The organism is Luethyella okanaganae, assembly GCF_042660285.1.
GTDB lineage: Bacteria > Actinomycetota > Actinomycetes > Actinomycetales > Microbacteriaceae > Luethyella > Luethyella okanaganae.
The window spans coordinates 1-56,649 of the sequence record NZ_JBHSTP010000001.1 but is presented as its reverse complement, the minus strand read 5'-3'; the positions used below and the strand labels follow the sequence as shown (position 1 = coordinate 56,649).

53 protein-coding genes and 3 tRNA genes are annotated in these 56,649 nt (G+C 66.6%); 26 read left to right on the top strand and 30 right to left on the bottom strand.

Going from position 1 to position 56,649, the window contains the following annotated elements; all coding sequences use genetic code 11:
• Window positions 1-478 precede the first annotated feature (478 nt).
• The 4 genes from ACFQB0_RS00280 (at window position 479) to ACFQB0_RS00265 (ending at window position 5,450) form a co-directional block, all read left to right on the top strand.
• A complete protein-coding gene (locus ACFQB0_RS00280) occupies window positions 479-2,002 on the top strand; it encodes a helix-turn-helix domain-containing protein (protein WP_386726101.1) in 1,524 nt (507 codons plus the stop codon).
• 1,108 nt (window positions 2,003-3,110) lie between these two features.
• Window positions 3,111-4,481 (top strand): NAD-dependent succinate-semialdehyde dehydrogenase, encoded by a 1,371-nt coding sequence (locus ACFQB0_RS00275; protein ID WP_386726098.1) that lies wholly within the window; start codon window positions 3,111-3,113, stop codon window positions 4,479-4,481.
• Between the two features lie 365 nt (window positions 4,482-4,846).
• A complete protein-coding gene (locus ACFQB0_RS00270; protein ID WP_386726095.1) occupies window positions 4,847-5,224 on the top strand; it encodes a VOC family protein in 378 nt (125 codons plus the stop codon).
• Window positions 5,225-5,327: 103 nt separating this feature from the next.
• On the top strand, window positions 5,328-5,450 hold the full coding sequence (locus tag ACFQB0_RS00265) for a hypothetical protein (protein WP_386726092.1): 123 nt from the start codon (window positions 5,328-5,330) through the stop codon (window positions 5,448-5,450).
• 376 nt (window positions 5,451-5,826) lie between these two features.
• Here the strand turns inward: ACFQB0_RS00265 and rplA are convergent, their stop codons facing one another.
• From rplA to ACFQB0_RS00240, 5 genes are all read right to left on the bottom strand, one after another.
• Window positions 5,827-6,516, bottom strand: coding sequence for a 50S ribosomal protein L1 (gene rplA / locus ACFQB0_RS00260; protein ID WP_386726091.1), 690 nt, complete (start codon window positions 6,514-6,516; stop codon window positions 5,827-5,829).
• 77 nt (window positions 6,517-6,593) lie between these two features.
• A complete protein-coding gene (rplK, locus tag ACFQB0_RS00255) occupies window positions 6,594-7,022 on the bottom strand; it encodes a 50S ribosomal protein L11 (RefSeq protein ID WP_386726088.1) in 429 nt (142 codons plus the stop codon).
• Window positions 7,023-7,156: 134 nt separating this feature from the next.
• Window positions 7,157-8,083, bottom strand: a complete 927-nt coding sequence (gene nusG, locus ACFQB0_RS00250) for a transcription termination/antitermination protein NusG (RefSeq protein ID WP_386726085.1) — start codon at window positions 8,081-8,083, stop codon at window positions 7,157-7,159.
• A 103-nt stretch (window positions 8,084-8,186) separates the two neighbouring features.
• On the bottom strand, window positions 8,187-8,462 hold the full coding sequence (gene secE / locus ACFQB0_RS00245) for a preprotein translocase subunit SecE (RefSeq protein WP_386726083.1): 276 nt from the start codon (window positions 8,460-8,462) through the stop codon (window positions 8,187-8,189).
• Between the two features lie 43 nt (window positions 8,463-8,505).
• Window positions 8,506-8,578, bottom strand: a tRNA-Trp gene (locus ACFQB0_RS00240).
• Window positions 8,579-9,061: 483 nt separating this feature from the next.
• On the opposite strand from ACFQB0_RS00240, the gene ACFQB0_RS00235 reads away from it, so the two are divergent.
• Together ACFQB0_RS00235 and ACFQB0_RS00230 are read left to right on the top strand one after the other, a co-directional pair.
• Complete coding sequence (locus ACFQB0_RS00235; RefSeq protein WP_386726082.1) at window positions 9,062-10,633, top strand: sigma-70 family RNA polymerase sigma factor; 1,572 nt, start codon at window positions 9,062-9,064, stop codon at window positions 10,631-10,633.
• Window positions 10,634-11,091: 458 nt separating this feature from the next.
• Window positions 11,092-12,291, top strand: a complete 1,200-nt coding sequence (locus ACFQB0_RS00230) for a pyridoxal phosphate-dependent aminotransferase (protein WP_386726080.1) — start codon at window positions 11,092-11,094, stop codon at window positions 12,289-12,291.
• A gap of 128 nt (window positions 12,292-12,419) precedes the next feature.
• On the opposite strand, the gene ACFQB0_RS00225 is transcribed toward ACFQB0_RS00230, so the two are convergent.
• On the bottom strand, window positions 12,420-13,334 hold the full coding sequence (locus ACFQB0_RS00225) for a LysR family transcriptional regulator ArgP (protein WP_386726078.1): 915 nt from the start codon (window positions 13,332-13,334) through the stop codon (window positions 12,420-12,422).
• A 71-nt stretch (window positions 13,335-13,405) separates the two neighbouring features.
• Here ACFQB0_RS00225 and ACFQB0_RS00220 point away from each other — a divergent pair, with 71 nt between their 5' ends.
• The 5 genes from ACFQB0_RS00220 (at window position 13,406) to ACFQB0_RS00200 (ending at window position 17,818) form a co-directional block, all read left to right on the top strand.
• A complete protein-coding gene (locus ACFQB0_RS00220; RefSeq protein ID WP_386726077.1) occupies window positions 13,406-14,140 on the top strand; it encodes a LysE/ArgO family amino acid transporter in 735 nt (244 codons plus the stop codon).
• A 97-nt stretch (window positions 14,141-14,237) separates the two neighbouring features.
• Window positions 14,238-15,113: an ABC transporter ATP-binding protein gene (locus ACFQB0_RS00215; protein ID WP_386726075.1), complete on the top strand. Its 876-nt coding sequence runs from the start codon at window positions 14,238-14,240 to the stop codon at window positions 15,111-15,113.
• Window positions 15,110-15,922 (top strand): ABC transporter permease, encoded by an 813-nt coding sequence (locus ACFQB0_RS00210; protein ID WP_386726074.1) that lies wholly within the window; start codon window positions 15,110-15,112, stop codon window positions 15,920-15,922. Before ACFQB0_RS00215 ends, ACFQB0_RS00210 begins: the two co-directional genes overlap by 4 nt.
• An 88-nt stretch (window positions 15,923-16,010) precedes the next feature.
• Window positions 16,011-17,186, top strand: a complete 1,176-nt coding sequence (locus ACFQB0_RS00205) for a sensor histidine kinase (protein WP_386726073.1) — start codon at window positions 16,011-16,013, stop codon at window positions 17,184-17,186.
• Window positions 17,183-17,818, top strand: a complete 636-nt coding sequence (locus ACFQB0_RS00200) for a response regulator (RefSeq protein WP_386726071.1) — start codon at window positions 17,183-17,185, stop codon at window positions 17,816-17,818. Before ACFQB0_RS00205 ends, ACFQB0_RS00200 begins: the two co-directional genes overlap by 4 nt.
• Window positions 17,819-17,968: 150 nt before the next feature.
• Here ACFQB0_RS00200 and ACFQB0_RS00195 read toward each other — a convergent pair whose 3' ends face one another.
• The 4 genes from ACFQB0_RS00195 to ACFQB0_RS00180 form a co-directional block, all read right to left on the bottom strand.
• Window positions 17,969-19,174 (bottom strand): UDP-N-acetylmuramate dehydrogenase, encoded by a 1,206-nt coding sequence (locus tag ACFQB0_RS00195; RefSeq protein ID WP_386726069.1) that lies wholly within the window; start codon window positions 19,172-19,174, stop codon window positions 17,969-17,971.
• A gap of 35 nt (window positions 19,175-19,209) precedes the next feature.
• Window positions 19,210-19,632, bottom strand: a complete 423-nt coding sequence (locus ACFQB0_RS00190) for a MaoC/PaaZ C-terminal domain-containing protein (RefSeq protein ID WP_386729562.1) — start codon at window positions 19,630-19,632, stop codon at window positions 19,210-19,212.
• Window positions 19,633-19,772: 140 nt separating this feature from the next.
• Window positions 19,773-20,219, bottom strand: a complete 447-nt coding sequence (locus ACFQB0_RS00185) for an FAS1-like dehydratase domain-containing protein (RefSeq protein WP_386726068.1) — start codon at window positions 20,217-20,219, stop codon at window positions 19,773-19,775.
• A gap of 120 nt (window positions 20,220-20,339) precedes the next feature.
• Window positions 20,340-20,963, bottom strand: a complete 624-nt coding sequence (locus ACFQB0_RS00180) for a DUF937 domain-containing protein (RefSeq protein ID WP_386726066.1) — start codon at window positions 20,961-20,963, stop codon at window positions 20,340-20,342.
• 138 nt (window positions 20,964-21,101) lie between these two features.
• Here ACFQB0_RS00180 and ACFQB0_RS00175 point away from each other — a divergent pair, with 138 nt between their 5' ends.
• The 6 genes from ACFQB0_RS00175 to ACFQB0_RS00150 all read left to right on the top strand — a co-directional run bounded on the left by ACFQB0_RS00175 (window position 21,102) and on the right by ACFQB0_RS00150 (window position 26,523).
• Window positions 21,102-22,013 carry a Vgb family protein gene (locus ACFQB0_RS00175; RefSeq protein ID WP_386726065.1) on the top strand — a complete coding sequence of 304 codons (912 nt, stop codon included), beginning with the start codon at window positions 21,102-21,104 and terminating at the stop codon, window positions 22,011-22,013.
• 378 nt (window positions 22,014-22,391) lie between these two features.
• Complete coding sequence (locus tag ACFQB0_RS00170) at window positions 22,392-22,859, top strand: hypothetical protein (protein ID WP_386726062.1); 468 nt, start codon at window positions 22,392-22,394, stop codon at window positions 22,857-22,859.
• Window positions 22,860-22,862: 3 nt separating this feature from the next.
• Window positions 22,863-23,285, top strand: a complete 423-nt coding sequence (locus tag ACFQB0_RS00165) for a hypothetical protein (protein WP_386726060.1) — start codon at window positions 22,863-22,865, stop codon at window positions 23,283-23,285.
• Window positions 23,286-23,468: 183 nt separating this feature from the next.
• Entirely contained in the window at window positions 23,469-23,660 is a 192-nt protein-coding gene (locus tag ACFQB0_RS00160; RefSeq protein ID WP_386726058.1) for a DUF1918 domain-containing protein, read from the top strand.
• Window positions 23,661-23,936: 276 nt separating this feature from the next.
• Complete coding sequence (locus tag ACFQB0_RS00155; protein WP_386726055.1) at window positions 23,937-25,640, top strand: cation:proton antiporter; 1,704 nt, start codon at window positions 23,937-23,939, stop codon at window positions 25,638-25,640.
• A 121-nt stretch (window positions 25,641-25,761) separates the two neighbouring features.
• Window positions 25,762-26,523 carry a GntR family transcriptional regulator gene (locus ACFQB0_RS00150; protein ID WP_386726054.1) on the top strand — a complete coding sequence of 254 codons (762 nt, stop codon included), beginning with the start codon at window positions 25,762-25,764 and terminating at the stop codon, window positions 26,521-26,523.
• On the opposite strand, the gene ACFQB0_RS00145 is transcribed toward ACFQB0_RS00150, so the two are convergent.
• Window positions 26,520-26,930, bottom strand: coding sequence for a tautomerase family protein (locus tag ACFQB0_RS00145; protein ID WP_386726051.1), 411 nt, complete (start codon window positions 26,928-26,930; stop codon window positions 26,520-26,522). The genes ACFQB0_RS00150 and ACFQB0_RS00145 overlap by 4 nt on opposite strands.
• A gap of 125 nt (window positions 26,931-27,055) precedes the next feature.
• On the opposite strand from ACFQB0_RS00145, the gene ACFQB0_RS00140 reads away from it, so the two are divergent.
• Entirely contained in the window at window positions 27,056-27,469 is a 414-nt protein-coding gene (locus ACFQB0_RS00140) for an acyl-CoA thioesterase (RefSeq protein ID WP_386726049.1), read from the top strand.
• A gap of 98 nt (window positions 27,470-27,567) precedes the next feature.
• Here ACFQB0_RS00140 and ACFQB0_RS00135 read toward each other — a convergent pair whose 3' ends face one another.
• Complete coding sequence (locus ACFQB0_RS00135; RefSeq protein ID WP_386726046.1) at window positions 27,568-28,593, bottom strand: LacI family DNA-binding transcriptional regulator; 1,026 nt, start codon at window positions 28,591-28,593, stop codon at window positions 27,568-27,570.
• Between the two features lie 130 nt (window positions 28,594-28,723).
• Here ACFQB0_RS00135 and ACFQB0_RS00130 point away from each other — a divergent pair, with 130 nt between their 5' ends.
• Window positions 28,724-29,923: a Gfo/Idh/MocA family protein gene (locus tag ACFQB0_RS00130; RefSeq protein ID WP_386726043.1), complete on the top strand. Its 1,200-nt coding sequence runs from the start codon at window positions 28,724-28,726 to the stop codon at window positions 29,921-29,923.
• A complete protein-coding gene (locus tag ACFQB0_RS00125; RefSeq protein ID WP_386726040.1) occupies window positions 29,920-30,930 on the top strand; it encodes a sugar phosphate isomerase/epimerase family protein in 1,011 nt (336 codons plus the stop codon). Before ACFQB0_RS00130 ends, ACFQB0_RS00125 begins: the two co-directional genes overlap by 4 nt.
• Before the next feature lie 160 nt (window positions 30,931-31,090).
• Here the strand turns inward: ACFQB0_RS00125 and ACFQB0_RS00120 are convergent, their stop codons facing one another.
• Genes ACFQB0_RS00120 through iolC form a run of 8 tightly spaced genes read right to left on the bottom strand, consistent with a single transcriptional unit; the run spans window position 31,091 to window position 40,226 of the window.
• Window positions 31,091-31,969: a sugar phosphate isomerase/epimerase family protein gene (locus ACFQB0_RS00120; protein WP_386726037.1), complete on the bottom strand. Its 879-nt coding sequence runs from the start codon at window positions 31,967-31,969 to the stop codon at window positions 31,091-31,093.
• Window positions 31,970-31,997: 28 nt separating this feature from the next.
• Entirely contained in the window at window positions 31,998-33,017 is a 1,020-nt protein-coding gene (locus ACFQB0_RS00115) for a Gfo/Idh/MocA family protein (RefSeq protein WP_386726034.1), read from the bottom strand.
• Between the two features lie 19 nt (window positions 33,018-33,036).
• On the bottom strand, window positions 33,037-33,957 hold the full coding sequence (locus ACFQB0_RS00110) for a sugar phosphate isomerase/epimerase family protein (RefSeq protein ID WP_386726032.1): 921 nt from the start codon (window positions 33,955-33,957) through the stop codon (window positions 33,037-33,039).
• A gap of 43 nt (window positions 33,958-34,000) precedes the next feature.
• Window positions 34,001-35,899 (bottom strand): 3D-(3,5/4)-trihydroxycyclohexane-1,2-dione acylhydrolase (decyclizing), encoded by a 1,899-nt coding sequence (iolD, locus tag ACFQB0_RS00105; RefSeq protein ID WP_386726030.1) that lies wholly within the window; start codon window positions 35,897-35,899, stop codon window positions 34,001-34,003.
• Window positions 35,896-36,816, bottom strand: coding sequence for a 5-deoxy-glucuronate isomerase (gene iolB / locus ACFQB0_RS00100; RefSeq protein WP_386726028.1), 921 nt, complete (start codon window positions 36,814-36,816; stop codon window positions 35,896-35,898). Before iolB ends, iolD begins: the two co-directional genes overlap by 4 nt.
• A 29-nt stretch (window positions 36,817-36,845) precedes the next feature.
• On the bottom strand, window positions 36,846-38,348 hold the full coding sequence (locus tag ACFQB0_RS00095; protein ID WP_386726026.1) for a CoA-acylating methylmalonate-semialdehyde dehydrogenase: 1,503 nt from the start codon (window positions 38,346-38,348) through the stop codon (window positions 36,846-36,848).
• Window positions 38,349-38,386: 38 nt separating this feature from the next.
• Window positions 38,387-39,265, bottom strand: a complete 879-nt coding sequence (locus tag ACFQB0_RS00090) for a class I fructose-bisphosphate aldolase (protein WP_386726024.1) — start codon at window positions 39,263-39,265, stop codon at window positions 38,387-38,389.
• Window positions 39,252-40,226 carry a 5-dehydro-2-deoxygluconokinase gene (iolC, locus tag ACFQB0_RS00085; protein ID WP_386726022.1) on the bottom strand — a complete coding sequence of 325 codons (975 nt, stop codon included), beginning with the start codon at window positions 40,224-40,226 and terminating at the stop codon, window positions 39,252-39,254. Before iolC ends, ACFQB0_RS00090 begins: the two co-directional genes overlap by 14 nt.
• Window positions 40,227-40,438: 212 nt before the next feature.
• Here iolC and ACFQB0_RS00080 point away from each other — a divergent pair, with 212 nt between their 5' ends.
• Entirely contained in the window at window positions 40,439-41,542 is a 1,104-nt protein-coding gene (locus tag ACFQB0_RS00080) for a transaldolase family protein (protein ID WP_386726020.1), read from the top strand.
• Window positions 41,543-41,624: 82 nt separating this feature from the next.
• On the opposite strand, the gene ACFQB0_RS00075 is transcribed toward ACFQB0_RS00080, so the two are convergent.
• Window positions 41,625-42,122 carry a methylated-DNA--[protein]-cysteine S-methyltransferase gene (locus tag ACFQB0_RS00075; RefSeq protein ID WP_386726018.1) on the bottom strand — a complete coding sequence of 166 codons (498 nt, stop codon included), beginning with the start codon at window positions 42,120-42,122 and terminating at the stop codon, window positions 41,625-41,627.
• Window positions 42,123-42,517: 395 nt separating this feature from the next.
• Between ACFQB0_RS00075 and ACFQB0_RS00070 the strand changes: the two genes are divergently transcribed.
• Window positions 42,518-43,837, top strand: a complete 1,320-nt coding sequence (locus tag ACFQB0_RS00070; RefSeq protein WP_386726016.1) for a glutamate decarboxylase — start codon at window positions 42,518-42,520, stop codon at window positions 43,835-43,837.
• A 41-nt stretch (window positions 43,838-43,878) separates the two neighbouring features.
• Here the strand turns inward: ACFQB0_RS00070 and ACFQB0_RS00065 are convergent, their stop codons facing one another.
• Window positions 43,879-45,621 (bottom strand): oleate hydratase, encoded by a 1,743-nt coding sequence (locus ACFQB0_RS00065; RefSeq protein ID WP_386726013.1) that lies wholly within the window; start codon window positions 45,619-45,621, stop codon window positions 43,879-43,881.
• Between the two features lie 426 nt (window positions 45,622-46,047).
• Between ACFQB0_RS00065 and ACFQB0_RS00060 the strand changes: the two genes are divergently transcribed.
• On the top strand, window positions 46,048-46,275 hold the full coding sequence (locus tag ACFQB0_RS00060; RefSeq protein WP_386726010.1) for a helix-turn-helix domain-containing protein: 228 nt from the start codon (window positions 46,048-46,050) through the stop codon (window positions 46,273-46,275).
• Window positions 46,276-46,673: 398 nt separating this feature from the next.
• Here ACFQB0_RS00060 and ACFQB0_RS00055 read toward each other — a convergent pair.
• A tRNA-Met gene (locus ACFQB0_RS00055) sits at window positions 46,674-46,747 on the bottom strand.
• Window positions 46,748-46,785: 38 nt separating this feature from the next.
• Window positions 46,786-46,857: transfer RNA gene (locus tag ACFQB0_RS00050), tRNA-Thr, on the bottom strand.
• A gap of 274 nt (window positions 46,858-47,131) precedes the next feature.
• On the opposite strand from ACFQB0_RS00050, the gene ACFQB0_RS00045 reads away from it, so the two are divergent.
• Complete coding sequence (locus ACFQB0_RS00045; RefSeq protein WP_386726007.1) at window positions 47,132-48,799, top strand: glycoside hydrolase family 13 protein; 1,668 nt, start codon at window positions 47,132-47,134, stop codon at window positions 48,797-48,799.
• A gap of 366 nt (window positions 48,800-49,165) precedes the next feature.
• On the opposite strand, the gene ACFQB0_RS00040 is transcribed toward ACFQB0_RS00045, so the two are convergent.
• The 5 genes from ACFQB0_RS00040 to ACFQB0_RS00020 all read right to left on the bottom strand — a co-directional run bounded on the left by ACFQB0_RS00040 (window position 49,166) and on the right by ACFQB0_RS00020 (window position 53,432).
• On the bottom strand, window positions 49,166-49,327 hold the full coding sequence (locus ACFQB0_RS00040; protein WP_386726004.1) for a hypothetical protein: 162 nt from the start codon (window positions 49,325-49,327) through the stop codon (window positions 49,166-49,168).
• 25 nt (window positions 49,328-49,352) lie between these two features.
• Window positions 49,353-50,576 carry a peptidoglycan DD-metalloendopeptidase family protein gene (locus ACFQB0_RS00035; protein ID WP_386726002.1) on the bottom strand — a complete coding sequence of 408 codons (1,224 nt, stop codon included), beginning with the start codon at window positions 50,574-50,576 and terminating at the stop codon, window positions 49,353-49,355.
• Window positions 50,577-50,877: 301 nt separating this feature from the next.
• A complete protein-coding gene (locus ACFQB0_RS00030) occupies window positions 50,878-51,495 on the bottom strand; it encodes a GNAT family N-acetyltransferase (RefSeq protein ID WP_386726000.1) in 618 nt (205 codons plus the stop codon).
• Complete coding sequence (locus ACFQB0_RS00025) at window positions 51,492-52,295, bottom strand: inositol monophosphatase family protein (protein WP_386725998.1); 804 nt, start codon at window positions 52,293-52,295, stop codon at window positions 51,492-51,494. Before ACFQB0_RS00025 ends, ACFQB0_RS00030 begins: the two co-directional genes overlap by 4 nt.
• A 282-nt stretch (window positions 52,296-52,577) precedes the next feature.
• Window positions 52,578-53,432, bottom strand: a complete 855-nt coding sequence (locus ACFQB0_RS00020; RefSeq protein WP_386725995.1) for an SDR family oxidoreductase — start codon at window positions 53,430-53,432, stop codon at window positions 52,578-52,580.
• 105 nt (window positions 53,433-53,537) lie between these two features.
• Here ACFQB0_RS00020 and ACFQB0_RS00015 point away from each other — a divergent pair, with 105 nt between their 5' ends.
• Window positions 53,538-53,918, top strand: coding sequence for a winged helix-turn-helix transcriptional regulator (locus ACFQB0_RS00015; RefSeq protein WP_386725993.1), 381 nt, complete (start codon window positions 53,538-53,540; stop codon window positions 53,916-53,918).
• A gap of 235 nt (window positions 53,919-54,153) precedes the next feature.
• Here ACFQB0_RS00015 and ACFQB0_RS00010 read toward each other — a convergent pair whose 3' ends face one another.
• Window positions 54,154-55,083, bottom strand: a complete 930-nt coding sequence (locus tag ACFQB0_RS00010; RefSeq protein ID WP_386725990.1) for a DMT family transporter — start codon at window positions 55,081-55,083, stop codon at window positions 54,154-54,156.
• On the opposite strand from ACFQB0_RS00010, the gene ACFQB0_RS00005 reads away from it, so the two are divergent.
• Window positions 55,082-56,491: an aminotransferase-like domain-containing protein gene (locus tag ACFQB0_RS00005; RefSeq protein WP_386725987.1), complete on the top strand. Its 1,410-nt coding sequence runs from the start codon at window positions 55,082-55,084 to the stop codon at window positions 56,489-56,491. The two genes, ACFQB0_RS00010 and ACFQB0_RS00005, sit on opposite strands and share 2 nt — an antisense overlap.
• Window positions 56,492-56,649: the final 158 nt, after the last annotated feature.

Here is a 56,649-nt window from a genome sequence, read left to right as displayed (position 1 = left end):
GCGAGGTCGGTGCGACGGAGTCCGCGCGCCGTGTCGTCGACGAATGCCACGCGGCCGATCGGATCCGCAGGCGAATGCGAAGCGGGACGCGCCGTCGCCCTCGTCGAGACCGAATGCCTGCGCCATGACGGCGTGCTCCCTTGTGTCGCACCTGCTGTGTCGCACTCACGCTAGGTGCCGGCACGCCATGCCGCATTGACGCCGTCAGAACAGTTCTTGACCGCAGGCGAAGTATCCGGAGGCGCAGGCTCGACGCGGGCTGCCTCAGGGTAGTGATGTTCAGTCCACCCTTCCCCATGGCCGCCGCGCGTTCGTGAATCCGGATGGGCATCGCACGGCATGTCGGCGGCTGTTCTCGTCGAGAACCGCGACGATCACCAGGCGATCGGGCGATATCGGCTCCACCGCCGCGCATCAGAACAGAAGAATCTAAATTCTTCTGTTTGTGAGAAGCCCTTTGACGTGACACCATCTGTGCATGGTCGCTGCCGATCCAGTCACCGAGCCACACCGCACGCCGACGAGCTCTCCTACCGCCGCCGGCCCCGCCGACGTGGACGCCGCCGCTGATGCCGAGACCGACGCCCTGACCCTCGGACGTCGCATCCGCAAGCTCCGCACCGCTCGAAAGATGACGCTCGACGATCTCGCCTCCGCCGTCGAACGGGCGCCGTCGCAGGTGTCGATGATCGAGAACGGCAAGCGCGAACCGCGGCTCTCGATGCTGCACACGATCGCACTCGCCCTCGGAACGAACGTCGACGAGCTCCTCAAGACGGATGCCCCGAGCGAACGGGACGCCCTGGAGATCGCCGTCGAACGGGCACAGCGCGGCCCCGTATTCGACGCTCTCGGCCTGCAGCGCATCCGCGTCGGCAAAAGCCAGAACGACGAGACCTTGCAAACCATCCTGACTCTGCACAACGAGATCGAGAGACTGCACCGCGAGCGAGCCGCGACACCGGAGGAGGCGCGCAGGGCCAACGCCGAATTGCGGGCGACGATGCGCGGGCGCGACAACTACTTCGCCGAGCTCGAGACCATGGCATCCGAGCTGCTCGCCGCGGTCGGGCACACGGGCGGCCCCCTCTCACAGCAGCTGGTGGCCGACATGGCGAGCCACCTCGGCTACTCGCTGCATTACGTGGTCGACCTGCCGCACTCGACCCGCTCGGTCACCGACAAGCGCAATGGACGCATCTACCTGCCAACGGAGCAGTCTGCGTCGCGGGACTCCCGCTCGCCCATCCTGCAGGCATTCGCAAGCCATCTGTGCAGACACGACGAACCCAGAAACTACGCCGATTTTCTGCGACAGCGTGTCGAGGCCAACTATCTCACCGCGGCCGTGCTGCTGCCGGAGCGCGACGCCGTGAAGATGCTCACCGAGGCGAAGAACCTGCGGCGCATCTCTATGGAGGACCTTCGCGACGCCTTCGCGGTCTCCTATGAGACGGCCGCCCACCGCTTCACCAACCTGGCTACCGCTCGCCTCGGCATCCCGGTGCATTTCATGAAGGTGAACGAATCCGGCACGATCATCAAGGCCTACGAGAACGACTCTGTCCGCTTCCCGAGCGACGCCCTCGGGGCGATCGACGGCACGACCGTGTGCCGCAACTGGACGGCGCGCACCGTCTTCGACGTCGAGGACCGATTCAGCCCCTGGTACCAGTACACCGACACGCCGAACGGCACCTTCTGGTGCACCTCGCGCATCGAGAAGGCCAAGGAAGGCGAATACTCGGTGAGCGTGGGAGTTCCGTTCGAGCACGTCAAGTGGTTCCGCGGGCGGGAGACGCCGCATCGTGCCGTGTCGCGGTGTCCGGATGAGTCGTGCTGCCGCCGCGCCCCGACCGGGCTCGCCGACCGCTGGGCCGAGCAGTCGTGGCCGGCCGCCCGAACGCCGACGAGCCTCCTCGCGGCGCTGCCGACTGGCGCATTCCCCGGCGTCGACCAGACCGAGGTATACGAGTTTCTCGAGCGGCACGCCCCGCGCTGACGCATCCCGACGCCCGGCTATGCCCTGGCGCTGGGCGGCGGGTCCGTTCTGCAGAGCCCTGCACCGCGGGCTCTGCACCGCGGGCCCCCGCACCGCCGCAGGCTCCGTTCCGCAGGCCCCGTTCCGCAGGCTCTGCACCACCGCAGGCCCCGCACCACCGCAGGCTCCGTTCCGCAGGCTCTGCACCACCGCAGGCCCCGCACCACCGCAGGCCCGTTCCGCAGGCCGACTCCCACAGGCTCCGTTCCGCAGACCCCCGCACCGCTCGGCGCAGGCGACATCCTGCGCCTGTGCCAAGGCCAGCGCACGATCTCGCACCGGCGGATAGCTGCCGAAGTCAGCGAGGCGGGAGGTCATCACGCGGAGCGGAGGCCGATTCCGCGGAATGAGGCCTCCTGTCCTCGCGAAAGCCTCCGCCCCGGCGACGAGTCAGTAGCGCGGTGCGCAGGGTTTTCACAGTCGGCCGAGGCCTGTTCTGGGCACTCGAGCTCGTTCCCTCCCGCGGGTCCGCGTGCGGCTCATACCGCTCGCGCCGCCCGCGCCGCTCAACGTCGCTGGGCGGATGCCGCACCTATGGCGGAACCCGCCGCAGTCTGCAGAACCGCTGGGCCCTGGCAGTTCACACACTTCAACCGCACGCACATCGCCGCCGCTCTTCATCACCGAGGACGAGCTCGTATGCGGTCTCGCAATCATCGACGAGGCGCTCACGATCGCCAACGGTCACCCGATGGCGGCTGCGAGCTGCGGGTGCCGCTGCATCGTATGCAGGATGAGAGCCGTGGTAGGTCACCGAGAAACCCAACGGCGCTCTCATCCTGCGTTTTCGGATCGACGCCGCGTTTCCGGATCGACGCCGGGATCGACGCCGCCAGCCTGATCGGGTTCGCAGGCTCCCGGCTCACCCGGCCGGAGTGATCGCGCCCAGACTAACCGTCGGCCGCGGAGCGGTTCGTTATATACATGCTGTCGAATCTCCGTTGTCTTGATACACCTTGTCTTCAAACACGGCGTCAGTATGAGGCGGTGCCGGGCGGCATAGGCTTGACGCAGGTGTGCATCGAGGCTGATGCCTGCCTGATCGCCATACACCGTGGAGAGGAGCCTTATGAGCGACTATGCAGTGGTCAATCCGGCAACAGGGGAGACCGTCAAGACCTACCCGACCATCACGGACGAACAGCTGGCTGCGGCGATCGCCGCAGCCGACGAAACGCACCGCGGCTGGTCGCGGTCCTCGACCGTCGAACAACGGGCGGCGCTGATCCGCCGCGTCGGTGAACTCCACCTGGAGCGTCGCGAGGAACTCGCCGAGATCATCGTGCGCGAGATGGGCAAGCCGATCGAGCAGGCCCTCAGTGAGGTGGACTTCAGCGCGGACATCTACGCGTACTACGCTGACAATGCGGCCGACCTTATGAAGGACGAGTCGATCGCGCTGCTCTCGGGCGAAGGCTCGGCCCTCATCCGCCGCAGTTCGCTTGGAGTGCTGCTCGGCGTCATGCCGTGGAACTTCCCCTACTACCAGGTCGCCCGCTTCGCGGGACCGAATCTCGTCGTCGGAAACACGATCCTCCTGAAGCACGCCGAGCAGTGCCCCGAATCGGCCGCCGCGATCGAGCTGATCTTCCGCGACGCGGGCTTCCCGGCTGGCGCCTATGTCAACGTCTACGCCTCGCACGAGCAGATCGCGACCGTTATCGCCGACAAGCGGGTGCACGGCGTGTCACTCACCGGCTCAGAACGCGCCGGCGCCGCGATCGCCGCGATCGCCGGCCGCCACCTGAAGAAGGTGGTACTGGAGCTCGGCGGTTCCGACCCCTTCATCCTCCTGTCGACCGACGACCTCGACGCGACCGTCGACGCCGCCGTAGCCGCGCGCCTTGACAACAACGGACAGGCCTGCAATGCGGCCAAGCGGTTCATCGTCGTCGATGAGCTCTATCAGCCATTCCTCGACAAGTTCACCGCTGCGATCTCGTCGGTGGAGCCGGGTGATCCGATGAAGGAGGGCACGAGTCTCGGACCGCTCTCGTCGGCCAAGGCGACCGCGACGCTCGCCGAACAGGTCGAGCGAGCGGTCGCTCAGGGGGCGACGCTCGTCTCGGGCGGAACCGTCGACGGCAACTTCTACGCATCGACGGTGCTCACCGATGTGAAGCCGGGCTCTGACGCCTACCACGAGGAGTTCTTCGGACCGGTCGCGCAGGTGTTCCGTGTCGCCGACGAATCCGAGGCGGTGCATCTCGCGAACGACACCCCGTTCGGCCTCGGCTCCTACGTCTTCACCACGGACGAGGCGCAGGCGCTCCGCGTAGCCGACGGCATCGAGGCCGGCATGGTCTTCGTGAACGTCGTGGGCGCAGACGGTGCCGAGCTGCCCTTCGGCGGAGTCAAGCGCTCCGGTTCCGGCCGCGAGCTGGGCCGCTTCGGTGCCGACGAGTTCGTGAACAAGAAGATGATCCGTATCGGCGGCTGATCGCTCGCACCCCGCCTCCGCTCCACCCGGCCTCGCTCTGCCTGGCTCGGCGTCGCTGTTCTCCCGCTCGGCGTCGCTGTTCGGTGCGGAGCGGATGCGTTCGTGCGGTGGGGAGAGGCCCACCGGCAACACCAGGTCGCGTCAAGTCCGCAGGCGGAGGCTTTCATACGATAGGGAGGCCCGATCTCGGAATTCGGGCCTCCCTTCCCGCCGAAGGCCTCCCTTGCGTACGGTCTGCTGCCCTCTCCGACGACGGCGAAACGATCGGGTCCTCACAGAACCTGCGCGGAACGAGCCGTGCGGAACGGGGGCGAGACACTGGACAGCGGTCACCCCGGGCGTGGATGATCGAGGCGGAGGCCATCATGGAGATTCTGCAAGTCGCCCAGCACGCCGACGACCTGGACCGTGCTTCCGCGTTCTACGAGGCGCTCCTCGGCGGGCCGCCTGCCGCACGATTCGATCCGCCGGGGCTCCTGTTCTTCAACGTGGGCCGCTCGAGACTGCTCCTCGAGAAAGCGGCGGCGTCCGCGCTGGTCTATCTGCAGGTCGACGACGTGCGGGTCACGATCGACGCACAGCGTGCACGCGGCGTCGAGATCGTCGACGAACCGCACGTGATCTTCAGTCACGACGACGATACGCTCGGTCCGGCCGGAACCGACGAGTGGATGGCCTTCATCCGGGATAGCGAGGGCAACACGGTCGGCCTCGTCAGCCACGAACCCCGCCACGATCCCTAGACGCCCGACTGTTCACGCACGCGTTGCCGCGCGGCCCCTCCCGCGACATCCGCGGCTCATACCGTCAGGGAGTCCCCGCCCCTTCTCGATAAGGAGCATTCCCGTGCACAATCGAATCATCACCGGCGCCCTCTGCGCCACCGTCCTGATCGGCATCGCACCGGTCGCCGCGGCCAGTGCCGCCACCGGCCCCATCAGCTTCGACCCGATCGCCGGCTCGTCCTAACACCTCTGAAGACCGCGTGATCGAGATCGACCTTTCGAAGCAGACGGTCTCGGGCTTCGTCGAGAAGGGCGTCAATGTCCGAAGACGGTGTTCGTCAACATCCAGCACCCCGAGAAGGAACTGGCCGACGGAACCTGGGCGATCAGCAAGCGCTAAAATTCCTCGACACCGGAGGGGAGGCCTTCGGGCGGAGCGGAGGCCTGTTTCTGCGGATTCGGCCTCCCCTTCCGCCGAAGGCCTCCCCTCCGGAGTGGGCCCTAGGCGGGGTGGGGCCTTCCCTCCGGGGTGGGGCCTTCCCTCCGGCAGGTAGATACGCAGAGGAGGGCCCGCCGCGACGCGACGGGCCCTCCTCGAGGCTGTGCTCAGACGATGAGGCTCAGATGGCGTTCACATCGAGTGGGATGCCGGGACCGAAGGTGGTCGACACGGCGCCCTTCTGGATGTAGCGGCCCTTGGCGCTCGACGGCTTGAGACGAACGACCTCTTCGAGAGCGGTTTTGATGTTCTCGTCGAGCTGCTCGGCGGTGAAGCCGGCCTTGCCCACCACGAAGTGGACGTTGGCGTGCTTGTCGACGCGGAACTCGATCTTTCCGCCCTTGATGTCGGAGACGGCCTTGGCCACGTCGGGGGTGACGGTGCCGGTCTTCGGGTTCGGCATGAGGCCGCGCGGGCCGAGCACCTTGCCGAGACGACCGACCTGGCCCATGAGCTCGGGGGTCGAGACGGCCGAGTCGAACGCGGTGTAGCCACCGGCGACCTTCTCGATCAGCTCGGCGCCACCGACCTCGTCGGCGCCGGCCGCGATGGCCGCCTCGGCGGCAGGACCGGTCGCGAACACGATGACGCGGGCGGTCTTACCGGTGCCGTGGGGCAGGATGACGGTGCCGCGCACCATCTGGTCGGCCTTGCGCGGGTCGACACCGAGCTTGAGAGCGACCTCGACGGTGCTGTTGAACGTGGCGGAACCGGTCTTCTTCGCGAGAGCGACCGCCTCGCTCGGGGTGTAGAACTTGCCGTCTTCGATCTTCTCGGCCGCGGCGCGGTAGGCCTTGGACTTCTGTGCCATGTTGTTCTCCTTGAGAGAGTGTGGTCATCTGCGCTGGCGAGCGCTGCCACGATGAGAGTTTGGAGTGATGCAGCCGACTACTCGACCGTTATGCCCATCGAACGAGCTGTGCCGGCGATGATCTTCGATGCGGCGTCGAGGTCGTTCGCGTTGAGGTCGACCATCTTCGCCTCGGCGATCTCGCGCACCTGAGCCTGCGAGAGCTTGGCGACCTTGACGGTGTGCGGGGTCCCGGAACCCTTGGCTACGCCCGCCGCCTTCTTGATGAGCTCGGCGGCCGGCGGGGTCTTCAGGATGAAGGTGAACGAGCGGTCCTCGTACACGGTGATCTCGACGGGGATCACATTGCCGCGCTGCGCCTCGGTGGCCGCGTTGTAGGCCTTGCAGAACTCCATAATGTTGACGCCGTGCTGACCCAGAGCCGGGCCGATGGGCGGGGCCGGGTTGGCGGCGCCGGCCTTGATCTGAAGCTTGATCAGAGCAGTAGCCTTCTTCTTCGGTGCCATAGCTTTTCCTTCTTTCGTGTTCGAGCCGAGCGGATGGATCCACTCGCCTCTCCCGTGCGCCCGGCAGTTCCGGGCGACGGTGGTCTAGTACATTCGTGCGGTCCCAACCGACGGAGCGGCTGAACCGGTTGCGGTCAGAGCTTGGTGACCTGGTCGAAGCTGAGCTCGACCGGGGTCTCGCGCTCGAACAGCGAGACGAGCACGATGAGCTTGCCGCTCTCGGGCTTGATCTCGCTGATCGAACCGGGCAGACCCGCGAACGAGCCTTCCTTGATGGTGATCGTCTCGCCGATCTCGAAGTCGACCTCGGCCGGGATGACACGGGTCGCAGCCTTGCCTCCCTTGGCCGCCCCACCCTTGGCGACCGGCGCATCCTTGATCTCGACCAGGCTCTTCAGCATGCCGAAGGCCTCCTCGAAGCGGAGTGGGGTCGGATTGTGCGAGTTGCCGACGAAGCCGGTGACACCCGGCGTGTGGCGCACGACCGACCAGCTGTCCTCGTTGAGGTCCATGCGCACGAGCACGTAGCCGGGAATGCGCACGCGCGTGACCATCTTGCGCTGGCCGTTCTTGAGTTCGACGACGTCCTCCATCGGAACCTCGACCTGGTAGATGTAGTCCTCCATGGCCATCGACTGCTTGCGGTTCTCGATGTTCTGCTTCACGCGACGCTCGAAACCCGCATAGGAGTGGATGACATACCACTTGCCCGGCATGAAGCGCAGTTCCTGACGGAACTCCTCATACGGATCCTCGGGAGTCTTCTCCTCGTCTTCTGCAGCCTCGAGAGCGGCCTGGGCCTCTTCGTCCGAGTCGATGTCGAGCGCATCGTCGACGACGGCGTCGGCCTCGGGGTCGACGGCCTCGGCCATCGCATCGAGCACGGCGTCGAGGTCGATCTCGTTGCCGTCGTCATCGACGACATGCAGCGCGGACTGCTCGGCGGCCTCGACCGATCCCTCGGCCTCCGCGAGCACATTGCCCTCCTGCGCCTCGTCATCCTCGGAGGACTGTTCTGCGGCAGTTGCCCAGTCGACGTCGTCGTGCTCTGTCTTAGACACTAGATTCTCAATCCTTCTGTGTTGCGGCAGTTCTGGTGGACTTGTCGAAGCATCCGGATACCGTGCACCGAACCTTCGAGGGCCGAAACGACCCGTCTCGGAACTATCCGCCGGGGGTTCCGAACACATAGGCGACGCCGAGGGCGAACACCCAGTCGAGGGCCCATACGAGAGCCATCACGATGATCACGAAAACCAGCACGACACCCGTGTAGCTCAGGAGCTCCTTACGGGTCGGGGTGACGACCTTCCTCAGTTCACCGATGACCTGCTTGATGAACAGGGAGAACCGCGCGAAAGGACCACGCTTGGCTTCGCGCTCCTTCTTGGCGTTCGCGACGACGTCCTCACTGGGTTCGTCGATAACTTTTCGGGTCACCTTGTTACACCTTTCATGGGCCGATGTGCGAAACACCGACTTGCAGGGCGGACAGGACTCGAACCTGCAACCTGCGGTTTTGGAGACCGCTGCTCTACCAATTGAGCCACCGCCCTATGAATGCTCGGCTACGTTCAGAACACGTGTTTCTGAACGAACTCGGCACACTTTCCGAGCAAGCTCAGCTTCCGAGCAAGCTCAGCACATCTGTCGCATTTCCGCATCCTGGAGTAGTGAAACCGCATAGCTCTGCCGCACTCACCCTCGGGGTCTTGCCAAAAATAGGCGCAGAAAAGCATGGCAGAATTCAACTACCTCGACCAAGTGTAGGTGACGCCGGGAAAAGAGTAAAGCCGAGCGGATGCCGCCCGAGACCGTCACCGGAAGGGAGGCCTTCGCGAGCTGCGGAGGCCGAATACCGTGGGACGGGCCTCCGCTCATGACGGAGGCCTCCCTTCCGGTTGCGTCTGGCTGTCGGCGTGCGACGGCCGATGAGTAGAGACGGGTAGGCATGCGGCGAGTATGCCGGCCTCTGTCGAGCCGGACCGTGACCGAATACACTGGCGACACGTTCACCAGTTCAGAGTCGGAGGCAGAACGTGACGAACACCCTGGGACTCCACCTCATGGAGTCGGACGAGACCCTCGTCATTTCCGCGCGCTCCGGTGACACCGACGCTTATGCGGAGCTCTGGCACCGACACGCGACCGCGGGCCTTCGCGCGGCACGACACTACATCTCCCCGAGCGAGACCGACGACCTCGTGGCCGAGGCCTACACGCTGATCCTGCAGCGCATACGAGCCGGCGGCGGCCCCGACGGTCCCTTCCGGCCCTACCTCTACGTGACGATCCGCAACCTCGCAGGACGCTGGAGTTCGCGCCGAGCAGACGTGCGCGTCGAGACCCTGAGCGAGACCGAGGATCCGGAAAGCCTCAGCGACCACACGATCGAGGCGCTAGACCGGTCGCTGACCTCGATAGCATTCCGCAGTCTGCCCGAGCGCTGGCGTTCCGTGCTCTGGTACACGGTGGTCGAGCAGATGGAGCCGCACGAGGTGGCTCCCCTTCTCGGAATGACACCCAATGCCGTCGCCGCTCTCTCCTACCGAGCACGAGAGGGGCTTCGCAGAGCGTGGCTGCAGGCACATGTCTCAGACGTCCAGCGCAGCGCAGCGTGCACCTGGGTGCTCTCGCGCCTGGGCGACCACTCACGGAGGGGCCTCACACCGCGCCAGACCCGTCGCGTGAAAACACACCTCGCCGAATGCTCGAGTTGCGGTCTCATCGCCGAGGAGATCGAGACCGTGAGTTCGGGCCTCGCCACCGTGCTCATCCCGCTCGCGCTCGGCGGGACCGCCGGCGGCACCTGGCTCGCGGCGAAAGGCTCGTCGTCGGCCGCCATCGCTGCGGCCACACCCCCCGTCGTCTCGGCGCTCACGACGGGTGGCACTGTCACGGTCGCGGCCCTCTCCAGTGCAGGAACCACGACGATCGTTTCGCCGACCGCATTCATCGGAGCCGTGACGATGGCGGTGGCGATCGCCATCTCACCGGTCGACGCGGTGGTGCCTCCGAGCACCTGGGCCCAACCCCTCCCCGTCGTCGAGGACCACACACCGCAGGGCACCCATCCGGATGCGAACCCCCGGGCCGAGACGCCAGACGCCGGCTCGCTGCCCGGGCTCCGCGACGAGAGCAGGACAACATCCGTTCCGTCGCCGGAGATGAGCTCGCCGGGTTCCAGGGACGATCCATCGCACGACGACGGGGCGGACCTCACCTCACCTCCGAACGGGTCGGGAAAACCCCAGAAGGACAAGACGAGCGGCTCAGGGCAGGGCGGGGAAAGCCAGGGAGCCGTCACGCCGGGGGCCCCAAAGGACAGATCCGTCTCGGGGCAGAACGGCAAGCCCGCTCGAACGGGAAAACCCGAGCAGACGGGCAAACCCGCCCAGACCGCTCCCGTCGTTCCGAAGGAACCGGTGCGGAACGCTCCTCCCGGGCAGGCGAACGACAGTTCCGAAACCCCCGGCGGATCCTCCGCGAAGCAGGCAGAAGACCTCGCTGCGTCATTCACAACGACTCCAGAGACCCCGTCCTCCGCACAGGCCCCCTCCGGCGACGCGCCGGACGAGTCCGCGTCGGCGTCCGCCGGGGACGGTCAGTAATTATTCTTCTGCTTTTCCCGTCATAGTCGGCTGCATCCCGTCTCCTACCAGATAGAGATGCATGAAGGCCCGGCCGCGGGCATTCGCCCCAGGCCCGAAATGGAACGGCTGCGGCGGCCGGGCCTTCACGCTCACCGACAGGGAAGGATGTGCCATGAGCGGCGGTCATCCGCGCACGCGATCGATGGACAGCCCGGTGTCCGCGCGTGGATACGACGCGACCCCGGCATCCTTGCCCCGAGGTCTGATGCGCGAGCATCAGTCGTTGGAGGGCCCCCCTCCTTCCGACGAGTGAGACGGTGGCGACTCAAGCGCCTCCGTCCCACGCCACCATGCCCCCGTATCGACCCCCCTCGAGACGGGGGCATGGCTTTGCCCCCGCCCGGTGCGCGTGGACCGGGCAGTCCCGTCGCGGAGTCACCCTGTCACGGAGCGAACGCACACCCTATGCTCGAGGGGTGACCGAACATCCGCGCCTCTCCGCCCGCATCGCCGCCATCGCAGAGTCCGCCACGCTCAAGGTGGATGCCAAGGCCAAGGCCCTCCAGGCCAAAGGCCGTCCCGTCATCAGCTACGCTGCCGGGGAGCCGGATTTCGCGACGCCCGGCTACATCGTCGAGGCGGCAGTCGCCGCAGTGCGCGATCCGAAGAACTACCGTTACACGGCCGCGGCCGGGCTTCCGGAGCTGCGGGAGGCGATCGCGGCCAAGACCGCGCGCGACTCCGGCCTCGAGGTGTCCCCGAGCCAGGTGGTCGTCACCAACGGCGGCAAGCAGGCCGTCTACCAGTCGTTCGCGACGATCATCGACGACGGCGACGAGGTGCTCGTGCCCACGCCGTACTGGACCACCTATCCCGAGGCGATCAAGCTCGCCGGCGGTCGCCAGGTCGACGTCTTCGCCGGAAGCGAGCAGAACTACCTCGTCACCGTTGAACAGCTCGAGGCGGCCCGCACCGACCGCACCAAGGCTCTCCTCTTCGTCTCGCCCTCGAACCCGACCGGAGCGGTCTACTCCCCCGAGCAGACCCGTGCGATCGGCGAGTGGGCCGAGGCCAACGGGCTCTGGGTCATCACCGACGAGATCTATCAGAACCTCGTGTACGACGGCATCAAGGCCGTGTCCATCGTCGAGGCCGTACCGGCTCTCGCCGATCGCACCATCCTCGTCAACGGTGTCGCCAAGACCTACGCGATGACCGGCTGGCGTGTCGGATGGATGGTCGGCCCTGCGGATGCGATCAAGGGGGCGGCCAATCTACAGTCGCACCTGTCGTCCAACGTCTCCAACATCTCGCAGCGCGCCGCGATCGCGGCCCTCACCGGCCCGCAGGACGCGGTCGAGGAGATGCGCCAGGCATTCGATCGTCGCCGCAAGACCATCGTCGCCGAGCTCAACAAGATCCCGGGCATGAAGACGCCCACCCCGCAGGGAGCGTTCTACGTATATCCGGATGTCTCGGACCTGCTCGGCCGTGAGTGGGCGGGTGTCACCCCGACCTCCTCACTCGAGCTCGCCGATCTCATCCTCGACAAGGCCGAGGTCGCCGCCGTTCCCGGCGAGGCCTTCGGCCCGAGCGGTTTTCTGCGGTTCAGCTACGCGCTCGGCGACGCCCCATTGCTCGAGGGCGTGCAACGCCTGCAGCGCCTCTTCGCGTAGCCGCGTCTGCACATCCCGCCTCCCGGCGCGATTGCCTGCACGCGGGGCCTTCCCTGACGGAGAGAGATCGTCCTGACGAGGAGAGAAAGCCGCAGCGTTCGTATCCTGGTCGCCGCACAGGGAAGCGGTCACGCCTCCTCAACCGGGCGAGCGTCCGCGCGCAACACCGCCCGTGCCTCGGCGAAGACCTCGTCGGCAATCGCCGTCAGCATCGGCGACCGCAGATTCCACTGCTGCCAGTAGAGCGGGACGTCGGCAGGCTCGTTCGGTGCCAGTTCGACGAGGTTGCCGCCGGCAATCAGCCCCCGGGATTGCAACTCCGGCAGCAACCCCCAGCCGAGTCCGCTTGCGACCGCCTCGGCGAACTCGTTCGACGCCGGAATGTAGTGTCGCGGCGGAGCGGCGACTTCGACGCCGTGTGCGCGCAAGAACCTCGTCTGCAAGTCGTCCTGCCTGTCGAAGTCCACGAGCGGGGCGATCGAGAGCGAACGTCGATCTGCACCTGCCGGCATCCACCGCGCGACGAAGGCCGGGGTCGCCACCGCGCGGTATCTCATGTCTCCGAGATGCCGGGAGACGCATCCCTGAACGGCCTCGGCACACGAGGTCACCGCGGCCATCACCAAGCCGGTTTCGAGAAGGGCGATCGTGTGCTCCTGGTCCTCGCGATGGACCTCGAACGTGACCGGATGCCGCTCCGCGATCCGAGCGAGCGCCTTGAGCATCCACGCGCCGAGGCTGTCCGCGTTGATCGCGAGCGGAACCGCCGTGGGGGTGCCGCCCCCGTGGAGCCCGATCTCGGCGAGCACGTCGTGCTCGAGGAGTTCGAGTTGCCGCGCGAGGCGCACGACCGCCTGCCCCGCATCGGTCGCGACGACAGGTTTCGACCGCACGAGCAGCACCCGCCCGAGCAATTGTTCGAGGGTCTTGATGCGTTGGCTGACCGCTGACGGCGTGACGTTGAGCGCACGAGCGGCCGCATCGAAGGTACCGGCCGAGACGACGGCCGAGACCGTGCGCGCCAGGTCGAGGGGAATCTCCATACTAAGCAACACTAATGATTCTGAAGAAATATGAGCTGGATAGTTCAGAATCGAGTGCCTAACGTCGAGGGATGAGCACCCTCGCCACTGCTGCGCTCGCCGGTCTCGGCCTCGGCTTCTCCCTCATCGTCGCGATCGGCGCCCAGAATGTCTTCGTGCTGCGCCAGGGACTGCGCCGGGAGCACCTGCTCTCCGTCGTGCTCATCTGCGCCGTGTCCGACATCGTCCTCGTCGCCGTCGGGATCGGCGGTATCGGCGCCGTGCTCGAAAGGGCTCCCGTGCTCCCCGTTATCGTTCGCTGGGTCGGCGCCGCATTCCTGGTGGGCTACGGCATCCTGGCCGCACGGCGATCACTGCACCCCGGAGCACTCATCGTCGACGAGGGATCGGATGGCGATTCCGAGCCCGTCCGCTTCGGCGGGAGGCCGCCGTCCGGCGGTCCGCTCACCTCGAATCCGGCAGTTGTCGACCCGGGCGGCACAACCGTCCGCGCACGACCGGCCGCCGCCGCAGGCACGAGCCTGCGCGCGACGGTCTTGACGTGCATCGCTCTCACCTGGCTCAACCCGCACGTCTACCTCGACACGGTCTTCCTGCTCGGCTCGATCGCCAACTCGCACGGCGAGACCGGTCGCTGGGCCTTTGGCGCCGGTGCCGCGCTGGCGAGCGTCGTCTGGTTCGGCGCGCTCGGCTTCGGCGCGCGATTGCTCGGGCGATGGCTCGGCACGCCGACCGCGTGGCGGGTCTTCGACGGGGTCATCGCGGTCGTGATGGTCGTCATGGGCGTGCTTCTCGTGCGCCCCTGACCACCGGGGCGGCATGATGGCATCCATCGACCGGCGGATGCGGAAATCGGCCGGATGACCACTGTCGCGACATCCGCCGCCCTGGCACTCTGGGCGTATGACGCAGAGAGAACCCGTCGTGCGTGTGCGCGAACTTCGCAAGAGCTACGGAAGGCTGGCAGCGGTCGCCGGAGTGAGCTTCGACATCGCACACGGCGAGACCTTCGCCCTGCTCGGTCCGAACGGCGCAGGCAAGAGCACGACGATAGAGATCCTCGAGGGCTACCGCGACCGCTCGGGCGGCGAGGTGAGCGTGCTCGGCATCGATCCGCAGCACGGCGGACTGGACTGGAAGGCGCGACTCGGCATCGTGCTGCAGTCGAGCGGGGAAAGCGGCAACGTCACGGTCCTCGAGCAGTTGCGGCATTTCGCCGGCTTCTACCCGAATCCGCGCGACGTCGACGAGGTCATCGCCGCCGTCGGGCTGCAGGAGAAGGCGAAGACGCGCATCTCAAAGCTGTCCGGCGGCCAGCGTCGCCGCGTCGACGTGGCGCTCGGCATCATCGGCCGCCCCGAGCTGCTCTTCCTCGACGAACCCACCACCGGTTTCGACCCGGAGGCCCGCCGCGAGTTCTGGGTACTCATCCGCCGCCTGAAGGCCGAGGGCACGACGATCCTGCTCACCACCCATTACCTCGACGAGGCAGCCCAGCTGAGCGATCGCGCGGGGATCATAACCGGGGGCGCGCTCATCGAGATCGGCGCGATCCATGAGATCGGAGGGAATGATGCGAGAGTTCCGCGCGTGCGCTGGCGAGATTCCGCCGGGGTGCTCCGCGAGGAACGCACGAAGGAACCCGGTGCGCTCGTCACGTCGCTCGTGACACGACTGGAGGGCGAGCCGACCGGCCTCGAAGTGATCCGCCCGAGCCTGGAGGACATCTACCTCGAGTTGGTACGAGACGGCGGAACCGTCGAGGAGGTGCTCGCATGAGCTCGATCGTCCTGGGCGTCAGCCGTGTGCGCTACGAGACCGTCACCTACTTCCGCTCCCCGGATGCCGTCTTCTTCACCTTCCTGTTCCCGCTCGTCATGCTCGGCATCTTCACGGCCGCCTTCAGCGCGGCCGGCAACATCGGCACGAACCCCGACGGCACAGGCGGCATCAGCGTCGGCGCCTACTATCTGCCGGGTATGCTCGCCGCCGGCATGCTCCTGTCCGGCGTGCAGAACCTCGCGGTCGACATCGCCGGAGAGAAGGGAGACGGCACCCTCAAACGCCTGGGCGGCACGCCGCTCTCGCCCACGAGCTACTTCATCGGCAAGATCGGGCAGGTTCTCGTGACCGGCGTCCTGCAAGCCGGTCTGCTCCTGCTCGTCGCCTCGGTGGTGTTCCGGATCGCCCTCCCGACCGACCCTGCGCGATGGCTCACCTTCGCCTGGGTCTTTCTGCTCGGAGTCATCACCTCCGCCTTCCTCGGCATCGCGCTGTCGGCCGTGCCACGCTCTGGCAAGAGCGCGACGGCGGTGGTCATCCCGATCGTGCTCGTGCTGCAGTTCATCTCGGGCGTCTATCTGCGGTTCGACCAGTTGCCCGAGTGGATGCAGAACATCGCGAGCCTGTTTCCGCTCAAGTGGATGGCGCAGGGCATGCGTTCGGTCTTCCTTCCCGAGAGCTTCGCCTCGCTCGAACCCGGCGGCGGTTGGGAGCTGCCGACGGTCGCGATCGTGCTCGGCGTCTGGCTCGCGGTCGGCCTCGTCGTCGGCCGGCTGACCTTCCGCTGGATCCGCAAGGACCGCTAGCCACCCACGCCGTCGATGGTGGCGACGATCGTGGACATAGACATAGGCATCGACGTGGAAGAGTATGTGCATGGAGTCTCGCCGGTGCATGGAGTCTCGCCGGTGGTGGGATGCCGCATTCGCGGCGGTCATCGTCTTTCTCTCGATGTTCGTGCTCGTGCACGATCCGCCCCTCGACGCGAGCGAGGCCGGAGCCCTCGCGACACTCGGCGCCCTCGGGCTCGCGTACTACTCCTTCGGCCGCTACCGCCTGTGGTCCGAGCCCACCGCCCGCAACGTCGTGTTCTCGGCGCTCCTGATCGCCACGGTCAGCATCGGCTCGTACTTCGACCCGATGCTCGCCATCTTGCAAGCGGTCGTCTACCCGTGCCTCTGGGTGATCGCCCTGTCGACGCGCATGGCCATCGTCACGAACTCGCTCGCCGCGCTCGGAGTGTTTGTCGCCTCCACGATCCGCGGCGGGATGGAGGCCATCGCGCCCGGACTCGTCGCCGCAGGCCTGTCGCTCGTGTTCAGCATCTCACTCGGACTCTGGATCACGAGCATCGAACGGTACGGCAGCGAGCGGGCGAAGCTGCTCGAAGAGCTGGTGGCCGTTCAGGACGAGCTGGCGGCACTCCATCGGGACTCGGGTGTCGCGAGCGAGCGGGAACGGCTCGCCCGCGAGATCCACGACACCATCGCTCAGAACCTCACGAGCCTCGTCATGCTCGCGCAGCGCGCCAGGACCGAGCTCGCCGCCGTTCCCGGCACCACGGCGACCGAGGGGAGCCTCGACCTGATCGAGACGACGGCGAGGGACGCCCTCACCGAGGCCAGGACGCTCGTCGTCTCGATGTCGTCGGTCACGGTCGGCGACTCGACGCTCACCGACACCGTCGAACGGCTGGCGGAGCGCTTCCAGCGGGAAACCGGCATCCTGGTCACGCCGCGGGTGGCGGCCACCGGATTGGATCGCGATGTCGAGGTCGTGTTGCTGCGGTGCGCACAGGAGGGGCTCGCCAATGTGCGGAAGCATTCACGGGCCGAGGCCGCGTCGGTGCTCATCGAACACCGCGGGAGCGAGATCGCACTCGTGGTCAGCGACGATGGACGGGGCCTCGGCGACTACGAGCCTGGGCGAGAGACCGGCTTCGGGCTGAGCGGCATGCGCGACCGAGTCGGACTCGTCGGCGGAACCCTCACGGTCGGGCCCGGAACGGACCGCGGCGCCGTACTGACCGTGCTCGTGCCCGCGCACTCGTCGTCGGGAGTCGCGCCGTGATCCGGGTGCTCGTCGTCGACGACCATCCGATCGTGCGCGGCGGCATCGTAGGACTGCTCGGGGCCGCATCCGGCATCGAGGTCGTCGGCGAGGCGGGCGACGGCGCCGAGGCGGTGACCCTGGCCGCCTTATTGCGTCCGGACCTCGTGCTCATGGACCTGCGCATGCCGCTGCTCGACGGCGCACAGGCGACGGCGCTGATCCTCGCCGATGATCCGTCGTGCAAGGTGCTCATCCTCACGACGTACGAGAACGACGACAACATCCTCGGTGCGATCGAGGCCGGCGCGAGCGGCTACCTGCTCAAAGCCGCGCCGCAGGAGGAGATCATCGAGGGTGTGCTCTCGGTCGCGGGCGGGCAGACCGTTCTCGCCCCCTCGATCGCTGCGAGGCTCGTGCAGCGGGTGCGGGCGGATGCCGCGATCCAGGGCAGGCCGACTCAGCGTCTCTCGGCGCGCGAGCTCGAGGTGCTGCGGCTCGTCGGAACGGGCCTGAGCAACCCGCAGATCGCTGCAGGCCTCTTCATCGGCGAGGCCACTGTGAAGACGCACCTCGCGCACGTCTTCGAGAAGCTCGAGGTGAGTGACCGCACGCGCGCCGTGACGCGGGCGATGGAGCTCGGTCTGCTCTGAGCCGGACGAATTCGACGTCCAGAAACGTGAACCGGCAGTAGTGGCCCTTATCAGCTGTCGATAACGGCACCTGCTGCCGGTTCAGGGGCTGGGGCGGGCACCGCGAGCGGCGAGCGAAGCGGCGAGCGAAGCGGCAGGAAAGACTAAAGACTAGAGAGTGATGCCGACGAGCACGGGCTCCGGCTGTAGCGTGATACCGAACTCCGCCTGCACCCGGCCCTGCACGAACCGCGCGAGTTGCGCGATCTCCTCGGCAGTGGCCCCGCCCGTGTTCGTGATCGCGAGCGTGTGCTTGCCGGAGACCGCAGCCCGTGAGCCGGGCAGTTGGAAACCGCGACGGATGCCTGCGTTCTCGATGAGCCACGCCGCCGACAGCTTCACCAGCCGTTCGCCGACCGGGCCGGCATGCTCCGAGACGGCGGACTCCGCCTGCAGAGCCACGAAGGCGTCGAGCGGGGTGCCCGACACGAGGGAGCCGATGGGCATGACCACATCCGGTTCGTCCGGTTCGAGCGGCCAACGCGGCGCGTCGGAGGGCAGGGTGCGTGCGAAGCTCTCACGCACGATCGGATTGGTGAAGAAGGAGCCGGCGCTGCACGTGTCGGGGTCGTCCGGGTTGAGCACCATGCCTTTCGAGGCACGCAGCACGAGCACAGCGTCACGCACGTCAGTGATCGCGACCCTGTCCCCCAGTTGCACGCCGAGCGCGCCGGCCAACTGAGCGTAGCCGACCGGCCGGCCGAGTGGCTGGCCGAGAACGGCCCGCTCCTCGGCGGTGTCGTGCAACGCAAGCTCGACGGTCAGCACGATCCCCTGCAATCCCTGCTTGAGCACAGAGGTGCGATAGTCCAGTCCGAGGGCGGCGGCGTCCAGGCGCAGCACTTCGCCCGTCGCATAGTCGAGGAAGTCGATCGCGACGAGACTCGTCGAGAGCTCCTGCCCGTAAGCGCCGATGTTCTGCACGGGAGCCGCACCGGTCGAGCCGGGAATGCCCGAGAGCGCCTCGATGCCCGACCAGCCGCGGCCGACCGTGTAGACCACGAGTTCGTCCCACGGTTCGCCGGCCTGCACGCGCACGCGCACGACGCCCGGTTCCGCCACGGTCGCAGGCAGGATCTCGATCCCACGCGTGGCGACGCGAATCACGGTTCCCTCGAAACCGTCATCGCTCGCGACCGTGTTCGAACCGCCGCCGATGACGAGCCACTCCCCACCGCTTGCCCACACGGCGCGAGCGGCGTCGATGAGGTCGCGCTGCGTCGTCGCGGTCACCATGTGAGCCGGCACGCCGCCGACGCGCATCGTCGTCAGTTCGGCGAGTGCGATCGGTTCCTGTCCGGCGTTCTCCGGGGTCATCGTCTCCGTCGTTCGTTCGATCGGTCCGCCGGCACTCAGGCGAGGTCCACTCGCGCCTGAGCCTTGCCCAGCACTGTCTGCCCGTCGAAGGTGACGGTGAGGTCGATACGCGCGATGGATGCCTCGGCGTCGAGCTGTCCGACCCTGGCCAGCACGGTCACCGCTGCCGCGGCAGCCGGTCCCACGACGATCGGCCGGGTGAAGCGCACCTGGTAGTCGACGATCCGCCCCGGGTCACCCACCCAGTCCGTGACCGGCTGCACCGCGAGTCCCATCGTGAGCATGCCGTGGGCGATCACCCCCGGCAGGCCGACCGTCGTGGCGACGTCGTCGCGATAATGGATCGAGTTGAAGTCGCCGGATGCGCCGGCGTAGCGCACGAGCGAGTCTCGTGTGAGAGAGAACGAGGCCTCTGCGACGATGTCGCCGACCACGAGGTCATCGAGGCGCGGAGCCACCGGCCCGCCGGATGCATCCGCCCCACCCGATGCGTCCGCCCCACCCCGGGGCGATGCCACAACGCCGGTCGAGTCCGACTCGCCGGCCAAGCCCGATCCGTCGGTCGAGTCCGACTCGCCGGCCAAGCTTGGCGAAACCATCACTCCTCGCCCCTCACCACAAGCGTGGATACCGCGGTCACGACATGCTCGCCCTCGGCATCCGTGATCTGCGACTCCGCCGTCACCATCGCGTGGGCGCCGAGCGTCTTGACGCTCGACACCGTCAGCGTCGCCGTGAGCTCGTCGCCGGCGACGATCGGCCGCGTGTAGCTGAAACGCTGATCGCCATGAACAACCCGTGAGAAATCGATGCCCGCGTCGGGCTCGGCGAGCAGTTGGGCTAGCGTGAGCTCCTGAACGACCACGGCGAATGTCGGCGGGGCGACCACGTCGGCGTGGCCGGCCGCGCGTGCGGCATCCGGGTCGAGGTTGATGGGGTTGGTGGCGAACACCGCGCGTGCGAACTCGCGCACCTTTTCGCGACCCACCAGATAGGGAGCGGTCGGCGCGAAGACCCGACCCTGCAGTTCTGGATTCACTGACACGCCCACAAGTCTAAGAGGCGCAGGCAGGCGTCGCTGTGCCACTTCGGTTCCGAGCACGAGCGTCATCGATGCGGACAGGCGCGACTACCCGCACGAGCAGCTTCTCTCGCCCGGACCGCCTCAGCGCTTGCCGCCACCGAGCAGACCGCCGAGCAGACCGCCGATGCCGCCACCCGCACCGCCGGAGCCGCCGCCCAGCAGACCGCCAACGAGGTCGCCGATGCCACCGCCCGCACCGCCGGAGCCGCCGCCGGAGCCGCCGCCGAGCAGACCGCCGAGCAGACCGCCGAGCAGCTCGCCGCTGCCGCCACCCGCTGCCTGCTGCTCGGCGGGCGCAGCCTGCTTGCTCTGGAACTGCTTGGCGAGAAAGCTGATCACGATCGGTGCGAGGATCGGCAGGAGCTGGCCGATGATGGCGCCGGCCCCACCACCCTGCTTGGTGTCGAGCGCGGCGACCACCCGGTCCTTGTTGTCGCCGAACACATTGCGCACGATCTTCGCGCCGTCCTCCTCGTCGATGTCGTCGACGTTCACGCCGCCCTCGACGAGCGTGCCGGTGTGGTTGGAGAGGGCCTTCTCGAGCGATGCGGCACCGGCCGGGTCTGCCGCGTTCGCCCCCATACCGCCGACGAGAGCCGGAAGCGCGTCCTTGACCGCGGACTCCGCCGTCGCTTCGTCGACGCCGAGCTTCTTGGCGATGTCGCCGATCGGGATCTGGGAGAAGAGGTCGTCAAGAGAAGACATGCCGGAGTCCTTTCGGTGGGTATCCGCTGTGACACCCGCACGCTCACAGTAGCGTGGAGCTGAGTCGTGCGGAAGGCTCCGCGCGCGGCACCGCCATCCACAGCACCGCCATCCACAGCACCGCCTACGCTGAAGACCATGATCTCCACCCGCACGGTCTCCGAGCACCGCCTCGCCGAGGCCTCCTCGGGGCCTTACGGCGTCGCGGTCACGGGCGACGCCGCGGTGTGGTTCACCCTCGTCAACGACGGGGCGGTCTGCCGGCGAGACCCGAACGGCACCGTCACAACGGCGCGCATCGAGAGCGGCCCCAGTCGGCCGTCGCTGCTCGTGGCCGCGACGGAGGATTCCGTATGGGCCACCGACACGACCGGAAACCGCATCCTGCGCGTCGGCACGACCGGATCCGGTGCTGAGGTGCTCACCACGATCGCGGTGCCGACCGAGAACGCAGGCCCCTTCGGCATCACATCGCTCTCGGACGGCACCGCGTGGTTCACCGAGATGACAGCGGATGCCGTCGGCCGCATCGACATCCTCGGACGGGTCACCGAGTTCCCGCTCGGCACGAGCGGTGGAACGGCATCGATGATCGCGGCATCCGGCGAGGGTCTCTGGTTCACGCTCACCCAGGAGAACGCGATCGGACACATCCGTGGCGGGGATGCCGCCGTACGGCTCATGCCGTTGCCGACCCCTGCCGCAGGACCCGCCGGGATCGCCGTGGCCGACGACGGAACGGTCTGGTTCACAGAACCCCTGGCCGGGCAGCTCGGCCGCGTCGGTCGCGATGGCGCGATCACCGAGTTCGCACTGCCAGACCGGGCATCGAAGCCGCACGCGATCACCGCCGATCCTGCCGGGGGATGCTGGTTCACCCTGTGGGGCTCCAATCAGGTGGGCCGCATTGTTGCGGGGACCGACGGCGAGACGTCGATCGAACTCGTCGACCTTCCGACGCCAGACAGCGAACCCCGTGGTCTCGCCGTCGCGCCCGACGGGACCGTCTGGGTCGCCCTCGGAATGGGAGCCCTCGCCGAGATCCACTGACTCGCAGCCCGCGGCCCACCCCGACGAAGACACGGGGTCCACCGGAGTCGTCGAGTTCGGCGCAATCTCGCGCCAGGGCGTGCTCGCCTTCCTGGCCAGGACGGATGCGCGACGTCGGCCGGGCGACGCTCGCACCGCTCATCGTGCACGACGCGGAGCACGGCTCAACGCTGCTCGCGGCGGACGCCTCCTGAGACGCGAGTCCATCGAGGCTCCCCTCGGACGCGTGTTCATCGAAGCTTCTGAATCGCGCCCTGTTCACGAACGCATCCGTTTGCAAGAATGAACCGACGAGGGTCACCCCTGTAGTGGGGGCATGCGTCGAAGACGCTCATCGAGCGTCACGCCGACACCGTCCAGGACGAAAGCGAGAAGACCATGGGACTGTTCGACAAGGCGAAGGGCGCCTTCGGGGCGGCGGCGGGCAACACCCCTGATCTGGCCGAGCAGGCGCGCCTCGCGCAGGAGCTGGCAAACCAGTCGCTGCGCGACGCCGGCTACACCGACGGATCCCCCGTGACCATGGCCAATGCGAGCGAGGTCCGCGCGAGCATGACTGCGGACCACGATGTGCTCAACGCGTACGGGCAGGAGCTCAACCGCATCATCGCCATCGGCGAGCCCGGCTCCTCCATCATTCGCAGCAGCGTCGATAGTGGCGAGCGCACGGCCGGCAACCCCTGGTTCCACCTCGAGATCGAGGTCACCCTGCCTGGGCGGGAGCCGTACACGGTGCAGAAGCGGGAGATGGTGCCGCCGCAGGTGCTCGCCAGCTATGCCGCGGGGACCGTGCACGACATCAAGGTCGACCCGGCCGATCCGACGAAGACCGCGTTCACGAGCTGAGCGATGGGAGTCTTCCGCGACCTCTTCCGGCTCGGCAAGGCCGGCCTGCAGCAAACGGCGAACATGGACTATGCCGAGAACCTGCGCCAGTCCGCCGACCTCGCGGAGCAGTTCGCGGGGGTGAAACCCGGCGAGGCACCGGGAACGCACGGTGCGGCGACCGCGAACCCGTTCCTGAACATGATGATGTACGGGAGCATGATCCAGGGATCAGGCCGGGTCGTCACCGTGAGCGACACGGGCAAGCGCGTCGCTGGCACCACCGTGTACGCGGTCGAGCTCGACGTGACGCTCCCCGATCGGCAGACCTATCGCACCGTCTACCAGACGGTGATCGCCGAAGCCGCGCTCTCGGGGTGGCAACCGGGAGCGGTCTACCCTTTCCGGGTGAGCCCGGATGACCCCGACGCCCTCATGCTCGGCTGAGATCCGCATTCGCGTGTCGACGACTTCGCACGATGCCGAGTCGGCACGCGACGCGGATGGCGACTCCGGCCGAGCGCAACAACGGAGCCAGCACGGTCACTCTGAGACCCCTGGGCATTCCACGCCCACCCCTCGTGCTCAGGACGGAAGCAGCGTAGCCTTGCGCCAAAGGAGGTGGCTGCCATGCAAGCGATAGCTGGCGCGCGAATCACCATTCGCAGTCGATCGGTCGGTGCCCCCGACCGCCACGGTAAGGTCATCGAGGTACGCGGAGGCAACGGCGGTCCACCGTTTCTCGTGCGTTTCGACGACGGTCACGAGAGCCTTGTCTACCCCGGACCGGACTGCATCGTCGAGCCAGCCGACGCGAGCTAGACACGCCCTGCGCGCTGCATCCGTCCGCCCGGCAGTCCTCTCGCGGTGAGCACTGCGGTGCAGACAAACGCCACCGGACGGCGAGCCGAGATCGTCCGCAGGAGCAGCGTCTGAGTGCGGTGACGGGATTCCGGACACGGTAGACGGCGAGACGACGCCCGCACCTCAGCGATCCGCATGCCGTCGGTTCCCCCGGGATTCCACAGGGGCGATCGTCGACCGGTAGCGTGGACGCGGACCGCGCTCGACGAGGGCGCACCGACGGGAGGGATGCGAGTGGGACCGGATGTCCTGGGCGTCATCGCCATCGCACTCATCGTCGTCGCGGCAGTGGTCGCCCGCAAGACCGGCATGGCTTCTGTGCTCATCCTGCTGCTCATGGGCATCGGGATCGGCTACCTCCCCGGAGTGCCGGAGGTGGGGATCAACCCGGAGTGGGTCCTCGCCGGCATCCTCCCCCTGTTGCTCTACTCGGCGGCGGTGAAGGTTCCCATGACCGATTTCCGTCGCAACCTTCGCGCGATCACGGGCTTGTCGGTCACGCTCGTCGTCGTCACCTCCGCGCTGTGCGGACTGGTGCTCTACGCGCTGATCCCCGCGCTCGGCCTTCCCACCGCGATCGCCCTCGGCGCGGTCGTCAGCCCCACCGACGCCGTGGCCGCGACCTCGATCGCGAGACGGCTCGGCCTTCCCGGGCGCCTCGTCACCGTGCTCGAGGGCGAGAGTCTCGTGAACGACGCCTCAGCACTCGTGCTGTTGAGGTCGGCCCTCGCCGCCGCGGCCGGGGCTGTGAGCTTGTTGTCGATCGCGGCCGATTTCGTCTACGCCGTGGTCGTCGCCATCGGCATCGGACTCGTCGTCGGATTCGTGTCCGTCGCGATCAGGGCCCGGCTGAGCGAGCCCGTCGTGACGACGACGATTTCCTTCGCCATCCCTTTCATCGCCTTTTTGCCCGCCGAGCGTCTGGGCGCATCCGGTGTGCTCGCCGTCGTCGTCGCGGGTCTCGTGACCGGCCACCGGGGCGCACGGCGGTTCGCGGCGAGCCAGCGCATCAACGACCATACGAACTGGAACACCGTCCAATTCATCCTGGAGCACGGGGTCTTCCTCGTGATGGGTCTGGAACTCCGAGGACTCATCGACGAGGTCTCGAGGGAGTCGGGAGGACTGCCATCGGCCGTTCTCATCGGTCTGCTGCTCACCGCTACGGTCATCGCGATCCGCTTCGCCTTCGTCATTCCGCAGCTGGCGCTTCTGCGCAGTTGGGAGCGCAAGGGCATTGAGATCGCCGGGGGGCGGCTCGACGGGGTTCAGCAGAGACTGGACGCCACGACACCCACCACCTCGAGAGAGAAACGGCGCACGTCCATGGTCCGACGCCGGCTCGTGCGATCCTCTGCGGATAACGACTTCTACCAGAAACAGGGTCTGAGCTGGAGGGGAAGCGTCGTCATCTCCTGGGCGGGGATGCGCGGGGTGGTCACCCTCGCGGCTGCTCAATCGCTGCCTGCTGACACGCCTTTCCGAGCCACTCTCATCCTCGTCGCGTTTACCGTCGCCCTGACGACTCTCGTCGCGCTGGGCGGCTCTCTGCCGTGGGTCATCCGCGCGACGAAGATCTCCGGCGACGGAGGCGAGGCGCGACGCGAGGAGATCCGGTCGCTGCTCGACGCGGTCAATCAGGCCGCGGTGGCGATGCTGGACGACCGCGAGAAGACCACGGTCGACGGACGCCCGGCCGATCCCAGCCTCGTCGAGGCCCTCCGCGCTCGATACACGCGACCGGAGCGCATCGAGCTGACGGACGGCGAGTCGGGTGCCATCGACGCGCGGTCCCAGTACTTCATCATCGACCAGCGCATGCGCGAGACTGCGCGGGACGAGCTCCTCGACGCGCATGCCGCCGGTCTCTACAGCTCCGATGCGATCACAGCGGTGCAGAGAATCCTCGACATCGAGGACTCCAAGTTCGAGAACTGAGCGGTCGTCCATCGGCGCGATCGAGGCAGGACAATATGACAATCTCGTGCTAATGTCACAACAAAGCGAGCTGTCGCACCTGTGTCATACGACTGTCACACGACCACGCGGAAGGACTCCGATGAACGATTCCACGAACATCCTTCCCAGGTCCGTCTTCATGGACATGGACCGTTCTGGGCCGATGCCGCTCTACTATCAGGTGGCGAGCCGGATAGAGGCTGCGATTCACGATGGCGAACTGCGCCCCGGAGCAAGGATCGAGAACGAGATCGCCCTCGGCGAGCGGCTGGGCCTCTCCCGCCCCACCATCCGCCGTGCCATCCAAGAACTCGTCGACAAAGGGCTGCTCGTACGGCGGCGGGGAATCGGCACGCAGGTCGTGCAAGGCAAGGTGACGCGGGACCTCGAGCTCACGAGCCTCTATGAAGACCTCGCACGCGGCAACAAGCACCCGAAGACGCGACTGCTCCTGCATGAGGTCACTGAGGCCGATGGCGAGCTCGCCGAATCCCTCGCCGTCGAGAAAGGATCGCCAGTGCTCCACCTGCGACGGCTGAGAACCGCCGACGAAACCCCCGTGGCGATCCTCGAGAACTTCCTCCCGGAGCCGTTCATCGACATCGGCGAAAGCGAGCTCGTCGACCACGGCCTCTACCAGGTGCTGCGCGGGCGTGGCGTGACGATGCGGATCGCGCGACAGCGAATCAGCGCGCGATCGGCCACGACGGAGGAGGCCGCACTGCTCGGCATCTCGAGGCAGGGAGCACTCCTCACGATGGATCGAACCGCCTTCGACAACGCCGGCGTCGCGGTCGAGTGGGGTCACCACTGCTACCGCCCCGACCTGTATTCCTTCGAGGCGACGCTCGTCAACCGCTAAGCGACCGCTGAGGGGATCCCCAACTCGCCCGTGAGGTATTGAGCGCGACCGAAGCCGAAGGACCAGTCCTGCGGACCGTTCTCGACGTAGCCGATGAAGACGTCCTCCCCGGGAACCCCCGCGCTTGCGAGCGACTCCGCGATGCGCGCGTAGAGTCTCTGCTTCGTCTCATCGGAACGACCCCTTTGAGTGAAGATCTGGATGATGACGAGGTGGTCGTCGCGCTCAAAGCCGAGACCGGCATCCTCGGCGATGAGGGCGCCTGGGTCGTGCTGGGTGATCACCTGGAAACGATCGCGCACGGGGATCCCGTACACCTCGACGATGGCGTCGTGGATGGCGTCGGCGATCGACCGGACGGCCTCGGGAGTGCGACCCCGGTTGAGGTCGATGCGCACGAGCGGCATAGGGATCCTTTCTCGATCTTTAGTTTGTCAGGACATTATTACATTATCGATGCTCGGATGCAAGGCCGCTTCCGGAGCATCGTTCGCCTCTCAATTCATCCGGCTATTTGTGCTAATGTCAGCACATGAAGCCGGAACTGAACTTCTACACGCGCAAATGGGTGCGCCCGGAAGACCTCAACGCAAACGGCACGCTCTTCGGCGGCAGTCTGCTTCGCTGGATCGACGAGGAGGCCGTCGTCTACAGCGTGCTCCAGCTCGGCAACCACCGCGTCGTCACCAAGTACATCTCAGAGATCGTGTTCGTCAGTTCGGCCCAGCAGGGCGACCTCATCGAGATCGGCCTCGTTGCGACGACCTTCGGACGCACCTCGATCACCATGCGCGCCGAAGTGCGCAACATGATCACCCGCTCGAGCATCCTCACGATCGACAAGATCGTGTTCGTCAACCTCGACGAGACGGGGCTCCCCACCCCGCACGGCTATGCCGAGATCACCTACGAACGAGATCGCATCCCCTCGCAACGGCCGGAGTGAGGCCAGCACTCGACCCGCCAGACCTTCCGACGCCATCGACACCGCGTTCGCGCGAAAGCGTCATGATCGGCGTCATCTCGCCCGCCTTCCGTTCCGCCTCACGAGCTCCTGCCATCGGTCGATGGCCGGCTCGTGGAATCGCGCAGCGCCAGTCGGGGCTCGATGAGCGATCGCTCCGGCTCTCGGGTGCCGTCCTCGATGCGAGCCAGCAAGAGACGCGCAGCCTCCCGACCGACGTCGACACTCCCGTCGTCAATGGAGGTCAGCGAGAGGTAGCGCGCACTCGCGAGCGGGGAATCGTCGTAGCCGATCACCGATACGTCTCGCGGCACCGACAACCCCCGCTCCCGGATGGCGGCGAGCGCGCCGATCGCCATGATGTCGTTGGCGGCGAATACGGCGGTGGTGTCAGGGAATCGCTCGAAGAGCTCACACGCCCCGGCATATCCGCCTCCCTCGGTGGTGCGCTGTCCATGCCCTGAGATCCGAGGCTCGAGCCCGGCGTCGCGGATCGTGCGCTCGAACGACGCCGCACGAAGCGAAGCAGCACCTCCGGAGCCTGTGAGATGGCCGATGCGCGTGTGACCGAGGTCCAGGAGATGCCCGACCGCGAGAGCGGCGCCTGCCTCGTCGTCGTTAGCGACGACGTCCGCCCCTGGGATGCCTCGCTCACGGCCGCCCACGACGACCGTCGGCACGGGATATCCGGCGCCCGCGGCGAGACTCGGCTCTCCCGCGATGACGAGTCCCTCGACGTTGGCCGCGAGAAAGCCGTCGGCCGGCGACCGTTCCAGATGCGAGTTGAGCTGGGCGTCCGCGACGGTCACATGGAAACCGGGGCCGCGGAGCACTTCGCGCACCCCCTCGAGCAGGTCGACGAACCAGAGGTTCCTGAAGTCGTCGATGACAATGCCGATGCTCTTCGTGCGATTGCCGGCGAGCGCGGCAGCGGCCCGACTGGGACGGTAGCCGAGCGCGTCGATCGCCTCTTGGACGGCTGCCCTGCGGTGCTCGCTGACGCGCGAAGAACCCTGCAAGACGAGGGAGACGAGCGATTTGGACACTCCGGCGCGGTGGGCGACGTCGTAGATCGTGGGCCGAGGCCGATCCATGCCCAGCGACATCGTGAATCCTTACGACGAATATTTCTTTATCTTTGACAGGACATTATTACGTGAGTACGATCCTATTGTAGCGCTCCAACGGTAGGTCGGGAAACGGCCGACCTCCCCCACAGTTCAAAGGAGAATGCCCATGCCAGAGTCTCTTGGCGTCGCCGTCATCGGCGCGGGAATGGCCGGCAAGGCCCACGCCGCTGCCTACCGCACCGCCTCGACGCTCTACAACCCGACATTGCCGAAGATCCGGCTCGTGTCGATCGGCGACGTCAACCCGGAGTTCGGCGGTCTCGCCGCCCGTCGCTTCGGTTACGAGCGCACCGACCCATCATGGCAGGCCATCGCCGAGGCCGACGACATCGACGTCGTGAGCGTCGTCATCGCCAACTCGCTGCACCGCGAGGTCGTCGAGGGACTCCTCTCCGCCGGCAAGCACGTCTTGTGCGAGAAGCCTCTCAGCGACACCATCGAGGATGCCCGTGCGATGGCTGCGACGGCGAACGGCGCCCCGACGCTCGCCCGCGTCGGCTTCACCTTTCGCCGCACCCCGGGCATCGTCTACATCCGCGACCTCATCCGGTCGGGCGTGCTCGGCGACGTCCTGCACTTCAGCGGCCGTTACTGGACCGACTACGCATCGAGCCCCCACGCCCCGATGAGCTGGCGTTACAAGGGCGGCCTGGGTTCCGGTGCCCTCGCCGATGTCGGCAGCCACCTCGCCTACGTCTCCGAGTTCCTTTGCGGTGACATCACCTCGGTGAGCGGGGGACGGCTGAGCACCGTCATCCAGGAGCGTCCTCTCCCCATCGGCGCCGTGCTCGGTCACGACCACAGCGCCGTCAGCAACGTGTACGAAAAGGTCGAGAACGATGATTACGCCGCGTTCTCCGCATCCTTCGGCACCGGCGTCGGCGGCTTCGAGGTGTCGCGCGTCGCAGCCGGACACGCCAACAGCCTCATCCTCGAGGTCTTCTGCGAGAACGGTGCGGCGCGCTTCAACCAGCGCCGTCCGGCCGAGATCGAGCTCTTCCTCAACGAGGGCGAAGGCGCGCAGAACGGCTACCGCCAGGTCATCCTGGGGCCGGCCCACCCCTACATCGCGGGCGGTCTCGCGATGGACGCTCCGAGCGTGGGCTTCGGCCAGAACGACGCATTCGGCTACCAGGCCCGCGCCTTCCTCGAAGAGGTCGCCGGTATCCCCGAGGAGGAGTCGCTGCCACGCTGCGCCACCTTCGACGAAGGCGTCCACAACATGGAACTGCTCGGCGCGGTCGCCGAGTCGGCCGAGAACGGCGGCGCGACCGTCTCCATCGCGAGCGAAGGAGAGCGACGATGAGACTCGGCGTCTACAACGCGATCCTGCACGACCGGTCCCTCCCCGAGGCGCTGAAGGTCGTCGCCGATCTCGGTCTCACGGGAATCGAGATCAACTCGGGCGGATTCCTCCCGGCCGTGCACATCCCCACCTTCGACGAGATCCTCGAGAGCGACGCGGCGCGCGACGACTACCTCGCGATCTTCGAGGGAACAGGCGTCGCCATTGCCGGGCTCAACTGCAACGGCAATCCGCTGCACCCGAACTCAGCGATCGGAGACGCTCATGCCGAGGACGTACGGCGCTCGATCCGCCTCGCGAACCGCCTCGGCCAGCACCGCGTCGTCACCATGTCGGGCCTCCCCGGCGGTGAGCCTGGCGCGACGGTCCCCAACTGGATCGTCAACGCCTGGAACTCCGCAGCGCTCGACGCGATCGACTACCAGATGGGAGTCGCAGCCGAGTTCTGGAGCGAGACCGACAAGCTCGCGCGCGACCTCGACGTGAAGGTGGCCCTCGAACTGCACCCGCAGAACGTCGTGTTCAACCCCGCCAACATGCGCGAGCTCATCGAGCGCACCGGTGCCACCAACGTCGGCGTCGAACTCGATGCCTCGCACTTGTTCTGGCAGCAGATGGACCCGGTGGCCGTGGTCCGCGACCTCGGCCCGCTCGTGTTCCAGGCCGCCGCGAAGGATGTGCGCATCAACCCCGCCGCCTCGATCTACGGCGTGCTCGACAACAGGTTCCGCAAGCTCTCCCCCGAGGAGCCACGCACCAACCTGGGCGGCGACGAGTGGGCGAACGAATGGCCGAAGGACTCCGCGTGGGACTTCGTCGCGCTCGGCAAGGGTCACGACGTGGAGTTCTGGACCGAGTTCCTGCGTGCGCTGTACGAGGTGGACCCAGAGATGCTCGTGAACATCGAGCACGAAGACGTGTCCCTCGGCCGCATCGAAGGACTCGAGGTGGCGTCCGACATCCTCAAGCGGGCCGACGCGGCCCTCACGGAGTCGCTCATCCGATGACGACCACTCCGGTAGCCCGCTACGCCGAGTGTGTCCGTTTCCGACGAGCGTGCCCGCCGTAACGGTACGTCTCGTCGGAAACGGACACACTCGGCGCTGCGCCGCGCCGCGCAGCACGGAGCAGCGCGGCGCGGCGTCCAACGGGGTTGGACGACGACCGTCAGCCGCGGGCGGCAGCGATGAGATCCCTCAGCTTCTGAAGCTGCGACGTGGCGGACCCCTCGACATCCTCGTCCTCGGCGAAGACGTTCGAGACGATGATCGCCTCCGGATCATCGAGGAAGCCGGAAGTTGCGAGGGCTCCGAACAGTTCGGCCCAGTCGACGTCGCCGTCGCCGATGTTGAGGTGCTGGTGGACCCGTGCCGCGTTACCGGGAGGATTTGAGATGTAGCGCAGGCCGTGGGAACGGTGGTGATCGAACGTGTCGGCCGTGTAGACGGCGCGCAGGCGCGAACCCAGCTCCGGGATGAGCGTCGCCGCGCGGTCGCCGTAGTGGAAGGTGTGCGACCCGACGTAGACGAAGCCGATCGCGGAGGAGTTCAGTCCCCGCAGCACCCGCCACGCCTCGAGGCCGTCCTCGACGAAGTCGTCGGGGTGCGGGTCGAAGTTGAGCTGAAGCCCCTCACGCTCGACGATCGGCAGCAGCGTCTCCATCGAGGCGTAGAAGGCGGCCTCCGACTCTTCTCCTCGCTCCGGACGCCCGCTGAACTCGCTGTTGATCACCCGCACATCCAGCTCGACGGCAAGCTGCAGGATGCGCGTGAAGTTGCGCACAGCAGCCGACCGCTCGGCCTCGACCGGCGAGGAGATCCGCTGCACGGGCAGAAGCGAGGTGATGCCGATCCCTGCATCGGCCACCCGCTTCTTGAGCGCGACGACCAGTGCGTCGTCGGCCCTCGGGTAGCGGAAAAACGGGCCGAAATCCGCGTGCGGGGTGAGCTGCAGGTACTCGTAGCCGTATCCTGCGACGACATCGGGAAATTCGAGCAGCCCACGATCGTGGTGCAGCGGGGTGGGGTCATAGGCGATCTTCACCATTGGGGATCTCCGTTTCTCAAGGTGTGTTCTAGGCGTAGAACGCGGGCTTGTGAATGTAGTTCACGTCGACGCGACGACCGGTTGCCTGCGCCTCGACCCCCGCTTCGCAAGCCGCTGCCACGCGATAGCCGTCCCAGGCGCTCGGTCCGTCGATCTCACCACGTTTGACGGCGTCGACCCAGCGCTGCACCTGAGTGTCATAGGCAGCGCTGAAACGTGTGCGGAAGTCCTGATGCTCGGCCACCTGGAAGGAGCCGTCGCGGAACACTCCGATCCCGGCTGAGCGGCCGATCTGGGCGACGCCCTTCTCGAAGACGGCCTCGGTCGCGACCTGGTAGCCGAACTGGATGTTCACGTTGATCTCCACGTTCGCCAGAACCCCGCTCTCGGTCTCGATCATGACGAACTGCGGGTCGTTGAGCCAGGACGGTGCCAGGGTGTTGCGCTTGAGCTTGCGCACCTCGACCGAGGCGATCGGCGAACCGACAAGCCACGGAACGATGTCGAACTCGTGCACGACCGAGTCGGTGATGAGCATGGAGTCGACGTATCCCTCACCGGTCTTCTGGTTTCGATGGGCGCAGTGCAGAGTGATGAGGCCTCCGGCGTCGCCCGACTCGACGAGCCGGCGCAGCTGGATGTACTCCGGATCGAAACGACGCATGAAACCGACCTGGATATGCGGGCGGTCGAGCCTCTGCTCGGCTTCCAGCACCCTCAGCGACGACTCCGAATCCGGAGTGAGCGGCTTCTCGCAGAGGATCGCGAGCTTCGCCTCGAGCGCCGGCAGCAGTACCGGTTCGTGGAACCTGCCAGGGGTCGCGACGAGCACCGCGTCGACGGCATCCGCCTCGATCGCGTCTTCGATGCGACGGAAGGCAACCGCGCCAGGGGTCTGGGCTACAGCAGCGCTGGCGCGGGCTTCGTCGGGCTCGACGATCGCCGTCACGGTGGCGCCGCTGACGCGGTGGTTGATGCGGGTGACATGGTCTGCACCCATGAGGCCTGCGCCGACGACGCCGATGCGCAATTCAGTGGTTTCGGTCATGATCTTCTCCTCGTGCTCGTCAGCTCACCCGCGCCATGCGCGTGCAGCCGAAGATGTGTTCGCGCGTTCTGGCGGCGATCGGGAAGGGTGCATCGACATCGCAGCCGTACATGTCCTGCTCCACGATTCCGAAGATCTCCGGGTCGATGGCGCTCACGGCCTCGATGATCGGCGCGAACTCGGGCACACCTTTCGGCGGCTCGACCATGATTCCTTCGGCGACGGCGTCGACGAAGGACTGATCGTTCTTGAGCACGTCGAAAAGCCGGCTCGTGTCGACCTGTTTGAGGTGGAGGTAGCCGATGCGCTCGGGGTAGGCCTGGATGAGCGAGAGGTTGTCGCCGCCATAATAGGAGAAATGCCCCGTATCCAGGCAGAGATTGGTGTAGCGCCGATCGGTCTCGTGCAGGAAGCGCTCGACCTCGCGGTACGTGCCGACGTGGCTGTCGGCATGCGAGTGGAACTGCTGCCGCATGCCGAACTCCTCGAAGATCGCCTTGCCGAGGCGGTCATGCCCGATGGCGAGCTTCTTCCACTGCTCGTCGTCGAGGGTACGGGCCTCGAGAGTGGCGCCGTCCTCGTGGCTGCGCCAGAGGTCGGGGATCACGACGAGGTGCTCCGCGCCGAGCCTCGTCGCGAGCCCGGCCACCTCGAGCGACTGGTCCCAGGCGCGCTTCCACTGCTCGTCGCCCTTGTGAAACCCCGTGAACACAGTCCCGGCAGAGAGCTTGAGGTTGCGCTTTCCGAGCTCGTCCTGAAGCCTGCTCGGATCTGTCGGGAGGTAGCCGTACGGGCCGAGCTCGATCCATTCGTAACCCGCCTGCTGAACCTCGTCGAGGAAACGCTCCCACGGCACCTGCTTCGGGTCGTTCGGGAACCAGACTCCCCAGGAGTCTGGGGCCGTGCCGATGCGCAGGCCCGGGTTGGTGGTGTCAGTCATACCGACGATGTCCTTGTCTCTGGTAGTCGTTGTTGCTGGGGGATCAGCCGATCAGCGGTCGCTGCCTGCGCTGCTGTTCGAGGTATTCTCCGCGCGCATCCCGCGTGCTCTCGAGCGTCGAGACCTCGGCGACCGGCACATCCCACCAGCCTTCGCCGTCCGGCGCGTAGAGATGAGGGTCGCTGTTGATGTGGATGAGCGTGGTCGTGTCGGAGGCTTTTGCCTTCGCCATCGCCGCCGTGAGGTCAGCGACCGCATCAGGGCCAGGAGCGACCTCGATGACGTCGACTCCGTAGCTCCGTGCGTTCATCGCGAGGTCGATGGGGAGTAACCGCTCGCCCTCGAAGTTGCGTGCACTCTCGTCGAGGAAGCGGTACTTCGTGCCGTAGCGCTCCGAGCCGACCGTCTCGGACAGGTGACCGATCGAGGCGTAGCCGTGGTTCTGAATGAGGACCACGATGATCTTGATGCCCTCGGCGACGGCCGTGACGAGCTCAGTGTGCAACATGAGATAGGAGCCGTCGCCCACCATGACGATGACGTCGCGATCTGGGGCGCCCCGTCGCACGCCGAGCCCTCCTGCGATCTCGTAACCCATGCAGGAGAAGGCATATTCGACGTGATAGCCGAGCGCATCCCGCACTCGCCACAGCTTGTGCAGGTCTCCGGGGAGCGAGCCGGCGGCCTGAACGATCACGTCGCGTGGCTCGCTCGACGACTGCACGGCGCCGATGATCTCGGGCTGGCCAGGCAGGGCGAGACCCGACGGCTCGAACGCGGCGTCGACCGCGGCATCCCATTCGGCCTTCTCCCGACGGATACGCTCGGCATAATCGCCACTCACGCGGAAACCCGTCAGCTCGCTCGTGAACGCCTCGATCGTCTCTCGGGCATCGGCGACGACCGGAAGACGCGAGCCGTGCTTGTAAGCGTCGAAGGATGCGACGTTGACGTTGACGAAGACGACATCGGGGTTCTGGAACGCGGTGCGACTCGACGTGGTGAAATCGCTGTAACGCGTGCCGATGCCGATGACGACATCGGCGGCGGCGGCGAGGCGGTTTGCCGCGGTCGTGCCGGTGGCGCCGACACCACCGAGATACTGGGGGTGGTCCCAGGCGAGAGATCCGCCGCCTGCCTGCGAGGTGCCGACCGGGATGCCGCTCAGCTCCACGAACCGGCGGAGCTGCTCCTCGGCGCTCGAATAGATGACGCCGCCGCCAGCGACGATGAACGGATTCCTGGCGTTGCGTATCGCCGCGACCGCACGCTGGAGCGCGCCGTGTTCGGGCAGCGGACGGCGGATGTGCCACTCGCGCTCCTGCAGGAACTCGAGTGGCACGTCGATCGTCTCGGCCTGCACATCCTCTGGCAGGGCGATGGTCACCGCGCCGGTCTCGACGGGGTCGGTGAGCACGCGCATGGCCGCGAGGGCGATCGAGTAGAGCTGCTCCGGCCGCTGAACGCGATCGAAGAAACGTGAGAGCGGGCGGAAGGCGTCGTTGACGGTGAGGCCGATGTCGTGCGGCATCTCTAGCTGCTGCAGCACGGGGTCGGCCACGCGGGTGGCGAAGGTGTCGCTGGGCAGCAGAAGGGCGGGCAGCCGGTTGGTCGTGGCGAGCGCAGCACCGGTGAGCAGGTTTGCCGCACCGGGTCCGACGGAGGCCGCACTTGCGTAGGTTCCGCGACGGCGGTGCACGCGCGCGTAACCGACCGATTGATGAACCATGGCCTGCTCGTTGCGGGCCTGGAAGTACGGCATGAGTTCGGGCTGCTCGACATTGAACTGTCTGAGCGCCTGACCGATACCCGCGACGTTGCCGTGCCCGAAGATTCCGAACATTCCCGGTATGGTGCGTTCGCGCACCTCGCCGTCGACGGTCCATTGCCGGGCCAGGAACTCGACCAGCGCCTGGCTGACCGTCATCCGTTTCGTCGTCATCGACGCTCTCCTTCCGAGGGTGGGGTGTAGGGCAGACGGGAGTCGATCGGCTCGAGCGTCCAGGTGTCGCGGATCCAACCGTGGGCGGGATCGTCGCTGATGAGCCAGACGCGGTCCGGGTCGGGGCCGGCCATGACGTTGAGATAGTAGAGGTCGTAGCCGGGGGCGGCGACGGCCGGGCCGTGGTAGCCGAACGGCACGAGCACGACGTCGCCGCTCGTCACGCGCGTGTCGATCGAGATCTCGCCGGCCGGTGAACTGCTCGTGCTGAAGAGGCCGAACGGTGCGGCGGAATCCGGTGCCTCCAGCCCGCGGGCGACCTCCGACTCGAAGTAGTAGATCTCTTCCAGCCGGCTCTCATGACCCGGCACCTGCTCGTCGTGCTTGTGCGCGGGGTACGACGACCAGTTCTCGGCCGGTGTGATGACCTCGCACACGATGAGCTTCTCGGCGTCGAGCGCACCGGGCACGCCGAAGTTGTGCACCTGGCGACTCGAGCGCCCCGCTCCGCGCAGTTCGACCGGCACCTCGTCACGCGCGAGGTAGACCGTCGGCTTGACGATCGTCGCGGGAGCCTCCGCCACGGCGAAGCGCCCCTCCCCCGTGATCGTCGCCGTCGTGCCGACGCCCAGGTAGAGCACGTCGCTCGGTCCATCGAAGACGGAGGCGCGACCCGCGAGCGTGTCGCGCCGTTCGGCGCCGTCGGCCGAACGCGAGACGACCTCGAACGACCCCGCCAGCGGCACGACGATGCGCTCGATCCCGCCAGCGGGAACGGTCAACCGACCGTCCGCCGCGAGCGAACCGACGCGGATGCCGGTGTGCTGCCAGCCGGGAATCGTCGAGTCCACGACCGTCTGCCAACCGTCGTCGGCCCGGCTCCCGCGGGGGATCACCCACTCGTCGTGTCGAGGCATCCTGTTGCTCCGTCGTCGATGTCGTCGTGCTAGTTCTGGGGGAAGCCGAGATTGATGCCGCCGTGGCTCGGGTCGAGCCAGCGTGAGGTGATCGCCTTCTGCTGGGTGAAGAAGCGGACGCCCTCGGCGCCGTGCGCCTTCGTGTCGCCGAAGAGCGAGTCCTTCCAGCCGCCAAAGGAGAAGGTGGCCACCGGGACGGGGATCGGCACGTTGATGCCGATCATGCCGACCTGGATCTCGTTCTGGAAGCGGCGGGCCGCGCCGCCGTCGTTCGTGAAGATGGCGGTGCCGTTGCCGAAAGCCCCGGCGTTGATGAGCGCGACGCCCTCCTCGTAGCTCGCCACCCGCACGATGGCGAGCACCGGGCCGAAGATCTCCTCCGTGTAGACCTTCGAGTCGGTGGGAACGTTGTCGATGAGCGTCGGGCCGAGCCAGAATCCGGATGCGTCGCCGTCGACCTCTACGACCCGACCGTCCACGACGACCGTCGCACCGTCCTGCTCCGCGATCTCGATGTAGGAGGCTACCTTGTCGCGGTGCTGCTCGGTGACGAGCGGTCCCATGTCGCAGCCGCGGCGGCCGTCGCCGATCTTCAAGGTGGCCATACGCTGGCCGATCTTCGCGATGAGCTCGTCGGCGACCGGCTCGACAGCGACCACGACCGAGATCGCCATGCAGCGCTCGCCGGCCGATCCGAAACCGGCGTTGATGGCGGCGTCGGCGGTCAGGTCGAGATCGGCATCCGGGAGGACGAGCATGTGGTTCTTCGCCCCGCCGAGCGCCTGCACCCGCTTGCCGTGAGCGCTGCCGGTCTCGTAGACGTAACGGGCGATGGGCGTCGAGCCCACGAAGGAGATCGCGCGGACATCGGGGTGTGTGAGCAGGCCGTCCACCGCCTCCTTGTCGCCGTTGAGCACGGTGAAGACGCCATCGGGCAGCCCGGCCTCCTTCCACAGCTTCGCAACCCAGATCGCGGCCGTCGGGTCTTTCTCGCTCGGCTTCAGCACGACCGTGTTTCCCGCCGCGATCGCGATCGGGAAGAACCACATCGGCACCATCGCCGGAAAGTTGAACGGACTGATGATGCCGACGACCCCCAGCGGCTGCTTGGTCGAATACACATCGATGCCGGTCGAGACCTGCTCGGAGAACTCGCCCTTCAGGTGGTGGGCGAGCCCTGTCGCGAACTCGACCACCTCCTGTCCGCGCGTGATCTCGCCCAGGGCGTCGGAGAGCACCTTGCCGTGCTCCGAGGTGATGATCTCGGCGAGCTCGCCTTTGCGCTCGTTGAGGAGCTCGCGAAAGGCGAAGAGGATGGTCTGCCGCTTGGCGAGCGAGAGGTCGCGCCAAGCGGGGAACGCACGCTTGGCGGATGCGATCGCGGCGTCGATCTCGGCAGCGTCGGCCAGACCAACCCGCTTCGTGACCGTGCCGAGGGCTGGATCGTAGACCGGCGCGGTGCGTCCGCTCGCGTTCACGTGTTCGGCACCGTCGATCCAATGCGGGACGACGGGGAGCTCTGAGGTTGTCATGGGGTGGCTGCTTTCTGTCGGTGCTCGATGCCGGGGCATCAGGAGTGCACGAGGGCTGACGCGGTGTCGACGGCGGCGGAGACGTCTCCGCCGGGGGGATAGAGGAGCGTGCGGCCCACGACGAGGCCCCGCACGCCGGGCAGGGTGAGAGCCGCCTCCCACGAGGAGTAGGTCTCCTCCTGATTGCTCATCTGGTCGCCGCCGAGAAGGAGCGTGGGCAAGGTCGTCGCCGCCATGACCCGCTCCATGTCGGCGACGACGGGGAGCTTGAGCCAGGAGTAGGCGGAACTCGTGCCGAGAGCGCTCGCGATGGCGACGGATTTGACGACTGCGTCGGTCGTGAGGTCGTTGCGGATGGCTCCGTCGACCCATTCGCTCATGAACGGTTCGAGCATGATGGGCAGACGTGCCGCTACGGCGGCATCGACCGCGCGGGCGGTCGCCTCGATCGACGCCGCCGACCCCGCATCGGACAGGTTGATCCTGATCAGGAGCTTGGCGAAGTCGATACCGGCTTCGACCATGCTCGGCACGTCGTAGGACGTGAACCGGTCGTCCATCTCGAAGACGGCGGATTTCAGGCCGCCACGGTTCATCGAGCCGACGACGACCTTGTCGTCGAGCGCACCCAGGATCGCCAGGTCCTCGATGATGTCCGGGGTGCCGAGCACGCCGTCCACGCCGGGGCGGGAGATCGCCAGCACGAGTCGCTCGAGAAGGTCGTAGCGATCGGCCATCGCGCTCTCATTGGGGCCGACGCCGAGGGCACCTCGGGCGGGATGGTCCGCAGCCACGATGAACAACCGCCCAGATTCCCGCAGGAGCGGCCGCCGTGCGCGCTGCCGCAACAGCTCGGAGACGAGTCCAGGGGACGTGGCGCGAATCGATCGCAACCGTTCGAAGTCAAGCGTCGGCATTCTCGATGCTCCTCACGATCTCGGTGACCTCATCGGTCGTCGGCATGGCGGTAGAACATTCCCGGCGGCCGGCGACGATCGCGCCGGCGACGTTGGCGAAGGTGAGGATGCTCTCGAGCGGCCATTCCTGGAGGAGGCCGTAACAGAGCGCGCCGCCGAAGCTGTCGCCGGCACCGAGGCCGTTGACCACATGAACAGGATACGGACGGACCTCGACGCTCTCGTCGCGAGTCTTGGCGAGCACGCCCTTCGGCCCCTGCTTGACAATGGCGAGTTCGACGCCGCGCTCCAGCAGGGCATCGGCCGCACGGTGGGGATCGGTCTCGCCGACGGCGATCCGGCACTCGTCGGCGTTCCCGACGGCAACGGTGACCTGTTCGAGCGCGCGGGAGACCTCGCGGCTCGCCGACTCGTCGCTCGGCCAGAACATGGGCCGATAGTCCAGATCGAGGATCGTGTGCCGAGCCCGCCGACGAGCCATCCAGGCGGTGTAATGAGCCGATCTGCTCGGCTCCTGCGAGAGGCCGGTGACCGTCGACCAGTAGATCCTGGCGTGGGCGATCGAGTCGAGATCGAGCTCGTTGTTCTTGATGACCAGATCAGGAGCGATCGGCTGACGGTAGAAGTAGAGCGGAAAGTCGTCCGGCGGAAAGATCTCACAGAAGGTCACGGGAGTGTTGAGCCCCTCGACCGCGCGCACGAACTCGTCGCTCACACCAAGACGGGTGAGTTCGGAGTGGACGAAGCGGCCGAAGGGGTCGTTTCCGGTGCGAGTGATGACGGCGCTGCGAAGACCGTGGCGTGCCGCCGCGACGGCGACGTTGGTGGCGCTTCCGCCCAAGTATTTGCCGAACGTCGACACCTCTTCGAGGCCGACGCCGTCCTGCAGTGGATAGAGATCGATCCCGACACGTCCGATGCTCACTACATCGAAACGACGGGGATGCTTCTGTTCGGTCATACCGCTCCGTACAACTTTCTTCGTCGAGGTTCTCTTCAGGGTACCTCATCAATCACGCTTTTGTCAGGACATACTTACATTTAATACGATAGAATTCGAATCGCATCAAGAATAGTCCTTAATTGTTAGGACATAAAGACGTCTTATACATATAGTGATGCGGACTGTTGCGCACCAGCGGATGCCGGAGCGCCGAGACCGATGGAGGAACCATGACGCTGCCATCCGAGCAGGCGACCGCCGCCACCACATCCCGCCCGCCACTCCTCGAGGCAGCGGAAAGCACGCCGACCAGTCTCTGGAACGACTCGGCTGATCCTCGCGAGCTGGCGGAGTCGATCGCTTTCGGAGCTGTCGGAGCGACCTGCAATCCGGTCATCGCGCTCACCACGATCACGAGCAATCTCGACATCTGGCGACCGCGGCTCCTGGCCATCGCCGAGACCCACCCAACGGCGAGCGAATCCGAGATCGGCTGGAAGGCCGTCGAGGAACTCTCCGTCGAGGCGGCGCGACTGCTCGAGCCGATCTTTCGGGAGCACGGCGGCCGCAACGGCCGCCTCTCGATTCAGACCGACCCACGACTGCATCGAAATGCCGCAGCCCTCGTCGAGCAGGCCGTGCGCTTCTCATCGCTCGCGCCGAACATCATCGTCAAGATCCCCGCGACCAAGACCGGCATCGAGGCCATCGAGGAGGCCACCTATCGCGGTGTGAGCATCAACGCCACCGTCTCCTTCACCGTCGCACAGGCGATCGCCGTGGCCGAGGCGATCGAGCGCGGTCTGAACAGGCGGGATGCCGAGAGCCTGCCGACCGACGGCTTCGGCTCGGTCTGCACCATCATGGGCGGCCGTCTCGACGACTGGCTAAAGGCTTCCGCTGCGAAGGCGCGCATCTTGATCGAGCCTGGATATTTCGAGTGGGCGGGCGTCGCGGCGCTCAAGAAGGCCTACACGATCTACCGCGAGCGCGGCTACCGCACGCGCATCCTCTCGGCCGCCTTCCGCAACCATCTGCAGTGGAGCGAGCTCGTCGGGGGCGATCTCGTCGTCTCACCGCCCTTCGATTGGCAGCGGCGCATCAACGAGAACAACATCCCCGCCGTGGAGCGCATCGGCGTGCCGGTGGAGCCGCACATCATCCAAACCCTGCACGACCGTCTTCCCGAGTTTCGCAAGGCGTACGACGAGGACGGCATGCCGGTCGAGGAATTCGAGAACTTCGGAGCCACCCGCCGCACACTGCGCCAGTTCCTCGAGGCCGATGCGGCACTCGATTCGCTGATCAGAGACGTGCTCATGCCCGCGATCTAGCATCTTCGTCTACGTGGGAAGGTGCCGGTCTGCCATGCACAGCACGGTGGCCGAGCCTGTCGAAGCCGTGCGACCGTGCCCGTCAGAACAGCCGGGCGGCCTTCCGGCCGGCCGGCTCCTCCAGATCGAGCAGGAATCGCTTGCGCGCCAGCCCGCCCGCATACCCGGTGAGCGTGCCGTCGGAGCCGATCACACGGTGACACGGCACGACGATCGAGATCGGATTCCTGCCGTTCGCCGCGCCGACCGCGCGGGCGGCTCCGACATCCCCCAGCCTCTCGGCCAGCTCCAGGTAGGAACAGGTCTCACCGTAGGGGATCCGAGCGAGCTCCGACCAGACCCGCCGCTGAAACTCGGTGCCGCGCGGAGCGAGCTCGATGTCGAAAACCCGGCGCCCACCCGTGAAGTACTCGTCGAGCTGCCAAACGGCAGCGGCGAAGTCGTCGGTGCGTTGCCCGAAACCGCTCGGGTCCGGCCGATGCAGGTGCTCCGCCATGTAGAGGCCGGCAAGCACACCGTCGTCCCCCACCAGGGTGAGCGGGCCGATCGGAGAATCGACGATCCGATGTGTTGCGGTCATCGCTGGCTCCCTCCGCCCGGCTGAATCTGGCCGCGGGCTTCGGGGCTTCGCCGCGATGCTGTCCATTCTGCAGCAGGAACCAGACGATCGAACAACCGAGAGGCGGCACACCTCTCCTGTGCACGCACGTCGACAATGTGCCACGGGCAGACGAGTCTCCACTCCCGTGCGGGTGAGCTCTCCGGTGAGCAGCCGTGTCGACATCAGCGTCAGCGCCGGTGAACGCAGAGAATCCCGCGTCGCAGTAAGGTCGCAGAAGGTGGGAGTTCACTGAGATTTGCAATGCCGCACCACACACTTGTCGTACGGTAAGCAGCATCGGCGCAAATGGGGGATGTATGAGCGCATCGACCAGGTCAGAAGAGTTCACACCGGTGTTCGAACGAGCACCGGAGATGGCGGGAACGGAAAACACCCGCTTTCCCGAAAGCGGGATGGCACCAGACACCGCGTACCAGCTCATCCACGACGAGACCATGCTCGACGGCAACTCGCGACTCAACCTTGCGACATTCGTCGGCACGTGGATGGACGATGCGGCCGACAAGCTCTATGCCGAGTCCTACGACAAGAACATGATCGACAAGGACGAATACCCGCGCACCGCTGCAATCGAGGAGCGTGCCTGGCGACTGATCGCCGATCTCTGGAACGCTCCAGACGCGAAGGCCGCGATCGGCACGTCGACGATCGGCTCATCCGAAGCGTGCATGCTCGGCGGACTCGCGCTGAAGCGCAACTGGCAACATGCGCGACGCGACGCCGGAAAACCCGCCGACAAGCCCAACCTCGTGATGAGCTCGGCGGTGCAGGTCTGCTGGGAGAAATTCTGCAACTACTGGGACGTAGAGATGCGACTCGTCCCTCTCACAGAGGAGCACAAGGTACTCGACGGCCATGACCTCGAGCGCTACGTCGACGAGAACACGATCGGCGTCGTCGCGATCATGGGTGTCACATACACGGGGATGTACGAACCCGTCGCGCAGATCGCCGCAGCCCTCGACGAGATCCAGGCGAAGAGCGGCCTGGACATCCCCATCCACGTCGACGGCGCATCGGGCGCGATGATCGCCCCGTTCCTGCAGCCCGACCTCGTCTGGGACTTCCGGCTCGAACGCGTTCACTCCATTTCGACGTCCGGCCACAAATACGGGCTCGTGTACCCCGGGGTCGGTTGGGTGATCTGGCGTGACGAGCAGCGACTGCCCGAGGATCTCGTGTTCCGGGTCAGCTACCTGGGTGGCGATATGCCGACGTTCGCGCTGAACTTCTCCCGCCCAGGTGCCCAGATACTGCTGCAGTACTACCTCTTTCTCCGACTCGGTCGAGCCGGATACACCGTCGTGCAGCGGGGCGCCCAAGACGTGGCGCACTTTCTCGCGAAGGGGATCCAGGGAACCGGTGCGTTCGACCTGTGGAACGACGGATCCGACATCCCGGTCTTCGCATGGCGACTCAAGGCGGGACACACGTCCAACTGGAACCTCTATCACCTGTCGGAGAGGCTCAGGATGCGCGGCTGGCTCGTGCCGGCATACCCGATGCCCGACAATCTCGGCGATCTCACCGTGCAGCGGGTCGTGGTGCGACAGGGACTGAGCATGGATCTCGCGCGCGACCTACTCGCCGACATCGTGACCGAGACCGCCTCTCTGGACGCACTCAAGTCGCCCATGCCCATGGAGGACGTCCACCCCACATTCCATCACTGAGATGGCGTCGCCATGGCGAGGTGCTCGCATCGGCCGAACACTCAGATGACCCCGTGCTCCTCGAGCATCCGACCGATGATCGTCTTCTCGACATACCTCCTTGCAAACCAGGTGACGGGCAGCTTCTTGCCGTCGCGCATGAACATGGTCGACTTCATGAGCTCCCGCACATCGTAGATCGAGCCGAACACCTCGGGCACGGCCCGCTCGATGTCGAGCAACTGGTAGACCGCCTCCATAGCAGTGCGCACCGAGTACTCGGTGGTGAAGATGCAGTCGCGAGTCGACTCGGCGAACTGGCCGATGAAAGCGAAGTTCGCCACCCCCTCTGGCACCACGTCTGGGCGATCCCCCGCCGCGCGCGGCAGGAAGAAGGCCGTGATGAACGGCATCATGCACGGGCGGGTGACGGCTCCGGATGCCGCGAGCTCATGGATCTCGTCTGAGGGCACGCCCATGTGGAACAGCCACTCCCTGGTGATCTCCTCACCGGTGCAGTCACGCATCGGCTTTCTCACGTAGTCGCCGGGAACATCCGTGAACAGGCTGTAGAACCAGACCACCGTCTGAGTGGCGGGTTGTCTGGAGAAGTGCGGTTGCCGGTTCACGGTCCAGCTCAGCAGCCAGGCGCTGTCCTTCGCCGAGACGATCCCGCCGGTGACGACCTTGCCCCCCTGCGTCGGGCGCTTGGCGATCTTCTCGATGTATGCCGGAATGCGCTCGTCGAGCGTGGTGATCGACGCGGACTCCCATTGCGACTGCTCAGGGAACGTGCAGAACTTGTCGGGGCGGCCGAACGAGGCATCCTGCGCAGCGATGTTGCGCCAGAGATGCCAGCTTCCGCCGTCGTGCACGACCGGGTCGAAGGCGGCGGGAGCATGGTGATCGCCCCACCTCGAGTTCTCGACCAGCGAGCCGTTGGTGACGAACACCAGCTCGTTCTCAGTGGTGTCCACGCCGCCCTCGACGCCATCGCGAACCCAGACGATGCGCTTGGCGACCTTCTTCTCCGGGGTGATGTGGAATTGCACGTCCATGACACGAGTGTCGAACTGCATGGTCACGCCCTGCTCCCGCAGCCAGGTGATCAGCGGCAGCACGAGCGACTCGTACTGGTTGTATCTCGTGAACTTCAACGCGCTGAAGTCGGGCAAGCCGCCGATGTGATGGATGAACCGCTGCACATAGAGTTTCATCTCGAGGGCGCTGTGCCACTCCTCGAACGCGAACATCGTGCGCCAGTACAACCAGAAGTTCGAGTCGAAGAAGTCCTGGCTCATCACCTCATCGATGCGCTTGTCGTATAGCTGCTCCGGTAGTTCGAGCACGAGGTCGACGATGTCTTTCGTAGCCCGCTTGCCGAGGGTGAAGTCCATGCCGGTCTCGGCATCCAGACCCCGGTTGATCGTGGCCCGTTGCAGTGAGAAGTTCGGATCGTCCTTGTTCAGCCAGTAGAACTCGTCGAGCACCGACCCGTCGACCTCGAGCGATGGGATGCTGCGGTACAGATCCCAGAGGCACTCAAAGTGATCCTCCATCTCACGGCCGCCTCGGATCAGCCAACCCGTCTCGGCATCGCCGGCGCCGTCGAGGGCGCCGCCGCCGATCGCTGACGCCTCGAGCACGGTGATCCGGTCGCCCGACATCTGCCCGTCCCGGATCAAGAACGCAGCAGCCGCCAAGGAGGCGAGGCCACCACCGACAAGATACGCCGACTTGTCTTCGACCCCCTCGGGTCTGCGCGGACGAGCGAATGCTTCGTAGTTGCCCTTGCCGTAATACACAGGTCCTCTTCCCCCCGAGAAGTCCTCTTCCCCCTTAGAAACGGACTACTACTCCCATCCTCCGTGTTGTCACCCGTTCTGCCTAGGCTTTTGCGTCGAGCGGCGAGAACGGCGCCCGGCTCGCTCCACTAACTTGGGCCATTCGGGAGTCTCGTCGGTCGCCCAGGCGGTCGTTCGGAGAACTGAGCGCCCCGGTCGCCAAGCGTCGTCAGACCTGAACAACGAGTGTCGCGAGCACCCGGGCAATTCCCGCTCCATCGCCGCCAAGCCCAACGGCGCTGCGACCGAAACAGGGCAAATCGCGGCAACATGCTCGGAACTGAAATACCGGTCAACCTATTTAGGGAGTCTCTTTACAAGGAGTCCCGAAATAGGTAGCCTGTACCGGTGGCTCGAAAATCAGCAGGTAAGTCAAGTAGGTTCTCGATGGCAGTCGTAGAGGAAATCGACAACGCGCGAAAGCATTCAGGCATGACCCACGCGAAGCTTTTCAAACTCTCTGGCATGTCGCAGAACTACTACTACTCACGCATGCGCGGCGATCTCCCCTTCAACACCAACGACATCGATAAGATCGCCCAGGCTATCGAGGCCAACCCGTTCGAGATCATGCATGCCGCATCCAAACGCTTTGACGCTGGCCAAGCGAAGTAGCGCAGCATGAGCTCGATCAAGTCCTATGAGACTGCGGCGAGCAAGCGCTTATCGTGTTCGCTACCGAAAGCCTGACGGCAGTCAGACCGACAAGCGCGGCTTCACTACCAAGCGCGACGCGAACCTCTTCCTCGCCACAGTGGAAGTCGACAAGGCGAGCGGCAGCTACATCGACCCCATGGAAGGTGCACATCGAGCCCGTCTGGGGAAGTCGCCGAGTCGGCACCGTCGAGCACTCCGACGTGCAGAACTGGCTCACCGCGCTCTCGGTCGGCGACCTCACCGCGAACCGTAAGCCGAAGTCGCCGAGAGTGTGGGCAAAATGTGGGCACGCGGCGCCTGAAACAACAAACGGCGACCCTATCAAGGGTCGCCATTGCCTGTATTTATATGGTTTGTAGCGGGGGCGGGACTTGAACCCGCGACACCACGATTATGAGCCGTGTGCTCTAACCACCTGAGCTACCCCGCCGCGACCGCATGCGCTACCGAAGCGACGCACGAAGCCAGAGCCCCGAGTCAGGATTGAACTGACGACCCCTTCCTTACCATGGAAGTGCTCTACCACTGAGCTATCGGGGCGAAGCCGCCGCGAGGATTCACCCGCCACGAAATTGGCAACCGGTAAAGGATATCAAAAGATTCGGACCCCCCGCGCACGCCGCCGACATTCGCTACGCCCGGTCCGCGCAGCGTGTCGCCCGAGATCATGCCTGCTGCCACCACCCGCAGCCGCCGTTCATCCGTGCCTGCTCCCACGCACCTCCTCGCCCTCGCGCTGCCCGTGAACAAACGCCCCCACGGACGTTCCATGCAAACGCTTTCAAATTCGCGGCTATGCACTATCGTGGCCGTCATGACAACCGAGTGGTGGCGTTCCGCCGTGATCTACCAGATCTACCCGCGCTCCTTCGCCGATGCGAATGGCGACGGCATGGGCGACCTCGCCGGAATCACGAGCAGACTCCCCGCCCTTCGATCGCTCGGTGTCGACGCCATCTGGCTGTCGCCGTTCTACACCTCCCCGCAGCGTGACGCCGGATACGATGTCGCCGACTATTGCGATGTCGATCCGCGCTTCGGCGCCCTCGCGGACTTCGACGAGATGCAGCGCGCGGCCCACGAGCTCGGCATCCGCGTGATCGTCGACCTCGTTCCCAACCACTCCTCGAGCGACCATCCCTGGTTCCAGGAGGCGCTCGCAGCACCCGAGGGCAGCGAGGAACGCGCCAGATACCTGTTCCGCGACGGCAAGGGCGAGCACGGCGAACTGCCCCCGAACAACTGGGAGTCCGTCTTCGGCGGCGCTGCCTGGACGCGGGTGAACGATCCCGACGGAACACCCGGTCAGTGGTACCTGCACATCTTCGACAGCTCACAGCCCGACTTCGACTGGGAGAATCCGTGGGTGCGCGAGCAGTTCCGCGACGTGCTGCGCTTCTGGCTCGATCGCGGCGTCGACGGATTCCGGGTCGACGTCGCGCATGGTCTCGTCAAGGCCGCCGGGCTCCCCGACTACACCCCGCCTGCCGACGCCGGCAGCATGGGCGGCGGGGCGAGTCCACTCGAACCCGTCATCGACGCGGATGCCGTGCCGTCGCCGCCCTACTGGGCGCAGGCCGGCGTGCATGAGATCTACCGCGACTGGCGCACACTGCTCGACGAGTACCCGGGCGAGCGCGTCCTCGCGGCGGAAGCCTGGGTCGACCCGCTCTCGCGCGTCGCCCTGTGGGTGCGTCCCGATGAGATGCACCAGGCCTTCAACTTCGCCTACCTCGAGACGCCCTGGTCGGGGCCGAGGCTGCGGGCCGTCATCGACGCCTCGCTCGACAGCTTCGCCGCGGTCGGCGCCCCGAGCACCTGGGTGCTCTCCAACCACGACGTCGTGCGCCACGCATCCCGTCTCGCCCTGGCCGCAGACAATCTGCAGGGTCACGGCATCGGTCCCAAAACCGTCGGCCTGCCTGACCCCATCGTCGGTCTGCGCCGGGCACGAGCAGCGACGGCTCTCATGCTCTCACTGCCCGGCAGCGCCTACCTCTATCAGGGCGAAGAGCTCGGCCTGCCCGAGGTGATCGACCTTCCGGATTCCGCTCGCGAGGACCCCACCTGGTTCCGCACGAACGGAGAGCGCTACGGACGCGACGGATGCCGTGTGCCGATCCCGTGGGAGTCCTCGGCACCCTCCTACGGGTTCGGCCCGACATCCAACAGCTGGCTGCCGCAACCGGCCGAGTGGGCCCGGCTGGCCCGGGACGCGCAGCAAGGCGTCTCCGGCTCGACCCTGGAGCTCTACACGCTCGCCCTCGCCTTACGCCACGAGCACGCCCTCGGCACCGGCACCCTCGAGTGGCTGTCCGACTTCGGCGACGACGTCGTGGCGTTCCGCAACGGGGCCGTGACGATCGTGGCGAACGTCGGTGCTGCTCCCGTGGAGCTTCCGGAGGGTACCGTCGTGCTCACGAGCGAGAAGTTGCAAGGACGCGCCCTCCCGCACGACACGACGGCCTGGCTGCTCGCCTGAGTTCTTGGCGGCGGCGCTGGGTTGGACGGCACGGCCTCGCGCCGACCCCGCCGCCTGAGCGCCGACCCGGCCGACCGGTCTGAGCGCCGACCCCGCCGACCGGCCTGAGCGCCGACCCGGCTGGGCAGCCTCCAGCGCCGACCCGGGGTGGGTCTCAGTGTTGGACCAGGCTGGGCCTCACCGCCAAACCCGGCTGGGCCTCAAGGTTGAACCAGGCTGGGCGGCCCCAATGGTGCCGCGACCGACAGACCCCCATCCGCCCGGTCGGTTCTAGCTGAGCAACGTAAGCACGCCGACGCAAACGCAGGATGAGGGGCGCGCTGAGCTTGCCAGCGCCTCAGCGCACCCCTCATCCTGCGTTTTGGATCATCCTGCGTTTTGGGCCGCACGACCATGGCGCCACCCCGGATTGGAACTCCAGAGATACTCGTCCCTCCGCACGAGTTCGAGTATCCCGGCCTCGACCTTCGCCCGGTCGTTCATGAGCATGCGGTAACTGATCCGCAGCACGACATAGCCCTGCATCACGAGCTCGAAATCTCTTGCGGGCAGCCTAGTTCGTGTTGGCGTAGAGCCATTCGAGCGGGTCGACCTTGGTTCCGGCGACACCGCCGAGCCGGATCTCGAAGTGCAGGTGCGGCCCGGTCGACATTCCGGTGTTACCGGTATTGCCGACGACCTGGCCGACCTTGACCTGGTCGCCGACCTTGAACCTCATCGAGCCGTGCTGCATGTGCGCGTAGACGCTCGTGACGAGCTTTCCGTCGATCATGTGGTCGATCATCATGTTGACGCCGAGACTGCCCTCGCCGTCCTCCGCGACGCGGACGATACCGTCGGCGATCGACTGGATCGGCGCACCCTCGCCGGGGTTGAAGTCTTGGCCACCGTGGTTGCTCGAGCAGCCGGCGCAGTCACGATAGCCGAAACGGTCACCGATGTGCACACCCACCGCGAACGGCCACTGGATGGTTCCATTCGGGTTGTTGGTGAACGTCGCCTCGAGACGGATACCACTCGCGGCCGCGGCCTCGGCTATCGTCGCCGACTCATAGCCATCGCGTTGGACCGTGATGCTGTCAGACCCGCTCGCCGCCTGGATGGACTGACCGGGCTCGGTGCGCTTCGGTGCCTGCGCGGCGCGCGCCGCGACCTGCACATCGGTGGTCGACAACAGGGCGTTGGCGGGAATCGAGGTGGCGACGGCCATGAGAGCGACGAACGACATGGCGAGGGCGGCCATGCCCTTCGCGGCGACGCGTCGCGAGAAACCACCCCGGTGGGGCGCACGGGAGGCCGGAGGGGTGACCGGACGCGAAGCCCCCATCGCGTCGTGGGACGCCCCGGCACCGTGATGGGCCTGCGCGCTGCCTGCGCGGGAGTCCAGGGCGGACGCGACGGACACGGTCTCCGCCGCACGACGGCTGGAGCGGCGACTCGGCCGTGTCTCATCATCGGAGGACCCGATCACGGGCGGCGTGACCGGGGACAGGGTCGACTCCGAGGGCGCAGCCACGGTTTCCGCGGCCACAGACACCACGCTCGCGCGCGATTCAGCTCGAGACGCCGCACCGACGAGCGGTCGGACGGCTGGCGCCGCCGCAGAGCCGCCGCGCGCCGCATCCGGCCCCGTCGGCTCCGTCGAGATCAGGGCGTCGAAAGCGCTGAGAAGGTCGATATGCGAGGCAGCGACACCCTCCGCCTCGGGTGCTGCGGGGCGAGCCGGCGTCTCGCCGACCGCTTGCGTCTCGGCCACGACTGGCAGAGTGTCTGCCACGGGCTCCGCCCGAAGAACAGCCCCGAACTTCTGCGCCGAAGCTTCCTGAGCCCGCTCGCGTTCACGCAACTCCCGACGAGTCAGCGGACGCGCCGTCGGCGCGAGGCCTCCGCTGCCGGGCACGGGGGCACCGGGCATAAGGGGGGTATGGGGCAAAACGTAGGATCTTTCCGCGTGGGGGGCGACGACGGGCGGGAGATGATCACTCGGGCCTATGCCAAAGTAACGAATCCATAAAGGATACCCAATTTCGGCGAAAAGGGCCAGGTGAGACCCCGATCCCACCCCCGATCAGGGGGCGTCACCGCGCTCGGTTCGACCACCCGTCACGGTCGAGCCGATAGAGAACATGGCGCGCGAGAGGACTCCCCACAGGCACATTCGGGTGCTCGAAGTCGTCCGCCGGATCATGCCGCATGCCCAGCCGTTCCATGACCCGCATCGACCGTTCGTTGCCCACCGCGGTCATCGAGACGACCTCGGCCAGACCCAGCACTTCGAACGCGAAACCGAGCACCGCGGATGCCGCCTCCGTCGCGAATCCCTGCCCCCACTCGTCCGCCGCGAGGCGCCACCCCACCTCGACCGCCGGCGCCTGCACCGAGCTGAAGTGGGCTTCGAAACCCGGCACGGTGAGGCCGACGAATCCGATGAACACACCCGTATCACGTCGCTCTACCGCCCAGAGCCCGAAGCCACGCCGCCGGAATGCATCCTCGATGCGACCGACGAAAGCGGCCGACTCCTCAGGAGTGAGCGGCGAGGGAAAGTGCTCCATGACCCGTGGATCGGCGTTGAGAGCCGAGAAGGGTTCCAGGTCGGCGTGCGACCAGCGGCGCAGCACGAGACGCTCGGTCTCTAGGCTCGGCCCCGGCGCAGCGGCATCCGCCTCTGTAGCCGTACGGCCGGTCTCGTTCATCCGTCAACACCAGACTCGGCGAGGGCGCGCTCGAGTTGCACGAAAAGGGTCGGCTCCGCGGCGATCGTGAGCGCCCGGCCCTCTGCCGCTCCCGCGAACCCGCCGACGCGCGCACCGGCCTCGCGGGCGATGAGCGCACCGGCGGCGTGATCCCACGGGTTGAGGTGCTTCTCGAAGTGAGCGTCGAGCCGCCCGGCAGCGACGGCGCACAGATCGAGAGCCGCCGAACCGATCCGTCGGATGTCGCGCACACGCGGCAACAGCCCCCGCATCACCTCGGCCTGAGCCGCACGCGACTCGGAGTTGTATGAGAAACCCGTTCCGACGAGGGCGTGCGCCAGGTCGACGTCGTGATTGACCACGAGCCTACTGTTGCGCAGCCACGCTCCCTCACCGACCGAGGCGGTGAAGACCTCGCCGGAGCTCGGATTGACCACGACGCCTGCGAGCGCCCGCCACGTCGACGGATCCGGATCGCCCTCGACCACCGCAATGCTCACCGACCAGGCCGGGATGCCATAGAGGAAGTTGACCGTGCCGTCGATCGGGTCGACCACCCAGGTGAAACCGCTCGTGCCTTCGGAGGCATCCGACTCCTCTCCGAGAAATCCATCGTGCGGACGGGCGTTGGCAAGCAGGCCTCGGATGAGCGCCTCGGCCTCCCGGTCGGCGTGAGTCACGATGTCGACGTCGCTGGACTTCGTCGCGGCGACCTCGACACCTTCGGCTTTGCGACGGGCGGCGAGCTCACCGGCCTGGATGGCGATGTCGCGGGCGAGGCTCAGCAGCTGTGCGGTCATGGTTCCACGCTAGCCCGTCAGCCGCATCCTCAGGCGGCACAGAACTCGTGTTCGATCGCGCACCTCGACGCGAGCAGGGATCGCGAGGAAGGTCGGAACATCACGCGGACGAGGGGGTGCCTGGGTCACAGACGCAAAGCAGGTGCCCGGGTCACAGACGCAAAGCAGGTGCCCGGGTCACAGACGCAAAGCAGGTGCCCGGGTCACAGACGCAGAGCGGATCCCCAGTCATGCGACCGCCGCATCTCGCACCTCGCGCCCGGCGCCCGGCACCCCGCACGATCAGATCGCGGCGAGCAGGCCCTCGCGCAGCGGGGTGGTCGGACGCCCGAGCAGTCTGGCGAGGTCGCCGCTCGTCTCGGCAAGCAGGCCATCGCGAGTGTTCGCATCGAGCGCGACAACGAAGCCGATGGTGCCCTCGTCGAGCCCGGCTTCCGCCAGAATCGCCGCGTGCTCCTCGGGGGTGACGGAACGGAAGACCACCTCACGGCCGACGATGTCACCGATCGTTGAAGCGAGCTCGTCGTAGTTCCAGGCGACGTCGCCGCTGAGCTCGTAGACCTTGCCGACGTGGCTCTCGTCGGCGAGCACGATCGCGGCCGCCTCGGCGTAGTCGGAACGGCTCGCGCTCGCGACGCGCCCGTCGCCGACGCTCGCCACGACGACGCCCGTCTCGCGCGCCTGCTGCAAGGCCTGCACATAGTTCTCGGTGTACCAACCGTTGCGCAGAATCGTGGCCGGGATGCCCGATTCGCGGATGAGCTGCTCGGTGGCCTTGTGCTCGGGGGCGAGCACGAGCTCCGAGACATCCGCACGCGGTGCACTCGTGTAGACGATGCGCCCGACACCGGCGGACACCGCGGCCGCGATCGCGTTGGCGTGCTGCTGAACCCGCTGGCCGACCTCGCTACCGGAGACGAGGAGCACGGCGTCGGCGCCGTCGAAGACGCCCTCGAGGGTCTCGGGACGGGCGTAGTCGATCTGTGCGGTCTTCACGCCGCGCGCGGCGAGTTCGGCGAGCCGCTCTGGGTTGCGTCCGGCGGCGACGATCGTGTCGGCTGGGGTACCCTTCGCGAGGAGGGTTTCGATGACGTGACGACCGAGCGAGCCGGTGGCTCCGGTGACGACGAGTGACATGGCACTTCCTTTCGTGGCATTGATGGCTGCACCATCTGCCAACCGGACGCCTCGACGATTGCTTCCCAGACAACGGTACCCACTTTGAAGTAAGGTACAAACCCCATGGTAAGAATTGCCGAACACGGGGATCTCCCCGGCTTCACGAACGGGATGTCTCCCGCAGCCTGCCCAACGCGCACTGTGCTCGACCACGTCACGAGCAAGTGGGGCGTGCTCATCTTGATCGCGTTGTCGCAGCAGTCACACCGTTGGGGCGAGCTGCGGCGCGCGATCGAGGGCATCAGCGAGAAGATGCTCGCCCAGACTCTGAAGACGCTCGAAGAGGACGGCTTCGTGCGCCGCGAGGCACAGCCCGTGATCCCCCCTCGTGTCGACTACAGCCTCACCGACCGGGGCCAGGAGCTCACGGCCCACCTCCTGCCGCTCATGGGCTGGATCGCCGACAACGCCGACACGATCCTCGACAACCCGCGCCGCGGCTGACGCCTCTGACGCCTCTGACGCGCAGAACCCGGATAGTCCGCGCGCTCCGTCGGCCGCGAGGCCCACGCGAGCGGCATCGAGGTCCTCCACGGTAGCCCAACGCGCGCCTCTTCAGCCGGGATGCCCCGCATACGCGGCTTAGTCGAGTCGTCCCTCGATCAGCGGGGTCAGTGGGAAGGCGCTCAAGCCGGTGAGGAGGTTCGTGGGCATGGGAGTCCTTTCGTCGGTGTGAGGTTCAGTCTGGGGCGATGCGGTTCAATCGGGTGCGCACGGCGATGCCCGCGCAGAGGATGACCACGATGCCTCCGAGGATTGTCGGCCAGGTCAGCTCTTCGTGCAGCAGCAGCGCCGCCCAGAGGATGCTGAGCACGGGTTGCACGAGCTGCACCTGGCTCACCTGCGCCATCGGGCCGATCGCGAGCCCTCGATACCAGGCGAAGAACCCCAGGAACATGCTCACCACAGCCAGATATCCGAACATCGCCCACTCGACCGGCGTACCGGCAGGCGGCTGTTGCACCCAGGCGACAGCTGTCAGCACGATCATCAATGGTGCGGCGACCACGAGCGCCCAGGACACCGTCTGCCACGACCCGAGCTCACGCGCGAGCAGACCGCCCTCTGCGTAGCCGATCGCCGCAGCGACGACGGCCCCGAACAACAACAGGTCCGACAGCGTGAGGTGACCGAACCCACCACCCTGCAACGACGCGAACACGATTGCGGCGACCGCACCGATGATCGCCATGACCCAGAACGCCACCGGCGGACGCTCATGCCCCCGGATCACCGCCATCACCGCAGTCGCAGCAGGAAGCAGTGCGATCACAACGGCACCGTGGCTTGCAGGAGCAGTCATCAGAGCGAACGAGGTCAGCAGCGGGAAGCCAACCACGATCCCGCCCGCTACCACGGCGAGACAGACCCACTGCACCCCACGCGGGAGCCGCTGACGGGTCACCGACAGCGCTACAACAGCGAGCAGAGCGGCGATGACCGCCCGTCCCGAGCCGATGAACAGCGGAGAGAGACCTCCGACCGCCACGCGAGTGAACGGCACCGTGAACGAGAACGCCACGACACCAAGCAATCCCCAGGCCAGTCCGGCACGGGACGTGGATATCACTGTTCGACCCGAGGCAGTAGCGCTACTCTTATCTGTCATGAACAACGATAGCAGTTTCCGGATCGTCGAGGAACTCCGAACGTGGATCGCGACCGCGCCCCCCGGCGCGAAGCTCCCGTCGACCCGGGAACTGGTCGCAAGACATGCAGCAAGTCCGGTGACCGTTCAGAGGGCGCTGCGCACCCTCACCACTCAGGGACTCATCGAGAGCAGACCCGGCGTTGGTACCTTCGTGCGTGCCGTCCGGACAGCGCAGCCACTGGACTACGGGTGGCAGACCGCTGCTCTGGGATCGCCACAATCCCACATCCCGACAGGGTCGGCGACGATGCGGCCGACACCGCCGAACACGATCGCCCTGCACGCCGGCTACCCCAACCAAGAGCTGCTGCCCGAACGCCTCATCCGCACCGCACTCAGCCGCGCTGCTCGCAGTAGCGCGGCGGTGACCCGATCCCCAGTGACCGGGCTTCCCGACCTCCAGGCCTGGTTTGCGGCAGAACTCGCGGCCACCGTGCCGGTCGGCGTCACCCCACCCACCGTGGGTGACGTGATCGTGCTTCCCGGGAGCCAGAGCGGACTCAGCTCTGTCTTCCGCGCCCTCGTCGGCGCGGGGCAACCGCTCTTGATGGAGTCCCCGAGCTACTGGGGAGCGATCCTCGCCGCCGCTCAGGCCGGCGTGAAAGTCATCCCCGTACCATCCGGCCCTACAGGACCGGACCCTGACGAACTCGCTCGCGCGTTCGAAGAGACCGGTGCGCGAGCGTTCTACGCCCAACCGAACTACGCCAATCCCACCGGCGCACAGTGGAGCCGCGCCGGAGCGCAGAACCTCCTCGACGTCGTCCACGCCCATGGTGCGTTCCTCGTCGAGGACGATTGGGCACACGACTTCGGCATCACCACCGATCCAAGCCCGGTCGCCGCGCTCGATGATCGCGGACACGTCGTCTACATCCGCTCCCTCACCAAGAGCGTGTCCCCGGCGATCCGGATCGCCGCAATCATCGCCCGCGGCCCAGCACGCGAACGCATCATCGCCGACCGTGGAGCCGCGTCGATGTACGTCAGCGGCATCCTGCAGGCAGCCGCACTGGACATCGTCACCCAACCCGGCTGGCACACCCACCTCCGCGGGCTCCGTCAACAACTCCGCGCCCGCCGCGACCTACTCATCGACAGCATGAACGATCACGCTCCCACCGCACACCTCACCGGCATCCCACCAGGCGGACTGAACCTCTGGTACCGACTCCCTGACACCATCGAACTCCCCCGCTTCGTCCGCGACTGCGAAACCAACGGTGTCATGGTCGCCTCCGGCACCGAATGGTTCCCCGCAGAATCAGCCGGGTCGTTCATCCGACTCAACTACTCCGGCATCAATCCCGGCACATTCCCCGATGCGGCACGCATCATCGGACACGTTCTCACCCAAGCGAGCTGACACCCCCGGTTGCTCGACATACGGACGAGCCAATCTCCGTCAGGCCTGCCCGCAAGCCGGTCGACTCGAGAACGTCCGTTTCCGACGAGTGTGCCCGCCATACCGGTACGCCTCGTCGGAAACGGACACACTCATGGCGTGGGCGGGGGCGGGGGGCG

Coding starts and splice junctions, on each gene's coding strand:
- ACFQB0_RS00280 (WP_386726101.1), top strand. CDS start 479: ATGGTCGCTGCCGATCCAGTCACCGAGCCACACCGCACGCCGACGAGC.
- ACFQB0_RS00275 (WP_386726098.1), top strand. CDS start 3,111: ATGAGCGACTATGCAGTGGTCAATCCGGCAACAGGGGAGACCGTCAAG.
- ACFQB0_RS00270 (WP_386726095.1), top strand. CDS start 4,847: ATGGAGATTCTGCAAGTCGCCCAGCACGCCGACGACCTGGACCGTGCT.
- rplA (WP_386726091.1), bottom strand. CDS start 6,516: ATGGCACAGAAGTCCAAGGCCTACCGCGCCGCGGCCGAGAAGATCGAA.
- rplK (WP_386726088.1), bottom strand. CDS start 7,022: ATGGCACCGAAGAAGAAGGCTACTGCTCTGATCAAGCTTCAGATCAAG.
- ACFQB0_RS00225 (WP_386726078.1), bottom strand. CDS start 13,334: ATGGAGATTCCCCTCGACCTGGCGCGCACGGTCTCGGCCGTCGTCTCG.
- ACFQB0_RS00220 (WP_386726077.1), top strand. CDS start 13,406: ATGAGCACCCTCGCCACTGCTGCGCTCGCCGGTCTCGGCCTCGGCTTC.
- ACFQB0_RS00215 (WP_386726075.1), top strand. CDS start 14,238: ATGACGCAGAGAGAACCCGTCGTGCGTGTGCGCGAACTTCGCAAGAGC.
- ACFQB0_RS00210 (WP_386726074.1), top strand. CDS start 15,110: ATGAGCTCGATCGTCCTGGGCGTCAGCCGTGTGCGCTACGAGACCGTC.
- ACFQB0_RS00205 (WP_386726073.1), top strand. CDS start 16,011: ATGGAGTCTCGCCGGTGGTGGGATGCCGCATTCGCGGCGGTCATCGTC.
- ACFQB0_RS00195 (WP_386726069.1), bottom strand. CDS start 19,174: ATGACCCCGGAGAACGCCGGACAGGAACCGATCGCACTCGCCGAACTG.
- ACFQB0_RS00180 (WP_386726066.1), bottom strand. CDS start 20,963: ATGTCTTCTCTTGACGACCTCTTCTCCCAGATCCCGATCGGCGACATC.
- ACFQB0_RS00175 (WP_386726065.1), top strand. CDS start 21,102: ATGATCTCCACCCGCACGGTCTCCGAGCACCGCCTCGCCGAGGCCTCC.
- ACFQB0_RS00170 (WP_386726062.1), top strand. CDS start 22,392: ATGGGACTGTTCGACAAGGCGAAGGGCGCCTTCGGGGCGGCGGCGGGC.
- ACFQB0_RS00165 (WP_386726060.1), top strand. CDS start 22,863: ATGGGAGTCTTCCGCGACCTCTTCCGGCTCGGCAAGGCCGGCCTGCAG.
- ACFQB0_RS00160 (WP_386726058.1), top strand. CDS start 23,469: ATGCAAGCGATAGCTGGCGCGCGAATCACCATTCGCAGTCGATCGGTC.
- ACFQB0_RS00150 (WP_386726054.1), top strand. CDS start 25,762: ATGAACGATTCCACGAACATCCTTCCCAGGTCCGTCTTCATGGACATG.
- ACFQB0_RS00145 (WP_386726051.1), bottom strand. CDS start 26,930: ATGCCGCTCGTGCGCATCGACCTCAACCGGGGTCGCACTCCCGAGGCC.
- ACFQB0_RS00140 (WP_386726049.1), top strand. CDS start 27,056: ATGAAGCCGGAACTGAACTTCTACACGCGCAAATGGGTGCGCCCGGAA.
- ACFQB0_RS00135 (WP_386726046.1), bottom strand. CDS start 28,593: ATGTCGCTGGGCATGGATCGGCCTCGGCCCACGATCTACGACGTCGCC.
- ACFQB0_RS00130 (WP_386726043.1), top strand. CDS start 28,724: ATGCCAGAGTCTCTTGGCGTCGCCGTCATCGGCGCGGGAATGGCCGGC.
- ACFQB0_RS00125 (WP_386726040.1), top strand. CDS start 29,920: ATGAGACTCGGCGTCTACAACGCGATCCTGCACGACCGGTCCCTCCCC.
- ACFQB0_RS00120 (WP_386726037.1), bottom strand. CDS start 31,969: ATGGTGAAGATCGCCTATGACCCCACCCCGCTGCACCACGATCGTGGG.
- ACFQB0_RS00115 (WP_386726034.1), bottom strand. CDS start 33,017: ATGACCGAAACCACTGAATTGCGCATCGGCGTCGTCGGCGCAGGCCTC.
- ACFQB0_RS00110 (WP_386726032.1), bottom strand. CDS start 33,957: ATGACTGACACCACCAACCCGGGCCTGCGCATCGGCACGGCCCCAGAC.
- iolD (WP_386726030.1), bottom strand. CDS start 35,899: ATGACGACGAAACGGATGACGGTCAGCCAGGCGCTGGTCGAGTTCCTG.
- iolB (WP_386726028.1), bottom strand. CDS start 36,816: ATGCCTCGACACGACGAGTGGGTGATCCCCCGCGGGAGCCGGGCCGAC.
- ACFQB0_RS00095 (WP_386726026.1), bottom strand. CDS start 38,348: ATGACAACCTCAGAGCTCCCCGTCGTCCCGCATTGGATCGACGGTGCC.
- ACFQB0_RS00090 (WP_386726024.1), bottom strand. CDS start 39,265: ATGCCGACGCTTGACTTCGAACGGTTGCGATCGATTCGCGCCACGTCC.
- iolC (WP_386726022.1), bottom strand. CDS start 40,226: ATGACCGAACAGAAGCATCCCCGTCGTTTCGATGTAGTGAGCATCGGA.
- ACFQB0_RS00080 (WP_386726020.1), top strand. CDS start 40,439: ATGACGCTGCCATCCGAGCAGGCGACCGCCGCCACCACATCCCGCCCG.
- ACFQB0_RS00075 (WP_386726018.1), bottom strand. CDS start 42,122: ATGACCGCAACACATCGGATCGTCGATTCTCCGATCGGCCCGCTCACC.
- ACFQB0_RS00070 (WP_386726016.1), top strand. CDS start 42,518: ATGGCGGGAACGGAAAACACCCGCTTTCCCGAAAGCGGGATGGCACCA.
- ACFQB0_RS00060 (WP_386726010.1), top strand. CDS start 46,048: ATGGCAGTCGTAGAGGAAATCGACAACGCGCGAAAGCATTCAGGCATG.
- ACFQB0_RS00045 (WP_386726007.1), top strand. CDS start 47,132: ATGACAACCGAGTGGTGGCGTTCCGCCGTGATCTACCAGATCTACCCG.
- ACFQB0_RS00030 (WP_386726000.1), bottom strand. CDS start 51,495: ATGAACGAGACCGGCCGTACGGCTACAGAGGCGGATGCCGCTGCGCCG.
- ACFQB0_RS00025 (WP_386725998.1), bottom strand. CDS start 52,295: ATGACCGCACAGCTGCTGAGCCTCGCCCGCGACATCGCCATCCAGGCC.
- ACFQB0_RS00020 (WP_386725995.1), bottom strand. CDS start 53,432: ATGTCACTCGTCGTCACCGGAGCCACCGGCTCGCTCGGTCGTCACGTC.
- ACFQB0_RS00015 (WP_386725993.1), top strand. CDS start 53,538: ATGGTAAGAATTGCCGAACACGGGGATCTCCCCGGCTTCACGAACGGG.
- ACFQB0_RS00005 (WP_386725987.1), top strand. CDS start 55,082: ATGAACAACGATAGCAGTTTCCGGATCGTCGAGGAACTCCGAACGTGG.
- ACFQB0_RS00010 (WP_386725990.1), bottom strand. CDS start 55,083: ATGACAGATAAGAGTAGCGCTACTGCCTCGGGTCGAACAGTGATATCC.